At 48.0% G+C, this 57,671-nt stretch carries 56 protein-coding genes, 1 other RNA gene, 2 riboswitches and 1 other annotated feature (1 of these 60 running past the window's edge); of the genes, 51 read left to right on the top strand and 6 right to left on the bottom strand.

Annotated features, from left to right (window positions below):
• The first annotated feature begins 308 nt into the window (after positions 1-308).
• The 8 genes from leuC to GKG43_RS08515 all read left to right on the top strand — a co-directional run bounded on the left by leuC (position 309) and on the right by GKG43_RS08515 (position 9,676).
• Complete coding sequence (gene leuC, locus GKG43_RS08480) at positions 309-1,583, top strand: 3-isopropylmalate dehydratase large subunit (RefSeq protein WP_025657048.1); 1,275 nt, start codon at positions 309-311, stop codon at positions 1,581-1,583.
• Positions 1,583-2,068, top strand: a complete 486-nt coding sequence (gene leuD / locus GKG43_RS08485) for a 3-isopropylmalate dehydratase small subunit (protein ID WP_025657049.1) — start codon at positions 1,583-1,585, stop codon at positions 2,066-2,068. Before leuC ends, leuD begins: the two co-directional genes overlap by 1 nt.
• Before the next feature lie 461 nt (positions 2,069-2,529).
• Positions 2,530-3,516 carry an ornithine cyclodeaminase family protein gene (locus GKG43_RS08490; RefSeq protein WP_117440784.1) on the top strand — a complete coding sequence of 329 codons (987 nt, stop codon included), beginning with the start codon at positions 2,530-2,532 and terminating at the stop codon, positions 3,514-3,516.
• Between the two features lie 180 nt (positions 3,517-3,696).
• Positions 3,697-4,497 (top strand): helix-turn-helix domain-containing protein, encoded by an 801-nt coding sequence (locus tag GKG43_RS08495; protein ID WP_044927229.1) that lies wholly within the window; start codon positions 3,697-3,699, stop codon positions 4,495-4,497.
• Positions 4,498-4,514: 17 nt separating this feature from the next.
• Positions 4,515-5,813: a Na+/H+ antiporter NhaC family protein gene (locus GKG43_RS08500; RefSeq protein ID WP_129878968.1), complete on the top strand. Its 1,299-nt coding sequence runs from the start codon at positions 4,515-4,517 to the stop codon at positions 5,811-5,813.
• 68 nt (positions 5,814-5,881) lie between these two features.
• A complete protein-coding gene (gene thrC, locus GKG43_RS08505; RefSeq protein ID WP_129878969.1) occupies positions 5,882-7,375 on the top strand; it encodes a threonine synthase in 1,494 nt (497 codons plus the stop codon).
• 3 nt (positions 7,376-7,378) lie between these two features.
• A complete protein-coding gene (locus GKG43_RS08510; RefSeq protein ID WP_129878970.1) occupies positions 7,379-7,726 on the top strand; it encodes a hypothetical protein in 348 nt (115 codons plus the stop codon).
• Positions 7,727-7,984: 258 nt separating this feature from the next.
• A complete protein-coding gene (locus GKG43_RS08515; RefSeq protein ID WP_129878971.1) occupies positions 7,985-9,676 on the top strand; it encodes a phosphoenolpyruvate carboxykinase (ATP) in 1,692 nt (563 codons plus the stop codon).
• Positions 9,677-9,998: 322 nt separating this feature from the next.
• Here the strand turns inward: GKG43_RS08515 and GKG43_RS08520 are convergent, their stop codons facing one another.
• Positions 9,999-10,781, bottom strand: a complete 783-nt coding sequence (locus tag GKG43_RS08520) for an EFR1 family ferrodoxin (RefSeq protein WP_129878972.1) — start codon at positions 10,779-10,781, stop codon at positions 9,999-10,001.
• 162 nt (positions 10,782-10,943) lie between these two features.
• On the opposite strand from GKG43_RS08520, the gene ssrS reads away from it, so the two are divergent.
• From ssrS to GKG43_RS08590, 16 genes are all read left to right on the top strand, one after another.
• A non-coding RNA gene (gene ssrS, locus GKG43_RS08525) (6S RNA) lies at positions 10,944-11,122 on the top strand.
• A gap of 205 nt (positions 11,123-11,327) precedes the next feature.
• Positions 11,328-12,188 carry a YihY/virulence factor BrkB family protein gene (locus GKG43_RS08530; RefSeq protein WP_129878973.1) on the top strand — a complete coding sequence of 287 codons (861 nt, stop codon included), beginning with the start codon at positions 11,328-11,330 and terminating at the stop codon, positions 12,186-12,188.
• Between the two features lie 77 nt (positions 12,189-12,265).
• Positions 12,266-12,492: a binding site (T-box leader), on the top strand.
• Between the two features lie 234 nt (positions 12,493-12,726).
• A complete protein-coding gene (gene pheS / locus GKG43_RS08535; RefSeq protein ID WP_129878974.1) occupies positions 12,727-13,746 on the top strand; it encodes a phenylalanine--tRNA ligase subunit alpha in 1,020 nt (339 codons plus the stop codon).
• Between the two features lie 64 nt (positions 13,747-13,810).
• Positions 13,811-16,228, top strand: coding sequence for a phenylalanine--tRNA ligase subunit beta (gene pheT / locus GKG43_RS08540; protein WP_129878975.1), 2,418 nt, complete (start codon positions 13,811-13,813; stop codon positions 16,226-16,228).
• 122 nt (positions 16,229-16,350) lie between these two features.
• A complete protein-coding gene (gene sppA / locus GKG43_RS08545) occupies positions 16,351-17,358 on the top strand; it encodes a signal peptide peptidase SppA (protein ID WP_129878976.1) in 1,008 nt (335 codons plus the stop codon).
• A 19-nt stretch (positions 17,359-17,377) separates the two neighbouring features.
• On the top strand, positions 17,378-18,403 hold the full coding sequence (gene queA, locus GKG43_RS08550; RefSeq protein WP_129878977.1) for a tRNA preQ1(34) S-adenosylmethionine ribosyltransferase-isomerase QueA: 1,026 nt from the start codon (positions 17,378-17,380) through the stop codon (positions 18,401-18,403).
• Positions 18,404-18,906: 503 nt separating this feature from the next.
• On the top strand, positions 18,907-19,350 hold the full coding sequence (locus tag GKG43_RS08555) for a LytTR family DNA-binding domain-containing protein (RefSeq protein ID WP_202976922.1): 444 nt from the start codon (positions 18,907-18,909) through the stop codon (positions 19,348-19,350).
• Between the two features lie 2 nt (positions 19,351-19,352).
• The gene (locus GKG43_RS23305) at positions 19,353-19,880 is read left to right on the top strand and encodes a hypothetical protein (RefSeq protein WP_243125840.1); all 528 of its coding nucleotides are present in this window, start codon (positions 19,353-19,355) and stop codon (positions 19,878-19,880) included.
• Entirely contained in the window at positions 19,787-19,984 is a 198-nt protein-coding gene (locus tag GKG43_RS23310; protein WP_243125833.1) for an ATP-binding cassette domain-containing protein, read from the top strand. Before GKG43_RS23305 ends, GKG43_RS23310 begins: the two co-directional genes overlap by 94 nt.
• Positions 19,985-20,006: 22 nt before the next feature.
• Entirely contained in the window at positions 20,007-20,390 is a 384-nt protein-coding gene (locus GKG43_RS08565) for an FtsX-like permease family protein (protein ID WP_129878978.1), read from the top strand.
• Between the two features lie 121 nt (positions 20,391-20,511).
• Complete coding sequence (locus tag GKG43_RS23685; RefSeq protein ID WP_347561995.1) at positions 20,512-20,727, top strand: hypothetical protein; 216 nt, start codon at positions 20,512-20,514, stop codon at positions 20,725-20,727.
• 12 nt (positions 20,728-20,739) lie between these two features.
• Complete coding sequence (locus GKG43_RS08575) at positions 20,740-20,952, top strand: helix-turn-helix domain-containing protein (protein ID WP_129878979.1); 213 nt, start codon at positions 20,740-20,742, stop codon at positions 20,950-20,952.
• Between the two features lie 170 nt (positions 20,953-21,122).
• Positions 21,123-21,320, top strand: coding sequence for a hypothetical protein (locus tag GKG43_RS08580; RefSeq protein WP_129878980.1), 198 nt, complete (start codon positions 21,123-21,125; stop codon positions 21,318-21,320).
• 9 nt (positions 21,321-21,329) lie between these two features.
• Positions 21,330-21,758 carry a histidine kinase dimerization/phospho-acceptor domain-containing protein gene (locus tag GKG43_RS23315; RefSeq protein WP_243125835.1) on the top strand — a complete coding sequence of 143 codons (429 nt, stop codon included), beginning with the start codon at positions 21,330-21,332 and terminating at the stop codon, positions 21,756-21,758.
• Positions 21,746-22,300 carry an ATP-binding protein gene (locus tag GKG43_RS23320; protein ID WP_243125836.1) on the top strand — a complete coding sequence of 185 codons (555 nt, stop codon included), beginning with the start codon at positions 21,746-21,748 and terminating at the stop codon, positions 22,298-22,300. Before GKG43_RS23315 ends, GKG43_RS23320 begins: the two co-directional genes overlap by 13 nt.
• A 219-nt stretch (positions 22,301-22,519) precedes the next feature.
• Complete coding sequence (locus GKG43_RS08590) at positions 22,520-23,635, top strand: glycosyl hydrolase family 18 protein (protein ID WP_129878981.1); 1,116 nt, start codon at positions 22,520-22,522, stop codon at positions 23,633-23,635.
• A gap of 160 nt (positions 23,636-23,795) precedes the next feature.
• On the opposite strand, the gene GKG43_RS08595 is transcribed toward GKG43_RS08590, so the two are convergent.
• From GKG43_RS08595 to GKG43_RS08605, 4 genes are all read right to left on the bottom strand, one after another.
• Positions 23,796-24,755, bottom strand: a complete 960-nt coding sequence (locus tag GKG43_RS08595) for a glycyl-radical enzyme activating protein (protein WP_025657082.1) — start codon at positions 24,753-24,755, stop codon at positions 23,796-23,798.
• A gap of 44 nt (positions 24,756-24,799) precedes the next feature.
• The gene (locus GKG43_RS08600) at positions 24,800-26,473 is read right to left on the bottom strand and encodes a PucR family transcriptional regulator (RefSeq protein WP_162149284.1); all 1,674 of its coding nucleotides are present in this window, start codon (positions 26,471-26,473) and stop codon (positions 24,800-24,802) included.
• A gap of 308 nt (positions 26,474-26,781) precedes the next feature.
• Entirely contained in the window at positions 26,782-27,030 is a 249-nt protein-coding gene (locus GKG43_RS22915) for a hypothetical protein (protein ID WP_147324098.1), read from the bottom strand.
• Between the two features lie 10 nt (positions 27,031-27,040).
• Entirely contained in the window at positions 27,041-29,686 is a 2,646-nt protein-coding gene (locus GKG43_RS08605) for a pyruvate formate lyase family protein (protein WP_129878983.1), read from the bottom strand.
• A gap of 335 nt (positions 29,687-30,021) precedes the next feature.
• Here GKG43_RS08605 and GKG43_RS08610 point away from each other — a divergent pair, with 335 nt between their 5' ends.
• The 6 genes from GKG43_RS08610 (at position 30,022) to GKG43_RS08635 (ending at position 37,346) form a co-directional block, all read left to right on the top strand.
• Complete coding sequence (locus tag GKG43_RS08610) at positions 30,022-31,017, top strand: radical SAM protein (protein ID WP_173020089.1); 996 nt, start codon at positions 30,022-30,024, stop codon at positions 31,015-31,017.
• A gap of 30 nt (positions 31,018-31,047) precedes the next feature.
• The gene (locus GKG43_RS08615; RefSeq protein ID WP_129878984.1) at positions 31,048-32,412 is read left to right on the top strand and encodes a uroporphyrinogen decarboxylase family protein; all 1,365 of its coding nucleotides are present in this window, start codon (positions 31,048-31,050) and stop codon (positions 32,410-32,412) included.
• 135 nt (positions 32,413-32,547) lie between these two features.
• Positions 32,548-33,468 (top strand): CobW family GTP-binding protein, encoded by a 921-nt coding sequence (locus GKG43_RS08620; RefSeq protein ID WP_129878985.1) that lies wholly within the window; start codon positions 32,548-32,550, stop codon positions 33,466-33,468.
• 117 nt (positions 33,469-33,585) lie between these two features.
• A complete protein-coding gene (locus GKG43_RS08625) occupies positions 33,586-34,224 on the top strand; it encodes a corrinoid protein (protein ID WP_025657088.1) in 639 nt (212 codons plus the stop codon).
• 8 nt (positions 34,225-34,232) lie between these two features.
• Positions 34,233-34,412: riboswitch (cobalamin riboswitch) on the top strand.
• A gap of 199 nt (positions 34,413-34,611) precedes the next feature.
• On the top strand, positions 34,612-36,792 hold the full coding sequence (locus GKG43_RS08630) for an ASKHA domain-containing protein (protein WP_243125837.1): 2,181 nt from the start codon (positions 34,612-34,614) through the stop codon (positions 36,790-36,792).
• A 77-nt stretch (positions 36,793-36,869) separates the two neighbouring features.
• Positions 36,870-37,346, top strand: coding sequence for a superoxide dismutase family protein (locus tag GKG43_RS08635; RefSeq protein WP_025657090.1), 477 nt, complete (start codon positions 36,870-36,872; stop codon positions 37,344-37,346).
• Between the two features lie 202 nt (positions 37,347-37,548).
• Here GKG43_RS08635 and GKG43_RS08640 read toward each other — a convergent pair whose 3' ends face one another.
• Positions 37,549-38,658, bottom strand: a complete 1,110-nt coding sequence (locus GKG43_RS08640) for a GGDEF domain-containing protein (protein ID WP_129878986.1) — start codon at positions 38,656-38,658, stop codon at positions 37,549-37,551.
• Between the two features lie 169 nt (positions 38,659-38,827).
• Here GKG43_RS08640 and cobK point away from each other — a divergent pair, with 169 nt between their 5' ends.
• From cobK to cobA, 21 genes are all read left to right on the top strand, one after another.
• The gene (cobK, locus tag GKG43_RS08645; protein ID WP_129878987.1) at positions 38,828-39,646 is read left to right on the top strand and encodes a precorrin-6A reductase; all 819 of its coding nucleotides are present in this window, start codon (positions 38,828-38,830) and stop codon (positions 39,644-39,646) included.
• 150 nt (positions 39,647-39,796) lie between these two features.
• Complete coding sequence (locus tag GKG43_RS08650) at positions 39,797-40,324, top strand: cob(I)yrinic acid a,c-diamide adenosyltransferase (RefSeq protein WP_129878988.1); 528 nt, start codon at positions 39,797-39,799, stop codon at positions 40,322-40,324.
• A 78-nt stretch (positions 40,325-40,402) separates the two neighbouring features.
• Positions 40,403-40,599, top strand: a riboswitch (cobalamin riboswitch).
• A 103-nt stretch (positions 40,600-40,702) separates the two neighbouring features.
• Positions 40,703-41,452, top strand: a complete 750-nt coding sequence (locus GKG43_RS08655; RefSeq protein ID WP_129878989.1) for an energy-coupling factor ABC transporter permease — start codon at positions 40,703-40,705, stop codon at positions 41,450-41,452.
• 1 nt (position 41,453) lies between these two features.
• Entirely contained in the window at positions 41,454-41,765 is a 312-nt protein-coding gene (locus GKG43_RS08660; RefSeq protein ID WP_025657095.1) for a cobalt transport protein CbiN, read from the top strand.
• 31 nt (positions 41,766-41,796) lie between these two features.
• Complete coding sequence (gene cbiQ / locus GKG43_RS08665) at positions 41,797-42,570, top strand: cobalt ECF transporter T component CbiQ (protein WP_129878990.1); 774 nt, start codon at positions 41,797-41,799, stop codon at positions 42,568-42,570.
• Positions 42,567-43,427 carry an ABC transporter ATP-binding protein gene (locus GKG43_RS08670; protein ID WP_129878991.1) on the top strand — a complete coding sequence of 287 codons (861 nt, stop codon included), beginning with the start codon at positions 42,567-42,569 and terminating at the stop codon, positions 43,425-43,427. The genes cbiQ and GKG43_RS08670 overlap by 4 nt, the downstream gene beginning before the upstream one ends.
• Before the next feature lie 50 nt (positions 43,428-43,477).
• Positions 43,478-44,260 carry a sirohydrochlorin cobaltochelatase gene (locus tag GKG43_RS08675; protein WP_129878992.1) on the top strand — a complete coding sequence of 261 codons (783 nt, stop codon included), beginning with the start codon at positions 43,478-43,480 and terminating at the stop codon, positions 44,258-44,260.
• 19 nt (positions 44,261-44,279) lie between these two features.
• The gene (cbiD, locus tag GKG43_RS08680; RefSeq protein WP_129878993.1) at positions 44,280-45,446 is read left to right on the top strand and encodes a cobalt-precorrin-5B (C(1))-methyltransferase CbiD; all 1,167 of its coding nucleotides are present in this window, start codon (positions 44,280-44,282) and stop codon (positions 45,444-45,446) included.
• The gene (cobI, locus tag GKG43_RS08685) at positions 45,443-46,258 is read left to right on the top strand and encodes a precorrin-2 C(20)-methyltransferase (RefSeq protein ID WP_025657100.1); all 816 of its coding nucleotides are present in this window, start codon (positions 45,443-45,445) and stop codon (positions 46,256-46,258) included. Before cbiD ends, cobI begins: the two co-directional genes overlap by 4 nt.
• Positions 46,259-47,032, top strand: a complete 774-nt coding sequence (gene cobM / locus GKG43_RS08690) for a precorrin-4 C(11)-methyltransferase (RefSeq protein WP_025657101.1) — start codon at positions 46,259-46,261, stop codon at positions 47,030-47,032.
• Positions 47,025-47,756 carry a precorrin-3B C(17)-methyltransferase gene (gene cobJ, locus GKG43_RS08695; protein ID WP_129878994.1) on the top strand — a complete coding sequence of 244 codons (732 nt, stop codon included), beginning with the start codon at positions 47,025-47,027 and terminating at the stop codon, positions 47,754-47,756. The genes cobM and cobJ overlap by 8 nt, the downstream gene beginning before the upstream one ends.
• Complete coding sequence (gene cbiE / locus GKG43_RS08700) at positions 47,749-48,990, top strand: precorrin-6y C5,15-methyltransferase (decarboxylating) subunit CbiE (protein ID WP_129878995.1); 1,242 nt, start codon at positions 47,749-47,751, stop codon at positions 48,988-48,990. The genes cobJ and cbiE overlap by 8 nt, the downstream gene beginning before the upstream one ends.
• 53 nt (positions 48,991-49,043) lie before the next feature.
• Positions 49,044-50,486, top strand: a complete 1,443-nt coding sequence (locus tag GKG43_RS08705) for a cobyrinate a,c-diamide synthase (protein ID WP_129878996.1) — start codon at positions 49,044-49,046, stop codon at positions 50,484-50,486.
• Positions 50,487-50,489: 3 nt separating this feature from the next.
• Positions 50,490-51,569: a nicotinate-nucleotide--dimethylbenzimidazole phosphoribosyltransferase gene (gene cobT, locus GKG43_RS08710; RefSeq protein WP_243125838.1), complete on the top strand. Its 1,080-nt coding sequence runs from the start codon at positions 50,490-50,492 to the stop codon at positions 51,567-51,569.
• Positions 51,570-51,645: 76 nt separating this feature from the next.
• A complete protein-coding gene (locus GKG43_RS08715; protein WP_129878997.1) occupies positions 51,646-52,413 on the top strand; it encodes an adenosylcobinamide-GDP ribazoletransferase in 768 nt (255 codons plus the stop codon).
• Positions 52,404-53,003, top strand: coding sequence for a histidine phosphatase family protein (locus tag GKG43_RS08720; RefSeq protein WP_129878998.1), 600 nt, complete (start codon positions 52,404-52,406; stop codon positions 53,001-53,003). Before GKG43_RS08715 ends, GKG43_RS08720 begins: the two co-directional genes overlap by 10 nt.
• Positions 53,000-53,968 carry an adenosylcobinamide-phosphate synthase CbiB gene (gene cbiB, locus GKG43_RS08725; protein WP_129878999.1) on the top strand — a complete coding sequence of 323 codons (969 nt, stop codon included), beginning with the start codon at positions 53,000-53,002 and terminating at the stop codon, positions 53,966-53,968. Before GKG43_RS08720 ends, cbiB begins: the two co-directional genes overlap by 4 nt.
• Before the next feature lie 26 nt (positions 53,969-53,994).
• Entirely contained in the window at positions 53,995-55,080 is a 1,086-nt protein-coding gene (locus GKG43_RS08730; RefSeq protein WP_129879000.1) for a histidinol-phosphate transaminase, read from the top strand.
• Positions 55,068-56,588 carry a cobyric acid synthase gene (locus GKG43_RS08735; RefSeq protein WP_129879001.1) on the top strand — a complete coding sequence of 507 codons (1,521 nt, stop codon included), beginning with the start codon at positions 55,068-55,070 and terminating at the stop codon, positions 56,586-56,588. Before GKG43_RS08730 ends, GKG43_RS08735 begins: the two co-directional genes overlap by 13 nt.
• The gene (gene hemC / locus GKG43_RS08740; RefSeq protein WP_129879002.1) at positions 56,585-57,466 is read left to right on the top strand and encodes a hydroxymethylbilane synthase; all 882 of its coding nucleotides are present in this window, start codon (positions 56,585-56,587) and stop codon (positions 57,464-57,466) included. Before GKG43_RS08735 ends, hemC begins: the two co-directional genes overlap by 4 nt.
• 1 nt (position 57,467) lies before the next feature.
• Positions 57,468-57,671, top strand: the 5' portion of a protein-coding gene (cobA, locus tag GKG43_RS08745) for a uroporphyrinogen-III C-methyltransferase (protein ID WP_129879003.1). 1,338 nt of this gene lie beyond the right edge of the window; 204 of the gene's 1,542 nt are visible here — the first part of the coding sequence; it begins with the start codon at positions 57,468-57,470; its stop codon lies beyond the right edge, outside the window.

Genomic DNA, 57,671 nt, shown 5'->3' on the forward strand with positions numbered 1-57,671 from the left:
TTATTTCTGTATAGTTTAACATTTGGACTTACCTATGTCCTGAAACTTTTTACTTACCTATGTCCTGAAACTGGACATGCAGTATGGGGCCTTACGAGGAAGCTGATATATAAGGAAGTGTATTATGGAAGGGATAGAAGTTAGTGAATGATGTGGGCATATGAGAAGAGGGGATGAGGAAATGGCGCGGAATTATGGGGAAGTGGTCGGGGGCTGGATTGGAAAAAGGATAAGATCTCATCTTTTCTTTGACGCTTTATTATGATAAAATGACAGGTAGAATTTATTAGAAAGAGGAGGTTGTTGTGATGGGAATGACTATGACGCAGAAGATTCTGGCGGCTCATGCGGGGCTTGATTCTGTTGTGGCCGGGCAGCTGATAGAGGCGAAACTGGATGTGGTAATGGCGAATGATATTACCGGACCTATGGCTCTGCCTATTTTCAAGGAAATGGCGGAGAGGGTTTTTGATAAAGATAAGGTTGTATTGGTTCCGGATCATTTTACGCCGAATAAAGATATTAAGTCGGCGGAGAACTCTAAGTCTATCCGTGAGTTTGCTAAGGACCAGGGGCTGAAGTGGTATTTTGAGCAGGGAAAATCAGGGGTGGAACATGCAATTCTACCGGAGGCTGGTGTTGTGACCGCAGGTGAATGTATCATCGGTGCGGACTCCCATACCTGTACATATGGCGCTCTTGGGGCATTTTCAACGGGCGTGGGCACGACGGATATTGCAACGGGGATGGCTACAGGGGAATTGTGGTTTAAGGTGCCAAGTGCAATAAAGTTTGTTCTGACCGGTAAGCCGGGGGCTTTTGTGAGCGGTAAGGATATTATTATTCATATTATCGGAAAGATCGGTGTAGACGGCGCTCTCTATAAATCTATGGAATTTACAGGGGACGGCCTGAAGGAACTTTCTATGGATGACCGTTTTACGATGGCGAATATGGCGATCGAGGCAGGGGCAAAGAACGGGATTTTCCCGGTGGATGAGAAGGTGCAGGCTTATATAAAAGAGCATTCCGTGAAGGAATATAAGATTTATGAAGCAGATGAGGATGCCGATTATGATGAAGTAATTGAGATCAATCTGTCAGAGGTGCGTCCGACCGTGGCATTTCCGCATCTTCCGGGCAATGCGAAGACCATTGACGAGATAGAAGCTATGGAGCCAATCAAGATCGACCAGGTTGTCATTGGTTCCTGTACAAACGGAAGGATGGAGGATATGCGCAAAGCCGCGGCAATTCTGAAAGGCCGTGAGGTTCATCCGGATGTGCGTGTCATGGTAATTCCTGCAACACAGAAGATATATAAACAATGCATGGCAGAGGGACTTCTGGATATTTTTGTAGATGCAGGATGTGCGGTGAATACACCAAGCTGCGGGCCCTGCATGGGCGGACACATGGGGGTAATGGCAGCAGGGGAAAAGTGCGTTTCAACAACGAACCGTAACTTTGTAGGCCGTATGGGACATGTGGAATCCCTGATTTATCTGGCTTCCCCAGAAGTGGCTGCCGCAAGTGCAATCGCAGGATATATTGCAAATCCTGAGAAAGTAGGTGACAAATAATGAAAGCATTGGGACACGTTTTTAAATATGGGGATAACGTAGATACAGACGTAATTATACCGGCAAGATATCTGAACTCCTTTGATGCACAGGAACTGGCAAGCCACGCGATGGCTGACATTGACCCGGAGTTCGTAAACAAGGTACAGCCGGGAGACCTGATTGTGGCAAATAAAAACTTCGGCTGCGGCTCCTCCAGAGAGCATGCGCCGCTCTGCTTAAAAACTGCAGGGGTAAGCTGTGTAATCGCAGAAACATTTGCCAGAATCTTCTACCGCAACGCAATCAACATCGGACTTCCGATCATTGAATGCCCGGAAGCTGCAAAAAATATAGACGCCGGAGACGAAGTCGAGGTAGACTTTGACAGCGGAAAGATCTATAACCGAACAAAAGGCACAGAATTCCAGGGACAGCCATTTCCGGAATTCATGCAGAAACTAATCGCAGCCGGAGGCCTTGTAAACTACACGAACAGTAAGTAGGGGCGGGCGGTGCTTGAGGAGGGGGCCGCCGCCGGAGCCGGATATAGGGATGTCTGGAAACGGGTTACTGCTGTAAGCCGGAATAAAGTAAAATAGAAGGAAAACCGGGGTAACCTGGCCACATCATCCGAAGCCCGATGACTTCGCATGCTGAGGCCAGGGAATCTTTTGATTCGGTATCAAAAGATTCACCCCGGGTTTCCTTCTATTTTACTTAACTCCGGCTAACAACAGTAAGACGCTTCCAGACATCCCTATATCCGTTCCGGCGGCTGGACGCATCCAGGCAGAAGAAAACGCTTACCCCGGGAGGCACCCGCCCCGCAGCTCTCCCTACACACAGGCGACCTCCGCTCCTAATTGACAAATTTCGACTTCCTGCCTATAATGATAATAATAGTCACCAAAGGGGGATACTACGGATATGGGGGGAAGGAATTTTTATTTTAGGAGGAAGCAAGATGCTGCTATTGTCTAAGGAGGATATGAAAGAGGTATTCACAATGCGGGATGCCGTGGAAGCGGTGAAGGAGTCTTTCCGCCTTTTTTCCGCCGGGAAGGGCGAGGCGCCGGGGCACGCAAATATACATGCACCGGAACATGGAGGATCTATGATGTATACGCCGTCTTTTGTGGAGGAGATGGATATGGGGTGCCTCAAGGTCGTTAACGTAACACCAGAAAATGGTGAAAAGGGAATGCCGCCATCACCGGCTCAGGTTATATTGATTGATTCTACGAATGGAATGGTTGTTTCCGTGCTGGACGGGCATTATGTAAATGAACTCCGCACGGGCGCAGCTTCCGGTGCAGCTTTTGATGTGCTGGCAAATAAAAAATGTGAAAAGGGAGCTCTGATCGGAACCGGCGGACATGCGGCCACGCAGCTGGAGGCAATGCTGACAGTGAGAGATTTGGATCAGGTTAAGGTATTTGATCAGGATAAAGAAAGGCTTTGGGCATTTGTGGAGAAGATGAATCGGGAGCTGGGGGATTACGGAGCACAGATTCTGGCGGCTGAAAGCTCGGATGATGCCGTGGAGGATGCGGATCTGCTGATTAGCGCAACTCCTTCTGTGGCTCCGGTATTCGATGGCAGCAAGGTGAAGAAGGGGGCCACTGTCAGCTGTGTCGGCTCTAACCAGCCTCATATGCAGGAGATGGATCCGGTCGTGCTGAAACGGGCATCCGGTATCTATTTTGATTCGAGAAAGGCAGTGCTGTCGGAGGCGGGGGATATTATTATACCTCTGGAAACAGGGCTGATCACAGAGGATGATTTTACCGGTGACCTGGGCGATGTGCTTTTGGGGGATATAGAAGGCCGCAGATCTGAGGAAGATATTATCGTTTTTAAGACGGTCGGAATCGGAACGCAGGATCTGGTAACAGCAAAAAAGATATATGATAAGGCGGTTGCGGCCGGAGTAGGGACATTCCTGGCATAGGAGCAGCGAAGGTGTGCAACAGCCTGGAAAAAGATTGGGAAAGGAGAGCGGTAAGAATGGCATACCCGCCGCTGAAGAGGCGTAAGGTATGCCCGAATCTATCTGCAGGAACAGGCAGACAGGCAGAGCAAGGTGGGGCGATGCGGCTGTGTGAAGAGGCCGCAATAAAAGGAGAGAAAAATGCTGCAGGATGACAGAGTTTATCTGTTAAATAAAATTGGATTTACAGATTCGGAGGCGAAGGTATACCTTGTTTTGCTAAGAAATGGGGGCATGACAGGATATGAGGCAAGTAAGTATTCAGCGGTTCCCCGTTCGAAAATTTATAATGTGCTCGAATCTCTTGTCATGAAAGGATTTATACTGTATTCTGAGGAGGAGTGTTCAAATCGTTACGCGGCAGTGCCGTTTGAAGAGATTTCAGGCAGGGTCAGGGATGAGACGGATAAGATCCTGAATAAGCTTGAGGAGCTGCTGCATGATTACAGGGCGGAGACGGATTTGGACAGATTCTGGCATATACGGGAGTATGATAATGTGATCGCAGTATGCCGAAGCATTCTGAAGGATACACGTTCGGAACTGCTGCTGCAGATCTGGGCAGAGGATCTGCCAAAGATACTGGAAGAGATACAGGAACTGGAGAAAAAGGGAATCCGTCTGGGAATCGTTTACTTTGGAGAAGCGCAGGACGAAGTACCGCTGGACCACTGCTGCAGGCATGGAATGCTGGAAGAAAAGAAAGAGGAGATGGGAGGGCGTTTTCTGACCTTGGTTTCCGATAAAAAGGAGGCTGTATTCGGCCAGATCGTCAGCGATGCTGTGTCCGAGGTCATCTGGACAAAATCAAAGCCTATGGTTGCCATGGCGGCGGAATGTGTCCGGCATGACCTGTATTGTTATAAAGGGGCAGATATATATATAAGCCAGAGACAAGAGGAACTGGGGATAGATATCCGAAGTTTACGGGAAATATTTTGATTAAGAGAGGGTATGGAATGAGACAGGAAAATACAAAAACAGAGGCAGACAATGGAAGGGCTGTGGCGCTGCTGCCCATTGCCGTATTCCTGGTTATATTTCTGGGCGCGGGAATAATGACCAAAGATTTTTACGCGATGCCCGCAATCGTAGGCTTTTTGATAGCGTTGTTTGTGGCATTTATGCAGAATAAAACAGTGACTTTTGGGGAAAAGATAAAAATTATTGCATCAGGGGCGGGAGACGAGAACATTATCACAATGAGCCTGATCTTTTTATGTGCCGGTGGATTCTCCGGTGCTGTGACGGCGGCAGGCGGCGTGGAGAGCACGGTTAATTTCGGGCTCTCCATTCTTCCGGCAAGATTTGCCGTGGTTGGTCTGTTTGTGATTGGCTGCTTTATCTCGATTTCTATGGGAACTTCCATGGGGACGATTGCCGCGCTGGCGCCGATTGCAATCGGAATCTCGGAAAAGACAGGATCCTCTCTGGCAATCTGTATCGGTGCGGTTGTCTGCGGCGCCATGTTCGGAGACAACTTATCCATGATCTCGGACACGACCATTGCGGCAGTAAAGACTCAGGGATGCGAGATGAAGGACAAGTTTAAAGCGAACTTTCTGCTGGTGCTTCCGGCTGCTGTTATTACAATTATTATTTTTCTGATTATTACCAGAGATGTACGTCTGAGCAGCACTACAATCATGGAGTATAACCTTTGGAAGGTGCTTCCTTATATATTGGTACTGGTGGGTGCGCTGATTGGAATCAATGTATTTCTGGTTTTGATCGGCGGTACGGTAATCTCGCTGCTTGTGGGTGTTGCAACAGGCAGTATAGCGGTAGCCGATCTGTTTAATGTGGTCGGAGACGGCGTGACATCCATGTATGACATTACGGTAATCTCTATTATTGTTGCCTGCATTGTGGCTCTTGTAAAAGAATACGGCGGGATTCATTTTATACTAAGGCTGATTAAGAGCAGGATCAGAGGAAAACGGGGCGCGGAGCTTGGCATTGCGCTGCTCGCACTGTTTGTGGATCTGTGTACGGCTAATAATACGGTGGCAATTGTTATGGCAGGGCCGATTGCAAAGGAAATCAGTGATGAATATGAGATCGCCCCAAAACGTTCGGCCTCCCTGCTTGATATGTTTACCTCGGTGGGGCAGGGGATGATTCCTTACGGCGCACAGATGCTGTCGGCTGCAACCCTGACCGGCCTTACACCGTTCGATATCACTCCATACCTGTTTTATCCCATGCTGATGGCAGCGAGCGGAATTCTGTTTATTATATTTCGCAAACAAAATTGATTAAAACTAAAACATATGATATAATGCAGTGCAGTAACACAGCGAAGAAAGAAAAAGAGGGTAAGAGAATGAATCTATTATACAAAAGTACAAGGGATGCCAACAATACAGCGACCGCTTCCGAAGCAATTCTGAAGGGACTGGCCGAGGACGGCGGTCTGTTTGTGCCGGAGAGCATTCCAAAACTGGATGTAACAATGGACGACTTGAAGGATATGACCTATCAGGAGACTGCCTATGCGGTAATGAAGCAGTTTTTAACTGATTTTTCCGAAGAAGAACTGAAGCACTGTATTAATTGCGCATATGACGAGAAGTTTGACACAGAAGTAATTGCGCCGCTGGTCAAGGTGGGGGATACTTATCACCTGGAACTTTTCCACGGAGCTACCATTGCGTTTAAGGATATGGCGCTTTCCATTCTGCCGCACCTGCTGACAACTGCAGCCAGGAAAAACCACGTAACAAAGGATATCGTCATTCTGACGGCAACCTCCGGGGATACGGGGAAGGCTGCCCTGGCGGGATTTGCGGATGTTCCTGGTACGAAGATTATTGTATTTTATCCAAAGGACGGTGTGAGCAGGGTACAGGAACTGCAGATGGTGACACAGAAAGGAAAGAATACTTCTGTAGTTGCCATCCACGGCAATTTTGATAATGCCCAGAGCGGAGTGAAGGCTCTGTTCGAGGATCGGGAGCTGGAAAAAGAACTGGCTGATTCCGGATATCAGTTCTCCTCTGCTAACTCTATTAATATCGGCAGACTGGTGCCTCAGGTTGTGTATTATGTGTACGCATATGCAAAACTTCTGCAGAACCAAGAGATTGAAGCGGGAGAAAAGATCAATGTTACAGTGCCTACGGGGAACTTTGGCAATATACTTGCTGCATATTATGCAAAACAGTTGGGGGTACCGATTGAGAAGCTGATCTGTGCATCCAATGAAAATAAAGTACTGTTTGATTTCTTCAAGACAGGCAGATACGACAGGAACCGCGAATTTGTGCTGACCTCGTCCCCCTCTATGGATATACTTATTTCCAGCAATCTGGAGCGCCTGATTTACACGATTGCAGGCCAGGATGCAGGGAAAAATGCCGCTCTTATGCAGCAGCTGAAGACAGAGGGGGCATACGAGATAACGCCGGACATGAAAGAAAAACTGGCTGATTTTATCGGTGGTTTTGCAGACGAAGAGGAAACAAAGGCAGCCATCCGTGATACGTACCGATCCACTGGTTATGTGATGGATACACATACGGCGGTAGCAGCCCATGTGTGCAAAGCATACCGGGAGGAGAGCAAAGACAGTAGAAAAGCGCTGATCGCATCTACTGCAAGTCCATATAAGTTTGCAAGAAGCGTTATGACAGCGATCGACCAGGAGTATGACGCCCTTGATGAGTTCGCACTGATTGATGAACTAGAGAAAGTATCACAGGTTGATGTGCCGAATGCAATCGAAGAAATCCGCAACGCAGAGATTCTGCACACAAGAGAGTGCGACGCAGATAAGATGAAGGATACCGTAAAAGAGATCCTGGGAGTAGAGGTGTAATATATGGAAGATATGTTTGGGGCGCTCAGCCTCCTGATATTTGGATGTGGCATCTATGGGCTGTACGCCTATGTGAAAATGAAAAAGGAAGGACACATTAATGAAATCCTGCTGCTTGGCAAGGGAATCACGGAACAGATGTGCAGCAACAAAGAGGAGTTTATTCAAAAAGCGCTCCCCGCTGTTCTGGTATTTGGCATTTTCACAACCCTGTATGGAGCGGTGGATGCAATCCATTACTTTATATTCCCTATGAAAGTTTTGGATCTGATTGCTATGGTTGTATTTCTTATTGTACTGATCTGGTATATGGTATTTACAACCAAGCTGAAAAAGAAATACTTTGAGTAGTTAGTGAAACATTTAACGAGGAAGTTGCAAAAATACGGATAAAAAGATATAAAATATCAATAAAAAGATATATATTCAGTGCGAAAATGCAGGATGCAATATGGATTCTTGCATTTTTGCGCTTTTTTATATGCTTTTACCCGAAAAAGCGGTGATAAATGAAACTGAGACAGATATGTCTTTCAATAAAACTGTTGACTTTTTATAACGAACATGAGATAATAGAACAAATTTCGATTTGAAGGAGGAAATTACACTATGTCAACAAAAGCATATTATCCAATTAGTGAAATTGGAAAGGGCAAACCAGGATTTTCAAAAACAAGATCCATTATTGAAGCAGCATTTTATGGAAACAATGTAGTTCCAGTTAACACATTAAAAGAGGCATATAATCTGGCGAAGAATTCTCCGGGAACAATCGTAACAGATATGCCCGTATATAGAGGTGAAGAATTTGGTCTGGATGCAGACGCTAAGGTGCTTTTATTCAACGACGGCGCAATTACAGGACGTTATGCCGCAGCACGCCGCATCTCTGGAGAACCTGGAGTAGACTGCGACAAATTAGACAAAGTGGCTATGGATGCTATTTACAGCGCTCGTTACAAAAAGCTGTATCATGCGACTGTATATGCAGGGCTTGACCCGGAATTCATGGTTAAGGTACACCTCCTGATTCCGGAAGGCGAAGAGAACATCATGTATTCCTGGATGCTGAACTTCCAGTATATGTCAGATGATTATGTAAAGATGTATAAAGAATCTGTTCCAGTTGGCGATGGAAAAGAACCAGACATCTATATTTTCTCCGATCCGCAGTGGACACCGGTTGCTCATCCGGGAGTTGATTACAGCTGCCTGAGCGATCCTCAGACACTGTGCTATTTCAACACAGATACAAACTGTGCATGCATCCTTGGTATGAGATACTTCGGAGAGCACAAAAAAGGAACACTTACGATGGTATGGGCGATTGCAAACCGCAACGGATATGCTTCCTGCCATGGCGGACAAAAAGAATACACATTGGCTGACGGAAGCAAGTACGTTGCATCCGTATACGGTCTGTCCGGATCGGGTAAATCTACAATCACACATGCAAAACATGACGGAAAGTACGATATCAAAGTTCTTCACGATGACGCTTTTATCATCAACACAGATACATGCGCATCTATTGCCATCGAGCCGACCTACTTTGACAAGACACAGGATTACCCGACAGGATGCGAAGACAACAAGTATCTGCTGACAGCGCAGAACTGTTCCGCTACACTTGACGAAGACGGAAAAGTACAGTTAGTAACAGAAGACGTAAGAAATGGTAACGGACGTGCTATCAAATCCAAATTATGGTCACCAAACCGTGTGGATAAGATCGAGGCTCCTGTTAACGCAATCTTCTGGATCATGAAAGATCCTACCATTCCGCCGGTAGTTAAATTAAAAGGAGCTTCCCTTGCATCCGTAATGGGAGCTACACTTGCAACAAAGAGATCTACAGCTGAGAGACTTGCTCCTGGCGTAGACCCGAACAAACTGGTAGTAGTGCCATATGCAAACCCATTCAGAACCTATCCGCTGGCTAACGACTACGAGAAGTTCAAAAAATTGGTTGAAGAAAAGAACGTAGACTGCTACATCATCAACACAGGTGATTTCATGGGCAAGAAGGTACAGCCAAAAGACACCCTTGGAATTCTGGAAGCAATCGTAGAGAAAAAAGCAGACTTCCACAAATGGGGACCGTTCTCAGACATCGAGATTCTCGACTGGGAAGGCTTTGTACCGGATATGAATGATCCGGAATATGTCGGACAGCTGAAAGCTCGTATGAACGACCGTGTCAACGAGATCAAAGCTTTCGAGACAGCGAAAGAAGGATATGATAAACTTCCGGATGATGCACTCGCAGCAATCCAGAAAGTAGTAGATGAATTAAACTAGTTCGCGGGCTTTTGGCTTGGGAATGGATGGGAGGACGCCAAGCGGACTGTAAGGCGCGAGGCTTCCTGCCTGTAAGGTCAGTTTAAAATCCTGACCGCTTAACGAAGAAGATCTAACAGAGCCAGAGGCGCCCAGAAGGGAACATCCCTTCTGGGCGCCTCTGGCTCTGTTAGATCTTCTAGTCGTCCGCTATACGGAAGTTTTAAACCGACCTTACAGGCAGGAAGCCCCGCGCCTTACAGCCCGCTTGGCTGGCTCATCCAGCCGGCAGGAAAAACCGCAATCCCCCCGTCCCGTTCCACGTCAGGCGTCCCTCCTGCTCTTACAAGAATACCTCAGCCGCCTTATCGTTCTGGCAGATTTTGTTCATTTTTTTGAAAGCCATTTTTGTTTTTAAGTTGCCGAGATAACGCGCCTTTTGTTTACAGATACGGATGCACTTATGGCAGGTGATGCATTTCTTTTTGTTTATCTTTTTGGGGCTCTCGGCTGATATTGCACCTGCCGGACAGGACTTGGCACAGGCGCCGCATTCGGTACAGCGGTTTACGTCTACTTTTGGATGGAGCGGGGCACGGCGGTACTTTCTGTATGGCGTATTACCGGGAACCTGGATGTTAAATTGATCGAAGGATTCTTCCTTCTTGATGCGGCGGTTCAGCTGAATACCATAGTCTGCAATGATTTTCATGTCCGCTTTGTTCGGACGGCCGAGACCGGCGGAGCGTACAATTGAATGTTCTGTAGGGAATGCGGCGGCGCCGATTACTTTGAATCCGCGGTTTTCTACTTCTGTTTTGAGCTCCAGAAGCGCATCCTCATATTCACGGCATCCATATGTAGCGACCAGTGCGGCAGGAGTGCTGTCCCCGTTCAGGCCGTCAAAGTATTCCAGGAATGTTTTCGGTACGCGGCCGCTGTATACAGGAATACCAAATAAAACAAAATCATCTTTTTTAAACTGAAGAGGCGCTCTTTTCTCTTTGTGGATTGTAAGGTCAAAGGAGACGGATTTTAGATCAATATTCCTCGCAACTTCCATGATGACCTTTCGTGTTGTGCCTGTTGGACTGAAATAGACAAGCTTTAACTCATTCATTTTCATAAATTAAGACTCCTTTATCGAAATAAGTATACCAATAACTATATCATATAACAGCATAAAATGCACGGTTTCGAAATAAGAAATAATCACAAAAAAAGGAAATAAAAATAGCCATTAATAGCAGTTGTAAATTTTAGATAAATGGGGTATAATATTTTTAAAGAAAACCTGGAATGTTCGATAACCCTGCTATTTTGAACCTACAATACTTTAAACGGGATTCTTATATTTCTGTAATATGTCAAGCCTCCGATTAGCAGTGGAAGACAGAAAAGCAGATGCGGTTGCCCACCTAGCTGCGGCTAGGAGTCAAAATACAGGACCGGCATTTTGGGGAAACTTACTAAAGATAAAGACAGCTGTCAGCGTGCAGCTGTCTTTTTCTTTGTCCAGCTTCATATATGGGTATGAAAGCGGTTATACTGATTCTAATAGAATATAGGGTAATGCCGTGAAATAGGGGATTCAGAGCTCTTGAGCTTGAATAAATTCCTTCTTTATGGTATGATTTGAAAAGTTTATTAATAGGATAGGCAGGAGAACAGGATGAAGGGAAGAGTGAAAAGCATTACACGAAAAATTAATAGACTGGCTTCTATATTGGGTTCACACCATACAGGGGCGTATGCGGCGCAGGCGGCATACTTTTTCGTGCTGTCTTTAATACCTATTATACTGCTGCTTCTGACAATGGTACAGTTTACACCGGTAACACGGCAGGATGTGATGGCTGCAGTAACTCAGGTATTTCCAACGTCTGTGGAAGGGCTGATCTCCTCCATCGTGGATCAGGTGTACCGGCAGTCCAGCACGATCATCCCAGTGACCATAATCGTAGCTCTGTGGTCTGCAGGGAAGGGCGTGCTCGCGATGACATCGGGTATGAATCTGATTTATGAAAATACTGAGACCAGAAATTATTTTTATCTGAGGCTGCGTGCTTCCTTTTACACAGTTATATTCATACTGGCGATCGTATTATCTCTGTCACTTTCTGTGTTCGGCAACAGTATTAGTATCATTGTATATAAGCATGTGCCGGTACTGACGACGATTATGGATTTTCTGATTCGTATCAGAACGCTGCTGACTCTGGTAGTTCTGACTTTATTCTGGGATATGGTCTATAAGTACCTTCCGAACCGGACGAACCTGTCCAAGACAACTATGAAACAGCAGCTCCCGGGTGCGGTCTTTACTTCCTGCGGATGGCTGTTAATTTCCTTTATATTTTCCGTTTATCTGGATATTTTTACCGGATTTTCCAGTATGTACGGCAGCCTTACAACAATTATACTGATCATGCTGTGGCTGTATGTCTGCATGTATGTCATCCTGCTTGGCGGAGAACTGAATGCCCTGCTGGAAGGCCTGGAGGAGAGAAAAGGGGACAGAATGAGAAAATAAGAAAATCCTTGACAATAAAAAACCTTGTGATACAATTATAAAGTAAATCCGATATAATACAAGATATATCAGAATAAAAAAAAGCGATAACCGTGTATAGTAGAGAACCATTTTCTATCAGAGAGAGAAAATCACTGGCTGCAAGTTTTCTTTAGTTCAGATGGCAATCGAAATTCCCACGATAGCTGCATTCTTGAACCAATAGTAGAGAATGCCGTATGTTGTACGTTACACAAAGCTAAGAGCCTGCAGGAATACTGCGGGAATTAGGGTGGTACCGCGAGTGTAGAACTTCGTCCCTTTCAGGGACGGAGTTTTTTTATGATATAGGAAAATCCTATATCATAAAACCCTCCGGGAGGATGCACACGCCGCCATATGGTATATAGCCGCAAAGAGGCATGGCGGCGCCAAAGCCCTTCGGGCGGGATACCCTAATGATTTTGGGATGTTTTATTAAAAAGAGATACAGGTGAAGCGCTGTCTGAGACGCAGCTTATGAGAGGCTGCTGCGTCCGCTAAGAAAGGAGAATGCTAAATGAAAGAGAGATTGGAGCGAATCAAAGAAGAAGCGATTGCACAGATTCAGGCATCGGATGTTCCAGAGAAATTGAATGATGTGCGGGTTAAATTCCTTGGAAAGAAGGGGGAGCTGACCTCTGTCCTGAAGGGAATGAAAGATGTAGCGCCAGAGGACAGGCCGAAGGTAGGGCAGCTTGTGAATGAGACGAGAGCGGCGATTGAGGCCGTGCTGGAAGAGTCCAAAACAAAGATGGAACGTATTCTGAGAGAAGAGAGGCTGAAAGCGGAAGTCATTGATGTGACACTGCCCTCTAAGAAAAATATGGTTGGCCATAGACATCCGAACACAATAGCACTGGAAGAAGTGGAAAACATTTTCGTGGGTATGGGCTATGAGGTTGTGGAAGGCCCGGAAGTGGAATATGATCTTTACAATTTCGAGAAGCTGAATATTCCGGCTGACCATCCGGCAAAGGACGAGCAGGATACCTTCTATATCAATAAAGATATTGTGCTGCGTACCCAGACTTCTCCAGTACAGGCGCGTGTGATGGAACAGGGGAAACTGCCGATCCGCATGATTGCACCGGGCAGGGTATTCCGGTCTGATGAAGTGGATGCGACACATTCTCCATCCTTCCACCAGGTTGAGGGGCTTGTCATTGATAAAAACATTTCCTTCGCCGATTTAAAGGGCACGCTGGAGGTATTTGCAAAAGAATTATTCGGACCGGAAACAAAGACCAAATTCCGTCCGCACCATTTCCCATTCACAGAGCCGAGCGCCGAAGTGGATGTGAGCTGCTTCAAATGCGGCGGCAAGGGATGCAGATTCTGCAAAGGCAGCGGGTGGATTGAGATTCTCGGCTGTGGGGCGGTACATCCGCATGTTCTGGAAATGTGCGGTATTGACCCGGAAGAATATTCCGGCTTTGCATTTGGCATGGGACTGGAGCGTATTGCCCTGTTAAAATATGAAATCGACGATATGAGGCTGCTGTACGAGAATGACATCCGTTTCCTGAAACAGTTCTAGAACAGCCGGCGGGTATGGAAAGTATATTGGATAATATGAATAAGCAGAAAGAGAGGAAATAAGATTGAATACTTCATTATCATGGATTAAAGCGTATGTTCCTGATCTGGATGTAACTGCGCAGGAGTATACAGATGCAATGACATTGTCCGGAACAAAGGTAGAAGGCTATGAAGTGCTGGATGCGGATCTGGACAAGATTGTGATCGGACAGATCGATAAAATTGAAAGACATCCGGACGCAGATAAATTAATCGTCTGCCAGGTGAATGTAGGAAACCAAATGTTACAGATTGTTACCGGTGCGGACAATGTCCACGAGGGGAATAAGGTTCCGATTGTGCTGGACGGCGGGCGTGTTGCCGGAGGACATGACGGTTCAAAGACTCCGGGAGGAATCAAGATTAAAAAGGGCAAACTCCGCGGTGTGGAGAGCTGCGGGATGATGTGCTCCATTGAGGAGCTGGGTTCTACGAAGGAAATGTATCCCGATGCTCCTGAAAGCGGTATCTATATTCTGCCGGAGGATGCGGAGATTGGAGCCAGTGCGGTGGAGGCATTGGGCCTCAATGATGTGGTTTTCGAGTATGAGGTGACATCAAACAGAGTGGACTGCTACAGCGTTATTGGCATTGCAAGAGAAGCTGCGGCTACATTTCGCAGGGAATTCCATCCTCCTGTTGTAAAAGAGACAGGAAACGAAGAGGATGTCAACGATTATATTAAGGTAAGCGTGGAAAATACAGACCTCTGTCCGCGTTACTGTGCTAGAGTTGTGAAAAATATTAAGATCGGCCCATCACCGGAATGGATGCAGAGAAGGCTGGCATCTGTGGGAATCCGTCCGATCAATAATCTGGTCGATATTACGAACTATGTAATGGAAGAGTACGGCCAGCCGATGCATGCCTATGACCTGGACACCATTGCGGGACGACAGATTGTCGTTAAGACCGCACAGGATGGGGATAAGTTTACCACCCTTGACGGGCAGGAAAGAAAGCTGGACAAAGAAGTGCTGATGATCTGCGACGGCGAGAAAGAGATCGGCATCGCGGGAATCATGGGCGGAGAAAACTCTATGATTACAGACGATGTACAGACGATGCTGTTTGAGGCTGCCTGCTTTGACGGGGTAAATATCCGGAAGTCCAGCAAGAGAGTAGGACTGCGTACGGATGCATCCGGCAAGTTTGAAAAGGGCCTGGACCCGAACAATGCAAAAGCTGCAATTGACCGTGCCTGCCAGCTGGTAGAAGAGATGGGCGCAGGAGAAGTAGTGGGCGGAACCGTAGACGTATATGGGAAAGTAAAAGAACCGGTCAGAGTGCCTTTTGACGCTGCAAAGATCAATGCACTGCTGGGAACAGAGATAACAGAAGCAGAAATGCTCGGTTATTTTGAGAAAATCGGCTTGGAATATGATGCCGCAGCAAAAGAAGTGATTGCGCCGACCTTCCGCCATGATTTGTTCTGCCTGGCAGATCTGGCAGAGGAAGTTGCCAGGTTCTACGGATATGACAATATCCCAACGACTTTGCCCAGCGGGGAAGCAACGGCAGGAAAGCTCTCCTTTAAGCTTAAGGTGGAAGAAGTGGCAAGAGATATTGCAGAGTTCTGTGGTTTCAGCCAGGGCATGAGTTATTCCTTTGAAAGTCCGAAAGTATTTGATAAATTATTGCTGCCGGCAGATTCTGTACTCAGAAATACAGTAGAGATCATGAACCCACTCGGGGAGGATTACAGTGTCATGCGCACAACATCCCTAAACGGAATGCTGACCTCGCTGGCAACAAACTACAACCGCAGAAACAAAGACGTACGTCTGTATGAATTGGGTAATATTTATCTTCCGAAACAGCTTCCCCTGACAGAACTGCCCGAGGAACGCATGCAGTTTACACTGGGAATGTACGGGAACGGTGACTTTTTCAGTATGAAGGGCGTAGTGGAAGAATTTTTTGAGAAAATCGGCATGAAACAGAAAGAAACTTACGATCCGAATGCTGGGAAGCCATATCTTCATCCCGGCCGTCAGGCAAACATTATTTACGAGGGAAGAGTCGTCGGCTATCTCGGTGAGGTACATCCGGATGTGGCCGATCATTACGGGATCGGAGAGCGTGCATATGTGGCAGTGATTGATATGCCGGAGATACTGGAGTATGCTACGTTTGACAGAAAATATAACGGAATTGCAAAGTATCCTGCGGTTACCCGGGATATTAGTATGGTGGTTCCGAAGAATATCCTGGCAGGACAGATCGAAGAAGTCATCGAGAAGAAGGGCGGTTCCTATCTGGAGCGTTACGCGCTGTTTGACTTATATGAGGGAGCCCAGATTAAACCTGGTTTCAAATCAATTGCATATTCTATCGTGTTCCGTGCAAAGGATAAGACCCTGGAAGAATCTGATGTGGCAGCAGCCATGAAGAAGATTCTGAGCGCGCTGGAGGAGATGGGAATCGAACTGAGACAGTAAGGTGTGTTAAATCATCCATGTGCCCGGCTGAGTGTCCCGCCTGACGGGGTTTTCAGACGGGCGCAGTGAATTTAAAACACATTTTGTACTTTCTATATATTTATAGAAGAAAGGCAGATCATATGAAAAAGAAAAATCATACTGCAGAGATTATTGTTGCAGTTGTTGTGGCTGCAATCCTGATTGTGGCAGTTTTTGTCAGGCTTGTGGTGAGAACTTTATTTCATACGGCGGGTCCTTCTGCGCAGGAATCCTCGGAGTGGGTATTGACAGGAGGGAATATGTCAATCACGCTCCCAACGGAGCCGTATGTGGGGATTGTCAGTGTCTACGGCACAATCGAACCGCAGGCCAGGACCGGTATGTTCGACCAGCCGCAGAGCTACCAGCATCAGGCATTGATGGACTATATCGACGCCATGATGTATGACCCTAATAACAGCGGAATTCTGCTGGATGTGGATTCACCGGGGGGAACCACCTACGAAGGTGTGGAACTCTATGACAAGATTGCAGAGTATAAAGACACAACGGGACGGCCGGTATGGACATACATGAACCATTACGGCGCCTCCGCCGCTTATTATATTGCCGCGCCCTCGGACTGGATTGGTGCGAATAAAGGAACCCTGACGGGTTCCATCGGGGTGATTATGTCCGGCTACGATCTGTCCGGTTTGTATGAGAAGCTGGGGATCAAGTATTACAGTGTGACAACCGGGGACAACAAAGACATGAGCAGTCCCGACGAGGAACAGCTGAAAATTTACCGGGATATTATTGAGGAAGAATATGACCGATTCGTTGACGCGGTGGCCCAGGGCAGGGGGATGCCCGAAAAAGCGGTCAGAGAACTGGCTGACGGACGCCCCTATTCCGCACAGCAGGCCCTGGATAACGGCCTGATCGATGAGATCACCACATTTGAGGATTTGGCTGTGGAAATGCAGTATGAGGTTGGAAACACTACATTTTACCAGCCGGATATGAAAGAGCCGGCGCTGGCCTCTCTTTTTGGCAGGGCGGAAGAGATCCTGCCAAAATCGGATATGCAGGTGTTGAGCAGTCTGACAGAAAAATACGGGAGCGGCGTCTTGATGTCCTATGCAGGGCAGACGGTTCCCGAATAGCAGAAAGAAGGATTTAAAGTTGAAAACAAGTGATTTTTATTATGAACTGCCGCAGGAGCTGATCGCACAGGACCCGCTGGAGGACAGATCCGGTTCCAGACTTCTGGTTTTGGATAAAGAGACCGGTGAGACGAAACACCGGCATTTCAAAGACATAATCGAATACCTGAACCCAGGGGACTGTCTGGTGATCAATGACACCAAAGTGATACCCGCCAGACTGATCGGCTCCAAAGTAGGCACGGATGCAAAGATAGAGGTACTGCTGCTGAAACGGAAAGAAAATGATGTGTGGGAGACCCTTGTGAAACCGGGCAGAAAGGCAAAACCGGGGACGAAAATCAGTTTTGGGGATGGTATCCTGGTGGGCGAAGTGGTGGATGTAGTGGACGAGGGAAACCGGCTGATACATTTTGAGTATGAAGGTATTTTTGAGGAAATACTGGACCGATTGGGACAGATGCCGCTTCCGCCTTATATTACACATCAGCTGCAGGATAAGGAGCGGTATAATACGGTATATGCCGTGCATGAAGGCTCTGCTGCTGCGCCTACGGCCGGGCTGCATTTTACCCCGCAGCTTCTGGAGGATATCGGAAAAAAGGGCGTGGATATTGCCAGAGTAACACTCCATGTGGGGCTGGGGACTTTCCGGCCTGTAAAGGTGGAGGAAGTTACAGATCATCATATGCATTCCGAGTTCTATCTCATTGATGAAGATGCTGCGGATAAGATCAACCGTGCAAAGGAACAGAAAAAACGCGTGATCTGCGTTGGGACGACCAGCTGCAGGACTATAGAGTCTGCGTCAGGGGAGGATGGAAGGCTGAAGGCGTGCAGCGGCTGGACGGAAATCTTTATTTATCCGGGGTATCAGTTTAAGGTGCTGGATGGACTGATCACGAATTTCCACCTGCCGGAATCTACTTTGATTATGCTGGTGTCTGCACTGGCGGGCAGGGAGCATGTGCTGGCGGCTTATGAGGAGGCGGTCAGGGAGGGGTACAGATTTTTTAGTTTTGGCGATGCAATGCTCGTGGTGTGAGTAAAAATTAGAGGTAAAAAACCTGCAAAGGCGCAGCATTACTGGAGGTGTACTCTGGATATTACCGAAAATCTCGATTTAAAGAGGATTGTTCCCAGAATTCATATCAGCCGGATACAGACACTGCTGGAAACAACTCCCTTTATTAGCGGACTGCAAAAAAGATTTTATTTTACAATGTTGGTGGAAAGAAAAGAGAAAATTCTTGATTTTTCACTAAAAGAATTGAAAAAAAATAGTAAAGAGACAGCTGCTTCTTCGCTATGAAGAGCAGCCGTTTTTATGTTCAGGTCAATTCCCTATGTAAGTCAGTCATATCCTTATGTAAGTCAGTTATTTCCCAATTGCCTTTTCTCCGGACGATGTGTATACTTCTTTTAAGCCGTATGCTGCCCGTCAGATGTCCGCCATATATAAAGCATCGTATCTTTAGAATGCGATATCCACAAAATAAGCGTACCATGACTCCGGATCTAATTTCATAAATAGCAGGAGGTACTACATTGTTACTCAAGCTGGAACAAGATACAACCCAGAAAGAAATCGAGGTTTCCATAAAATATCCGGAAATGAACCAGGATGTAACAAGGCTCATTTCGCTGGTCCGGTCAGCAGATACCCAAATCAGATGCACCGCTGACGGGAATGAGAAGTTGCTCAATGCCTCAGATATTTACTACATCGAAAGCGTGGATAAACGTACTTTTGTCTACTGTGAAAATGAAGTTTACTGTACAGACGTGCGCCTGTATCAGTTATTAGAAACTCTGTCGCCGGATGGGTTTGTACAGATCAGTAAATCATGCATCTTGAATATCCATGTGCTGGACTTTGTACGCCCTCTGTTAAATGGCCGTATGGAAGCTACATTAAAAAACGGGGAGGGGCTGAATGTTACCAGAAAATATCTGGCTGATATTAAACGTAAATTACAGGAGGGGACATAGAGATGAAAAAAATAGTGATTCATATTATGGCGTCTACAGGGATTATCGTGCTTGCCCTTTCTGTTGTCGCATTGCTGTACGGCGGAAAAGCCGTTTTTATCCATACAATTCTTGAGATTGCAGTGCTAAGTACCTTGATGCATTTGGGATTTTTTGTGACCCACAGGCGGAATATCCAAAATCCGTTTTTTGAAATTATGCTGGATATCAGCTATACCTTGTTTGCCACACTGTTATTGGGCGCCGCATTCCACTGGTATCAGAGTATTCCTGTATGGGTATTAGTCATTATGGTTTTCGTGATTTATCTGGTTGGCTATCTTACCGATCTCTACCGGACAAAAGTCCATGAAAATACATTCACCGCCATCCTGGACCCCAGCGGTTCCGGGAAAAGCACCCTGTTAAATATTCTTTCCGGGCTGAAGACCGCCTGGTGCGCATTCTCCAGTTGGAAGATTTGCTGCATAAGTTTCCTGCTGAGCTCTCCGGGGGACAGCAGCAGAGAACCTCTATCGCGCGGGCTGTGATCAAAAGCCCGCGGCTCCTTTTTGAGCCCGGTGTCAGAAGATGGTACGGCAATCAGCAAAGAACAGGTGAAGCAGATGCTTCAGCGGGATGCTACCTCCAATAAAACGAGTGCAGTCATAAACTAGGTGATTGGCGCGATTATAGGATGTATACTGCTGTTCCTTGCGCTGTATCTCAATTTCCAGGACAATCAGAGGGATATGTCCATCTTAAGGCTTTTGGGATACAGTCAGAAGGAAATCCGAAAAATGCTGGTTTATATTTACCGTCCCATTGTGTGGGCTGCTTTGATGATAACGCTTATTCCAGGCATTTTGACTGCGAGAGCTGTTCAGAAATCATTGTCGATTGCAATTCAGGACTATATGCCTTTTGGGATTCATGTAAACGCAATACTGATGCTGTTTGTCTTCCTGAATGTAATCTATCAGATGGTTGAAATCGTATTTTCAATAGGGATATCACGGGTTTGTAGAAAGAGGAACCTGAATGAGATCTCTGCATTATGATGAAAAGGGGGGCGTCGTGAAGGCAGCCCCTCTCTTGTATTCATCGTGTCATATTATACAAGAAAAAACAAATCCTACATGTTATAATCATCTAATCCAATATTTAGGAGGTAAACAAACCATGATCAAAAAGCAGGAGCAGCGTCATATCTACTATGACCGTGATCTGGGAATAGAGGCATATCAGTTAAGCGGGATCGTACAAAAGGGGCTGGATAATATAATCATGAGACTGGTAGACATTTTTACCTGTATTCCTTCAATGCTAATGACTCTGGCTATGAACTTGCTGGGTGATGGACTGAGAGACGCGCTGGATCCGAGATCCAAACGGTAAAAGGAGCAAAAAATGCCAAAAATGACTTTTTTTAATCTTGCAGATGAAAAGCGGGAAATATTTCTAAAAGCGGCAGTGGAGGAATTCTCCACGCATTCCTATCATGATGCAAATGTCCGGGAGATTGTGAGAAAGGCAAATATCTCAATCGGATCATTTTACTGCTATTTTGATTCAAAGACTGAGTTGTTTATATTACAGATTATATGTTTCAGAAGTTTTTAGAACAGCAGGAGGCATTGGGAAAACAACTGAACCGGGATGTGAAGATGGAAGAAATTCTGGAAATGGAGCCGCTTCAGAAGGCCTTTTGGGAGCAGTTTGAAAAGTGCTCCCTGGATAAGCGGTAACATTATTATCTGAGAACAAATAACAACCAGCTTTTTGAACGGTTTTTGGGAGAAGTAGAAGAGTATGGGACAAAGACGGAATATACGGAACGGGAAAAACGGATGGTGGCCTTTGTGATGAATTCACTGCAATATATACTGGATGAATTTGCGGAGTTCGATGGAACTGACCGTGTAGTCGATGAAGAGTTATTGTTATTAAAAAAAATGCTGAAGACTGGATATCAGAATTTGGAGCGATAAGTATGAAGGATGGAAATAAGCAGAAATATAAAGAATACTATAAGAAAAAAAGAGAAAAAACTTGCCGAGGAGGCAAACCAGGCGAAGAGCGAATTCCTCTCGGCCATGAGTCATGATATCCGGACTCCGATGAATGCGATCATGGGGATGACTACTCTGGCATGTGCACATATTGACGACCGGGACAAAGTATCGAACTGCCTGAAAAAGATATCAATATCATCCAGGCATTTACTGAGTCTGATCAATGATGTCCTGGATATGAGCAAGATTGAGCGGTCCCAGATTGCCCTTGTAAGAATGAAAATCTATCTGCCAAAACTGATGGATGAACTGGCAGCGATCATAGAGCCCCAGGCGAAGGCGGCAGGAATCCAGTTTCATATGCAGACTGAGGGCATAGGAAACTTCGGGTTTATGGCGATATGCTGCGCCTAAATCAGATCTTTATTAATATTCTGAGTAATGAGATTAAATTTACTCCGGAAGGCGGTTCGGTTGTATTTCTGGCGGAAGAACTGTCTTCTGTACGGGGGGATGGTTATGTCCAGTACTGCTTTACAATTCGAGATACAGGCGTGGGGATGAAGAAGGAGTTTTTGGAACATATTTTTGAGCCGTTTTCCCGCAGTAGCTATACTTCATGTGTCGAAGGAACCGGGCTGGGGCTGAGTATCACAAGGAGTCTGGTGGATCTGATGGGCGGTGTCATAACCGTGGAGAGCAAAGAGCACCAGGGAACTGTATTTCAGGTCACTCTGGAATGTGAAAAGGTGGGGGAACCGGACAGAGCAGCTGTGAATCCTGACGATGGGGGAGAAAGAAAAGACCATACTGCATTCCTTGCAGGCCGCCGTTTTTTGATAGCCGAGGATAATGCAATCAATGCGGAGATCCTCCGTGAGCTCCTGGAAATGTATGGAGCCAGTTCCCTTGTAAAAACGGATGGGTTGCCCAGGCCTCAATGGATGCCGGAATGACGGCGCATGTTGCAAAACCAATTGATGTAAGCGTGCTGCAGTCAACGCTTTGCAGAGTATTGGGAATCGAATACAAATAAGACAGTCGTGGGATACCCTTTCGGCATACATTATTCTGCAGCTTGCTGCAGACCCGCCCGTCAGGGCATAAGTTACGGAATGCCCTTTGGGCATAAATAAAAAATCACCCTCATATGTTATTACATAGGGGGTGATTTTGTGATTTATGTTGTGAAACAGGGAGACACATTGTTTTCCATTTCAGCACAGACGGGTGTGCCCGTCTGGAAAATGGTATATGACAATCAGCTGGCGAGCCAGGATCAGCTGGTGATCGGGCAGGCACTCCTTATCCTGCAGCCGGAAGAGTCTGCGAGTATGCGTGGAGATATGTTAGTCACGGGATATGCATATCCATTTGTGGAGCCGTATATTTTGGAACAGGCGTTCCCGGCCCTGAATGAATTATTGGTCTTTTCATATGGTTTTACATTTGAGGGAGAACTTGTGCCGCCTCCGCAGGACGATCTCTGGATGATTGAGGCAGCCTGGGAGGCCGGTATTGAGCCGCTGCTGGTACTGACACCGTTTTCGGGAGGGGCTTTTAATAACCAGCTGGTGAAAGTGCTGGTGGAAAATGAAGTGATCCAGCAGAGGGTAATCGACAACCTGCTGTCCACCGTACAGGACAGGGGGTATTCAGGAGTGGATATTGATTTTGAGTATATCCTTCCGGAAAATGGGGTTGCATATGCGGAATTTGTTGGCAGAGTGCGGGAAGTTATGAATGCACAGGGATATAAGACATCTGTTGCGCTGGCGCCCAAGACTTCCACCGGTCAGCCGGGCCTTTTATATGAGGGCATGGACTATGCACTTCTGGGCGCGAATGCGGACAATGTTTTTCTAATGACATATGAGTGGGGCTATACATACGGACCGCCTATGGCTGTGGCGCCTTTGAATAAGGTGCGCCAGGTGGTGGAGTATGCACTGACACAGATACCAAAGGAAAAGATACTGATGGGGATTCCCAACTATGCCTATGACTGGGCGCTGCCCTATGAAAGAGGGATCACCAAGGCAAGGCTGATCGGTAATGTGGAGGCTGTGCACATTGCAGCAGAAAACGGGGTATCTATACAATACGATGATCTTGCACAAAGCCCTCACTTTAACTATACAAGGAACGGGATTGCACATGAAGTCTGGTTTGAGGATGTGAGGAGCATCGAGGCAAAGCTGAATCTGGCGAGGGATTATGAGCTGCTGGGGGTGGGGTACTGGAATCTGATGCGGCCGTTTCGGGCGAATTGGCTGCTGTTGGAAAAATAAGGAATAATCAGCACGAATAAATAAGCCAACCCTGTTTTCTGACCAGAGCGGGCTGGCTTATTTTTACTTTATAGGCTAACAAGGAAAATTCGTATACTGTCCATTACATCTCATATCCTTTCCCTGCTAAACCCTGCAGATAAAACAGTGGCAGATAAGTTTAGAAGGGAGTATCACTGCCGACATAACAGGTTAATCCTGCCGTCTGAAACTGTACTTGAATACGATGCAGAATATCTTCAGAGCAGCCAGTCATATCGCGGCAGTCATATATACGGCCAAGCTGCTCATATTTGGAGGCCCCCAAACGGTGGAATGGTAAAATATTAACCTCTTTCGTTCCGATCTCTTTTATATAAGCAATCGTTTTTACAATATTAACTTCATCAGAATTATAACCATCAATGATAGGTATCCGTACGATATGGCGAAGTTTACCCTTGTGGCCAAGCTCGGCAATTTTTGCTATGTTTTCAAGAATCAACTCGTTGCCAACCCCAGTAGCATCCTTGTGCCTTTCGGTATCCATATGTTTTATGTCGGTAAATGCCCAGTCTACATTTTCATAAATCTGCTCAAGATGGGGCCATGGCGCAAAGCTGCAGGATTCAGTTGCGGTATTGATATAACGCTCATGGCAGCGGCGCAAAAGCTCAGCAGCAAACTTATACTGCACGGCAACCTCGCCGCCTCCTAAAGTCACGCCGCCTCCCGGTCCCCAAAAACGGCTTTCCCTTTCTATTCGGTGCATAATCTCATCAATCGTGTATACTTTACCGGCCGTTTTTAGCGCTTCATGATAACAATTTTCAGAACATTCAATTGTATCGCAGCTGTCACATTTATTACGGTCAAATGAGACATGCTCCCCCTTTTGCTTTGGCAGGGAAATCGCATTATGCGGGCAGATATTCCTGCCTACACAACCGTAGCAGTTAACGCAATTACTAACACGATACATTAGCTGAGGCTGCAGCTGCTGGCTCTCAGGATTACAGCACCAGTAACATTTTAACGGACAGCCCTTAAAAAATATTAATGTCCGGCCTCCAGGACCATCATGCACCGAGAAACCCTGGATATCAAAAATGACAGCCTCGTTATTTGAATTGAGTTTCATTTTCTAAACGATTCCTTCCCGAACGGAGACCATGCAGAACAATATCACTTTAGATAACGGTCAATGCTTAAGGCTAACCAAATGCTGCACCGACCGTCTTGGGTGGAAAGATCTACTGACAACCGTTCTTGTATTTGTTTAATGCGGTATTTTACTGTGTTAACGTGCAGATAAAGTGCACGGCTTGTTTCTATATAACTACAATTTTTATCCAGATATGTACTAAGTGTACTTACCAACTCTTCCGCATCTTTGTCATTATATAATTTGCCAAGCACCGTTTGGCTATAACGCAGTGCAGCCTCATCTTTACGCAGGATAGAATTCAGCAGAGCATAATGCCCAAGTTCATCGTAACACATCACGTTTTCTTTCAGACCAAACCTGCGGATACAACGCACAACATCAAGCGCTTCCAAACAGCTTTCACGGTAAGAGTGGATTCCCTTGCCTATGCATCCAATCCCCATCACAACATCCATTTTCATTCTTCCGCCAGTTAATGATTCCCAAATTGACATACCAATTTGTTTCATGTCCCGAATCCCCTTAGATCCAGTATCAACAAATACTACAAGGAATCCGTAATAGCCGCCCAGAATAACCTTGAAATTCTTCTGCGCAATGAAACTCTGTATGCTGTGAATTGCATACTCTGTGAAATAATGATATTTAGACCAGTTTTTACTGTTTAGCTGCTCCTTCTGTGCTTTGCTGATCGGACTTATGACGATTGCTGACATATTCTTCTGTTCATCGAAGCCCATCATTTGAGCAAAATAGCTGACAACTTCTTTTTGATAATTTTCCGCCAAAAGAGCCTGTAAAAATACTTCTCCGGTATGCCATGCAGTACTGTCAATATAGCTTTGATGATGATAAATTGTCAAAGCCAGAATATCAAGGCACCGCTCGACAAGCTGACGGTTCTCGGATGTTATTGCCCCCTCATATTCACAAATGCTGAAATAACCTATGACATTTTCTTTGAATATTATTGGCCATGTTTCCTGCCAAATCGTTCTATTATCCATGACCACTTGAGTGCGGATGGATGACTCGCCAACAATATGATCTACTATCACCTGCAGATTTTCTTCCCGTCGGCGGGCAAGCAAGGCTTCGGCAGCTCCTGCTGATTGATTGTCGCAACACGTCACATAACGCCACTCATGATCCTCGATTAAAACCGGATTGTTCAAATAACCTGCAAATATTCGTGATATATCAACGATGGATGCCCCATTAACCACGGCATCATGTAGATTAGAAAGAGCTGTTAAACTGCGATTCTTACCTTGCTCTTCCGCCTCCATAACAACTCTTAAAACGCATTGCGTTACATCATTCTGCGTATCTCCCGGGGGCAGTTCAATGATGGGAAAATCATTTTCATTGCCTAACTGCAGCAGAGGCGCCGGAATTTCTTTTAAATACCGCTTCGTTTTAATAGCAAGGCAGCTGGCGCCGTGATCTATTAAATTTTTTGTCCATTCGCACAAGGCCTCAACGGATAATTGATTCTCACTGTGTTCATCCATAAAAGATGCAACACTATGTACAAAATCTCCGCCCTTTAAATAAAAGGCGATATCGAGAATTTCTGCCACTGTCACCGCCTTCACTTCACGGTCTAAGCCTGCCTCTCCGGCTAATACAAGGGCTCCTTGCAACTCTGGTTCTTCTAAGACTAATTTTACAGTTACTTTTGGTGGCATAATACTTCCTCTTTCTGATATAATAATGTACTCAAAATAAACCGACAATCCAGTACACGGTCTCATGGACTGCCTGTTGATTATTTTTGTTACAACGTACCGATATATATAAGATATTATATCATTATTTAAAGAAAACGGAAGTAAGAAAAAATAAATGCCTTTATTAACCTGATTTTTTTCTTCTTGGAAAAGTACCCTATGAAAATCGTTTTTGGCAAGAGGGCCTGCTGCTGCGTATCTGATGTTTCCGTACGGACTGTGCAGGGAATGCACAGTCCTGTACCGAACAGTTAGAAACATATACCTTATTCTGCAGGAGTAAAATCCTCGCAGCCGCCGAGATCCGGGTAAACCATATCGCCGTCGCATGTGCCGAGATTGGGATCCTTCTCAGATACGATATATTTGCTGCAATATTTGCACTTATTAGCACGTAAAAATTTTTTACAAACAGGAGCGTCAATAGAAACTGTTTCCTTGCTGATTATGCATACACCGTTAAACACATCGCGGGCAGACAGATTGGCACAATCCTTACATTTATCACACATCATATTATCCTCCTTAAACTTCTTCATATTCTGTACGGGCAATCAGTTCATCCTGAATAGGTTTGGAAACTTCGCACCAATACTGCGTGAACCCTGCCACACGGACAAGCAGATCACGATAATTATTCGGATTGTCCTGCGCATCTTTAAGCATACGGGAATCAACAACATTGAACTGGATATGGAAGCCGCCGTTATCCATAAAGGAACGAATCATATCGAGCATCTTCGCAGAACCCATATTGCCCTTAATTGATGCAGGATGCAGCTTCATGTTCAGCTGAGTATTCTTGAAATTTGTATGGTCGATTACAGTTGCAGAACTAAGCACAGCGTAAGGTCCATTCTGGTCGGTGCCGGGGTAAGGTGACTGGCCGCCGTCTGCCAAAGTAACGCCTGCAAGCCGGCCGTCCGCAGAAGCGATATCAGCCTGGCCAAGCGGTCCGTGGGTACCTACAGACAGCATAGATGCACACCACTTGTTTCCGAATACATCAGTAATCTCTTCCACGGATTCCAGGAAGCAGTCCGCTACCTGGACATAGATATCGTCAACGTAAGAGTCATCATTTCCGAATTTAGGCGCGCGCATACACAAAGCGTGTATTCTTTCCCAGTCAGGGTTAGAAACATCCTTAGTCTGCTCCATCATGGAGAAGTTTCCCGTATCCAGTGCACTGATAAATCCGAAGTTGTTAAGTAAGACATCCTTAAGCTCATCAAGTGTAAATGCATGGTCGTCAAACACATTCTTCTTTATAGATGCAAGAGAGTTTGCTGTGTTAACCTGACCGGTAATCCATGTTGTGAAGCAGCGGTTGTAACGAGAACCCGCATGGTCAATATCGGCTCCCTTTTCAATGCAGTCAGCAGACAGTGCAGAGAAAAGTAACGGCTGGTCAAGCTCAAACGTTGCAGATACCTTCATATTATAAGTTTCTTCAAAAATCTGGATCACCTTTTTGAAATATGCCTTAAAGGTGTCCATAAGTTCATCAAATGTTTCGTATGTTTTGCCGGTTGCCGGAAATACACGGACATTTGTTCTGGGATCTACACCATCAAAAAGTACCAGTTCAAGAACCTTTGGAACATTAATGAAATTGATTCCTGAAGAACTGTATGAACCTGCGCCAATCTTGTTGTCATATACAGCGCCGGGCTGGATCTCAAGGCAGCCGCCTATACTCCATGCTCTTGCATCTTCAAGAGTAATCCCTTCACATGAATGGTTCTTCATACAGTATTCAATGCCGACGCGGTTGCTTACCCAGGCAGGCATACCACAACCGGTCTTGTTGCATTCAATCCCCTTTTGCAGGAAAGTATTGGACAGCCTGCCGTCATAAATAATCGACAGAGTTGGAGAAACAGTAGGGCAATTAATTGCTGCCTGGATGAATAAGTATTCCAGTTCGTTTTCGGCGCTGGAGCCATCAGGCTTGACACCGCCGAGACAGATGTTGTTAAATGTGTTACCTGCAAGTATACCAGTGGTACCTGCACAGGTTGCAATCTCAAGTTCCGTGTATTTAACGCGCATACATTCGAGAACCTCAAGAGTCTGCTCTCTGGTGATTCTGCCGTTATCAATATCCTCTTTCCAGTAGGGATAGAGAACCTGGCCAAGGCGTCCGGGAGAAAATCCAGAGCCCTGCATTTCGTTGTAAACTTCAAGCTGGCAGGTCCAGTGGAGCTGAAGGGCTTCCATAAAATCACGTGGCGGATTCGATGAAATCCATTCAAGGCGTGCTGCCATGGCCTCGTATACAGCCTTCTGCTCTGCGTCCTCTTCAAGAGAAGCAAGGCGGGTTGCTTCAGCGGCATACTTGCGAACCCAAATCTGTACGCCTTCGATTGCATAAATTGTAGCCTGCCAGTAAGCAACTTTATCTACTGCAGTACCATCGCCCACATTAGCAGCAATCAGTTCCTTACAGCGGTTAATCATACCTTGGAAGCCTTTTTCAAACACGATCTGGTAGTTTGTGACACTGCGTCCGTGACGGTTGCCGTACTCCATATCGGCAGCCATAAGGACAGCATTCTTGAAATTAACAAGGGTATCATACTCGGGATGCAGGGTACCCCACTTCCAACATGTATCCTCGGCAGACTTGTTCTGCCAGTATCGGCAAATTTCTATCAAAGCCGCATGTTCTTCAACGCGCATACCATAACGGCGTGCCATAGAGAGAACCTCCGGGGTGCTTTCAGAAACAACGCCGCCGCCGGTTGCAAGAATCGTAATTTCTTCAAGAGCCTTATTTGAAGCCTTCTTGCTGTCTTTCTTTGCACGCTCTTCATCGCTCAGAGGAAACTCGTTTGCTGTCCATGGAGTGATACTGGCGCCACGGACATACTTATTACGGCTCATAACTAATATTTCATCAGGGCGGATTGCTGCCTCAAGGTGGGAGAATGCACTCTTCATTGCAAGTCCGCGGCGGACCAGCGGATGCTGCCCCTCTTCTTTCATCCAGGTTCTTGTGTACCAGTAAGGGAACGTTGTGTCAAGAGAAATCTTTGCATCATAAAATTCCTGCAATAATTTTCTCGCACGGGGACATGCACTCTTTTTTACCTCACGGTCCTCTACTTCCTCAGGGGGTGTGCCACAGGTGAAACATAAGTACTGGTCATTTGTTGTTGCTTCCATAAATACTCTTCCTCCTTTATAAATCTTTTTGATTATGGTGTGTTTGTGTTAAAATTGCACAACATACATTAACTTATCTACGTAAAAGTATACAATATATCAACACTAAACTATATATCTGTCAGCAACAAAATTAACCGCACTTTTTTGTTACTAAAAGAATTCATTATCTATTCAGTGTGCACTCAATAGATAACTTCTAAGAATAAGTACGCATGATAGAATATAGAGTATTTTAAAACACCTTAAAAAAATCACAATTTAGCTATAGAAATTGCAAGAAATAAAAGAAAAGAAATCTTACTATGAATTCAGAACAGATAGGAGGCATAGTGATGATTTCTTTTTCTAATCATGTCGACGGGCTTGAAGCAATCTTCAGGAAAGTTGATGAGAATCAGGATTTGACAAAGGACGATGCAGTAAAACTTCTTAGTATAGACAGTCATTCTTCGGAGTTTTATGCATTACTGGCTAAGGCGAATGAACTCTCCAGAAGAGAGTATGGAAGAAAGGGATATGTATTTGCACAGATTGGGCTCAATAGTGCGCCATGTACCGGGAATTGCAAGTTCTGTTCCCTTGCCAGGGATAGTTTTGTAGTAGAGGATAAAACAGAAAAGCCGCTGGAAGACATACTTGCAGAAGCCTCCAGGGCAGTGGAGGAGAAGGCGGACGCCCTGTTTCTTATGACCACGGCGGATTACGGGGTTGAGAGATTTCTGGAGGTTTCCGGAGAAGTGAAAAAACTGCTGACACCGGAGATGATGTTTATTGCCAATATTGGTGACTTTGGACTGGAAACGGCAAAGCGGCTCAAGGAAGTGGGATACACAGGCGTTTACCATATTGTCAGAATGAACGAGGGACAGGATACGGATCTTCCAAAGGAGCAGAGAATTGCGACTCTGGATGCCATTAAAGCGGCGGGCCTGGAGTTGATCTACTGTGTAGAGCCGATCGGACCGGAACATACATACGAACAGATTGCAGATGAAATGCTGCGCGCCAGAGAATACGGTGTAAATGTTATGGCCTGTATGAAACGGGTAGGCGTGCCGGGCACCCCTCTTTTTGATAAAGGAGAGATTACAGATCTGGAACTGACCAAGATTGTCGCTGCGGCAAGGCTGGTAACCAGGCCCAAACAGTCTATGAATGTCCATGAGCCGAAGCAGATGGCGCTGCTCGCGGGCGTAAACCAGCTGTATGCGGAGATCGGAATTAACCCAAGGGACTGCAGCATTGAAACCGGGACAAACCGGGGCTGTTCCATACCCGAAGTCAGGGCAATGCTTGCACAGGCAGACTATGATACATGTGGATCATGAAATATAGTAAAAAGAAAGTGAGGAAACAAAATGAACCAGAAAGAAATTCTTATCAAAACACTGCACCACGAGGAGACAGACCAGGTGGCATGGGTACCATTTGCAGGCGTGCATGCGGGCAGCCTTCTGGGCTATACAGCTACGGAAGTGCTCCAGGACGGAGACAAACTGTTTGAATCTCTGATGGAAGTGAATAAGTTGTATAAACCGGCGGGACAGCCAGTTATCTTTGACCTGCAGGTTGAGGCGGAATGCCTGGGATGTAATCTGGTGTGGGCGGACGACGCTCCGCCGTCTGTAGCCAGCCATCCGATGGAAGGAGAAGAGGAGCTGGAGACACCCTGCTACTGCACCATTCCGACAAAAGAATCCGGTCGTATTCCTATGATCATGGACGTTATGAAGCGTATGAAAGAAGCGGTCGGCGACACAACTGCATTATACGGCCTGATCTGCGGACCTTTTACACTGGCAACACATCTGCGCGGCAATGATATTTTCATGGATATGTACGACGATGAGGATGCCGTGATTGAATTCATGGAATACTGTGATGCGATTGCTATGAAGATGGCCGAATATTATATAGAAGCAGGTATGGATGTGATCGCAGTAGTGGATCCGCTGATTTCACAGATTTCTTCCGATCATTTTGAGATGTTCATGAGCGCACCGTTCAAGAAGCTGTTTGACCATATCAGAGAACTGGGCGCACTGTCTTCCTTCTTTGTATGCGGCGATGCGACAAGGAACATCGAGGTAATGTGCCAGACAGGCCCTGATTCCATCTCTATCGATGAGAACGTGGATCTGCTTGCAGCAAAGGCGATCACGGATAAGTACAACGTGGCGCTTGGCGGAAATATCCCGCTGACAACGGTCATGCTGCACGGTACACAGCAGGATAATATGAAGTTCGTGATCGACCTTCTGGATAATATGCCGAACAAGAAAAACTTCATCCTTGCTCCGGGTTGTGATATGCCGTATGCTGTTCCTGTTGAGAACACAATCGGTGTAGTACAGGCAATCCACGAGCCGGACTCCGTAAGAGAAATCCTGAAAAACTATGTGGCTGCAGACGAGGATATTGAAGTAGAACTGCCGGATTACGAGCATTTGGAGAAACCGCTTGTGGAAGTATTTACACTGGATTCCGCAACATGTGCGGCATGTACGTATATGATGGGCGCTGCCAATGAGGCAAAGGAGACATTCGGTGACGCAATTGATATGATCGAGTATAAGTTTACGATCAAGGAGAACATTGCACGCTGCAAGAAAATGGGAGTTCCGAACCTTCCGTCTATGTATATCAACGGTGAATTAAAATTTCGTTCTCTTGTACCTGCGAAAGAAGAATTGGAGGCAGCAATCAAGGCTGTTATGCCCTAAGGGCACTCCGTAATTCAGGCCCTAACGGGCGGGTCTGCAGCCAAGCAGCAGAATGAGGTATACCCAAAGGGCATCCCGTAACACATGCCCTAACGGGCGGGTCTGCTGCTAAGCAGCAGAATGAGGTATGAAATAATGAGTAAACTGTATTTAATTACCGGCTTCTTAGGAGCCGGTAAAACTACTTTTTTAAAAAATTTTATAAATGAATTGTCAGACTACCGGCTGCATTTGATTATCAATGAATTTGGAAAAGAAGGCGTGGACGGGGAGCTTCTTAGAGAACTGGGAACGGCGCTGGATGAGATCAACAACGGTTCCATATTCTGTTCATGCAGGCTGGATAAATTCGAGGAAGTGCTTGAAAAAGCCCTTTCGGAAAAACCGGACATTATAATTGTGGAGGCTTCCGGCCTCTCCAATCCTATGAATGTCAGAAAAATCCTGCATCAGGAAGGCAAATTCTCAGATGTGGAATACATGGGAAGCATCTGCCTGGTTGATGCGAGACAGTTTCTGAAGGTTTATGAGACGGCAGTCGTGGTAAAGAAGCAGCTGGCGGTCAGTGATCTTGTGCTTGTCAATAAAACGGATCTGGCATCCAAAGAACAGATTGAGGAAATAAAGGGCATTATCAGAAAACACCGCCCGGAGGTTCCTGTACATACGACCACCTTCGGCCGGATCGAAAGCGGCTGGCTGAATCCTGCCGCTCCTCCGGATAACCAGCCGGAAGAGCCTGTGATACAGAGCGCGGATATTACCTTGAAAAAATACCTGCTCCGTTTGAATCCGGGATTGGAACTGAAAAAACTTCAGAAATTCATTGAAATGTTTCTGGATGATACTTACCGTGTCAAAGGATTTGTTGAAGTGCAGGGGGAGATTTATCTTGTGAACTGCGTGGGCAGTATCTACCAGGCTGAAAGGTTTGAAGGGAAGCCGGAACACGTTAATGATCTGGTGATTCTCTCCGGAAATGGCCTGCCCGTTAAAAAGTCTTTGAAAAAAGCGATGGCGTGGTATCCCGAGATTGCCGCGGAACTGAAAAAGTAAACAAAAAAAGAGATATTTGTACAAAGAGTTCCAAAAAAATTACTAAAAGCAGAGCAGCAGATATTGTAAAATGATAACTAAAGCAGACACGCTTAATGAATGATGGAGGTATGTAAAATGTCAAAGATTCAGGAAATTTCAGAATTCCTTCAAAAAGGAAGGGCAAAGAACGTAAAGGCACTGGTACAGGAGGCTCTGGATGAGGGGCTCGATCCAAAAGAGATTCTGAATGAAGGTCTTTTATCAGGAATGATGATCATTGGTGCAAAGTTTAAGAACAACGAAGTATTTGTACCGGAAGTTCTGGTAGCTGCAAGAGCTATGAATGCAGGTCTTACAGTCCTGGAGCCAAAACTGGTTGAGGTAGGTAATGAGCCGGTTGGAAAAGCTGTAATCGGAACAGTACAGGGAGACCTTCATGATATCGGCAAGAACCTTGTCGTAATGATGCTTAAAGGAGCTGGATTTGAGATCCATGACATCGGTGTAGATGTGGAACCGGCTGTATTTATCGACAAGGCTGAAGAAGTAGGCGCGGACGTGATCTGTATGTCAGCTCTTCTTACAACAACAATGCCGAAGATGCAGGACTGCATTGACCAGCTGAACGAAAAGGGACTTCGCGACAAGTATATCGTTATGGTCGGCGGCGCTCCGGTTAATGACAGCTTTGCAGAGCAGATTGGAGCAGACTACTATACACCAGATGCAGCAACAGCAGCAGAAGTTGCGAAGAAAGCAGTTTTGGAGAAATAAGAGCCCTTTGGGAAAGTGCGGATTATAGTGACAAAGAGCATCGAATGAAGGAAACCGGTGTAAATCCGGTGCAGGCTTACCCCTACTGTAAACGTGGACGAAGAATAACAGCCATTGTCCGTCAGGATGAGAAGGCATTCCTAGGATGAAACGTGAGCCAGGATACTTACATATCCCTATGGACCTGTTTTGGGTGGGAAACAGGATTCCGTTTGAATTATATAAAGTGTGTCAGCAGCAAACTCTTTTTACAAGGAGTTTTTCTTTTTATACTGGAAAATGAATGAAATACTGATACCTGCCCGGGGTTTTGGGCAAGTACGGATATGGTTGTCAAAACTGCGGGGGCAGAGCTTAGACTTCCGTTAGTTGAGAGAGGATAAGAACATGAAAATAACGGAATTTAATATAGAGATATGCAGAGAAAATGTATTTTCCCTGATAGACTGTTATGAAGACAGCGCTACCTACGATGATGTAATGGAAGAATATGAGGAAATGCTTCCGGAAGCATATAAAAAAATAGAGCCAATCGCACTGCTGGAATTCGGTGATGTGGAGGGATTTGAGCTCAGTCGGTATGGAGAGGGAATCCATCAGGCGCTCTACTGTGTCACTTCGGTGGGCGGTCAGCTGAGCCAGTGGTCCACACAGCTGTTCAATGAGGGGGATTATCTGGGCGGTATGCTGGCGGATGCCATTGCGGATGACTATCTTTTCCAGATGGACCATCAGCTTCAGCCCTATATTATCGCCATGTGCAGGGAGAAAAAATGTGGAGTTTCCCGCCGCCTGGAGGCGCCCCAGGATATTCCGATGGAGGCCCAGAAAAAGGCGCTGGAGGTGACCGCAAGAGAAAACAGTGCAGGGATCCGTGTACTGGACAGCTGTATGTATGACCCGGTCAAGACGACCTGTCAGGTTTACCTGACTACGGATCATTCGGACATGTTCCGTATCCATCATAATTGTGCAAGTTGCCCTAATGTCGGCTGCAGCCTTAGAAATGTCTCGGATTACACAATCACGCTTCATGACGGAGGCGACATCAGAGTACTGGAGGGCAGAAAGGGACATTCGCTGATGGAACTTCTCCAGGAACAGGGAATCTTCCTGCCGGCAGTCTGTGCGGGCAGGGGAACCTGCGGTAAATGCGGAATACAGGTCCTTGAAGGGGACATTGCGCCTTCAGAGCAGGACAGGAAGTTCTTCAGCGGGGAGCAGCTGCAGGAGGGATACCGTCTGGCATGTAAGGCCTATCCTGAGGATGACTGCGTGATCGCTGTCGGGCTGCATAAGGAAGAAGAATTCGCGGTTCTGGCGGATGAGGAGCAGACAGCGGGAAAAGCGGCGAAAAGCAGTGCAAAGACCGGCCGCCGGTATGGAATCGCCGTGGACATCGGAACGACGACGATCGCCATGCAGCTGGTCAACATGGAGACACAGGAAGCGGAAGACGTTTTCACTACAATCAACAGGCAGAGGGCGTATGGTGCGGATGTAATCAGCAGAATTGAGGCCTCCAACGGCGGGAAAAGAGAAGCCCTGAGAAAAAGTATCCAGACTGACCTGATGCAGGGAATTGAGAGCCTGACAGAAAATGGGAAGATCCGGGTGGAGAAGATGATAATCGGAGCCAATACGACTATGGTACACCTGCTGATGGGGTACTCCTGTGAAACACTGGGCGTATTTCCTTTCACCCCAGTTAACATTGACACCATACATACAACTTACAAAGAACTGTTTGAGCAGGAAGACAGGGACTTTGAGGTAGTGATTTTCCCTGGAATTTCTACTTATGTGGGCGGCGATATTGTGGCAGGCCTGTATTCTCTGGATTTTGATAAGAGAGAAAAGGTGTCTGTCTTGGTGGATCTGGGTACCAATGGGGAGATGGCGATTGGCAATAAGGACAGGATATTGACGACTTCAACGGCAGCGGGCCCTGCATTCGAGGGCGGCAATATTACCTTTGGCACGGGAAGCGTGCCGGGAGCAATCTGCAAAGTCGAACTGAAGGACGGCCATGCAGTTACCGGGACGATCCAGGATGCCAAACCTGTCGGCATCTGCGGCACCGGGGTGATCGATATGGTATATGAGCTGGTAAAGGCGGAGCTTGTGGATGAGACTGGGCTAATGGAGGAAGATTATTTCGACGACGGCTTTCCGCTTGCTGTCAGCAGCGATGGGACGGGGATCTCATTTTTCCAGAAGGATGTAAGGGAAATACAGCTTGCCAAGTCCGCAGTACGTGCCGGGCTTGAGACATTGATCCTGAACTTCGGCGCATCTTATGATGATATTGGGGCTATTTATATTGCAGGAGGCTTTGGATATAAGATGGATATCGTAAAAGCCGTGGGAATCGGGCTGCTTCCGGAAGAATGCCAAGATAAGATTGAGGCGGTAGGAAACAGCTGCCTGAAAGGAACCCGGACATACCTGTTAAGCAGCGACTGCACAGAGCGCGTGCAGCGTATTCTGGAGAGTTCATCGGAAGTACAGCTCTCCAACGATAAACATTTTAATGAATTTTATATGGACTATATGTATTTTGAATAGGCGCAGTGATTTTTGTTTACGCAAAGCATGAACATCCTCCGGGCTGCTGCATATACTGAGCAGAGGAGGATGATGATATGGTTGATAAATTAAACGGAATGCCGGAAGCTTCTGCAAAGATAAAAGGATCGGATAAATACCCAGAGATCCATGGAATGGTTTATTTCTATGAAGTATACGGAGGGACGATCGTGTTGGCTGAGGTATACGGGCTGCCGGATGAAAATGCGCCGGACATGAGCAGATTTTTTGCCTTCCACATTCATGAAGGGAAACAATGTTCCGGGAATGCTGAGGAGCCTTTCGCAGATGCCGATGGGCATTTTAATCCCGAACATACGGATCACCCGGAACATGCCGGTGATCTGCCGCCTCTGCTGTCTACACACGGTGCAGCCTGCAGTGCGGTATATACCGGGAGATTTTACCCGGATGATGTGGTCGGCAGAACAGTGGTCATCCATATGAACCCGGATGATTTTAAGACACAGCCGTCAGGAGACAGCGGCGAAATGATTGCCTGCGGCGAGATCCATGAATGGGTGGGGGAATGAGTTAGAAGGGGGCGCTCCATGTCAGTGATGCTGGGAAGACATAGGGGCTGTATATGCCGCTGCGATTTGTACCCGTACTGCTGACTGCTTCAAAAAACTGTTGCCGGATATGTGGGTATGGAGCACACATATCCGGCAACGGTTTTTTGAAGCAGTCAGCGTATTCATACGCATGCGCTCCTTTATTAAGTGCTTGCTGAGATCATTCTTTGGGCAGGGTTTGGACTATGCAGTTGTTTTTTCCGGAGGATTTGGCATCGTACAGGCATTTGTCGGCTAGGGTGTATGCGGTTTGGAAGCTGATGCACTGTCCTTTGACCAGGAGTGCGCCTATGCTGCAGGTAGCCTGGACTCCGTGGTTCTGCATGATCTGCTGGAGAGTGCGCTGCAAGGCGGTGCACCTCTTTTTCAGGGACTCTTTTGAATCATGGTAGTTTGTGAGCAGCACCATGAATTCATCTCCGCCGACACGGCCGATGATATCTGATGCGTGGAATGTTTTGTGGAGTAATTTTCCGGTCTCTTCCAGAAGACGGTCTCCGGCGGAGTGGCCGATGGTGTCATTGATCTTTTTGAAATCGTCCAGATCTAGAAAGAGCAGGGCGCAATGCACGGGGGCGTTTGTATTCAGATACTGGGAAATTGCATTTTCACAGGACTTTTTGTTTAGAATGCCAGTGAGGGAATCCAGCATGCTCAGGCGTTTGTAACGGCTGCGTATGTCGTGGTCATCGGCGCGGAGTTTCAGGATTACGTGGGCGACTGCCAGCGAAAAGATAAAGGAAACGACAGAATTAAAGATGTCGTTTTCTGCCATCAGCGGATTTTTTATCTGTAAGACTGCAACGGCGTATACGACCTCGACCAGAAACATGACCGTGAACATCTGACGGAAACGGAGAATGAACAGCGCTGGAAACGCAATATATAAAAGCGGTAGGAAAGAGCTGGGAGCATCCGGGTAAGGAAAGACATCTATAGAAATAACAAAAGCAAACAGCGTGATTTCGAAAGCCAGGCAGATGCCGGTTATCACGCGCTTGTCTCTGCGGCCTGTCTTTGCGTAAACTGTAGAGATGATGAAAAAGGCCAGTGCCGCCGGGAGAAAAAGAAAATGCTGTAATGTGATTGTCCAGCCTTTAATGATAAACGGGGTTATTATGTAAAATAAGACAAGGAGAAGGACATTGAGCAGACTGGAAATTTGAAGCAGGATCAGATTTTTCTTTGCGATTTCATTTTCCGCACTTTTAAAATAGGTTTCTTTTAGGTCTAAGTCTTTCCGAATAAATCCAATTAGATTAAAAAACATATAAAAGCTCCCTTATGTTTGTGGTTTCAATTTGCTATGTGATATATTATACTGTGAAAGAGGTTTAAACACAACCGGAATATTTCCAGGATATGCCAGTTGTTGTACTTAAAATAAAATCTAAGTATCAGACATAAATAGGCTGCGGAAAAGGCGGAGGAAAAGGAATATGGAGAACGGAAGAATGAGTATTCTGCTGTTTGCGGGAACATCAGAAGGAAGAATGCTGGCTGAATTTTTAGGCACGCTGTCTGCGCCAGCCTTCGTCAGTACGGCTACAGAGTACGGAATGGAATGCGTGGAAGGAATTCAAAATATCCGGGTCATAACGGGCCGGATGGATCAAGAGGCTATCTGCGGATTTATCAGGGAGAATCAGATCAGGCTTGTGATCGATGCCACTCATCCCTTTGCGCGCCTGGCCACGGAGAATATTCAAAATGCCTGTAAGGGGAGCGGCGCCGGTTATATCCGCTGTCTGCGGGACGAAAGCGGGACAGGCGGCGCAGGATCTTACCGCAATATGGTAATTGTAAATTCCGTGGCAGAAGCAGTAGAGTATCTCAAAACACGGGAAGGCCGGATATTCATTTCCACCGGGAGCAAAGAATTAAGGCTGTACACAGCGATCGACCATTACAAAGAACGCTGTTTTGCCAGGGTTCTTTCGACAAAAGAGTCCGTGGAAGAGAGCGTGGAGCTTGGATTCAAGGGCTCCCATCTCATCGCCATGCAGGGACCCTTTTCGAAAGAATTAAATACTGCCATGCTGAAATACACAGGAGCAGACTATTTTGTGACAAAGGAATCAGGCAAAGCGGGGGGATTTGAGGAAAAACTGGAGGCTGCCAGAGAGACAGGGGTAACGCTTGTAGTGATTGGAAGGCCTGCAGAAACAGGGTACAGTGTGGAAGAAATAAAGGATTATATTCAGAATATTCTGAATATGGAGGGCAAAGGGGTCAGACCCCTCTTCAGAGGGGTCTGACCCCTTTGCCCTCGTTCTTAAAAAATTACATAAACAAAAGAAAAAAGTACAAACGGAAGAACGGAAAATCATATACAATGATAGATAGTGAAAATTGCATAATCAGACAATTTATGATAAAATAAAAAAGATTTTGGATGAGGTGGGCGCATGAAGAAAGGGCTGATACATATTTACTGTGGAGATGGAAAAGGGAAGACGACTGCCGCAACAGGGCTTGCTGTCAGAGCTGCCGGAAGCGGTATGAAGGTTCTTTTTTCGCGTTTTCTGAAGAATGAGGACTCCGGAGAGCTTAAGATTCTGGATGCCGTGGAGGGAATTACGGTACTCCATATGGACAAATCATTTGGATTCTTCAACACGCTGTCCGAAGCGGAGAAAGCGGAGGCTCAGGAGACTTATGCACGGCTGTGGGATACGGTTTGTGAAAAAGCAGTATCCGGAGAGTATGATATGCTTGTGGTCGATGAGTTTATGGCCGCCTATCATTATGGCCTCATTGATCACACAAAGTCGCTGGCCTTTTTGGAAAAGAAACCCAAGGAACTGGAAGTCGTCCTGACCGGACGGAATCCGGACGAAAAGCTGATCGGGCTTGCGGATTATGTTTCCGAGATCCGGAAAATCAAACATCCCTTTGACCGGGAGATCCGGGCAAGACGGGGGATCGAGTATTAGGGGGAGATACCTCCGATAAAAAGCAGCCAAAAGGGTAATGTTACCCTTTCGGTATATAATTCAGGTCTGGCATACAATTTAAAGGTAAGCTGTCCAAGTGCAGTATAGAATCTGCAGCGGACGGCCGCAGGGGAAGCAGGTGGGAATCCTGCACAATACCCGTTGCTGTAAAGGTGGAATGGTATCCATGATGTCACTGTGAGAATTCTCATGGGAAGGCGGAATACCGTGTTGATGCCTGAGTCAGAAAACCCGCTTTTAAATGGATCTGAATGGTTACGGGGATATGACCGGGTGTTATGCCGCAGATCTCATACGATTTTGTGGTATACCTGGGGGTATTTCAAGACAACATATCACAAAAAAGGAGAGAGAAATATGTCAAAAAAAGAAAAATTCTTACTCAAGGCAGCCATCGCGTTCGCGCTGATGTTTGCCGTCACACCGGCTGTGAATGCAATGCACATTATGGAAGGGTACCTTCCGGTTAAATACTGTATTGCCTGGGGTGTTATCTGTGTCCCATTCCTGGTTGCCGGCCTGATTTCCCTGAAAAAAAGATTAAAAGAAAACAGAAAAACCATCACACTGATTGCAATGGCGGGGGCGTTTATTTTCGTGATTTCTTCCCTGAAAATCCCGTCCGTGACGGGAAGCTGTTCCCATATGACGGGCACAGGGCTGGGGGCAATCCTGTTTGGCCCGGCGGCAGTCAGCGTACTGGGAATCATCGTGCTTTTGTTCCAGGCGATTCTGCTGGCACACGGCGGATTGACAACACTGGGGGCAAACACATTTTCCATGGCGATAGCGGGACCGCTTCTGTCATTTGGAATCTTTCAGCTCTGTAAAAAAATGAATGTGAACCGAAAAGTATCCGTTTTTCTGGCGGCTTTTCTGGGCGATATCTTTACATACTGTGTGACCAGCATCCAGCTTGCACTCGCTTACCCATCCGAGGCCGGAGGTGTTGCGGCATCTGCTGTTAAATTCCTGGGTGTATTTGCACCGACCCAGCTTCCGCTGGCAGTCATCGAAGGCATCCTTACGGTTATCATCGTCATCGGCCTGGAATCTTATGCAAAACCGGAACTCAAGTCAATCGGATTTTTAAAGGAGGCAAAATAGGATGAGTAAAAATACAAAAACAGTCATTATTCTTCTGATCGCAGCTGTATTAATTGCAATTGTGCCCCTGTTCGCGAAGAAAGGCGCTGAGTTCGGCGGCTCTGATGACGCGGGGAGCGTTATGATAGAAGAGATTCAGGGGGAATACACCCCATGGTTTACACCGGTGCTGGAGACTGCACTGGGCGGCGAACTGCCGGGCGAGGTAGAAAGCCTGATCTTTTGTATCCAGACAGGGATCGGGGTTGGCATCATCGCTTTTGTGATGGGACGATTCGTAGAAAGAAAAAAATGGCAGAAAAAGATGGAATAAAGAGGAATAAGCTTCCGGGAAGGAGGGCGGCATGATTGTAGTAGATAAGCTCTGTTATCGCTCCAGATTAAGATACGTAAATGCGGGTGAAAAGTTTGCATTTTCCATGATAACTCTGCTGTTCTGTGTAGTCAGCCGCTCACTCATCGTTGCAGGCGCGGTGTTTGCAGTCAATTCATACCTGACCGTGAAAAAAGGACGCATAGCGGCGGGGCAATACGCAAAGCTGCTGGCGGTGCCTTTTACATTCCTGATATTGAGTACACTTGCGATTATAGTCAATATCTCAAAAGTCCCACTGGATGCTTATGCAATTCCAGTGGGCAGCTTTTTTATCACAGGGAGTTTTCATTCCCTTCTATTCGGGATACAGCTAATTGCGACGGCCATGGCGAGTGTGTCCTGCCTGTACTTTTTATCTCTCAATACGACAATGACAGATATTCTGGACGTGCTGGCAAAACTGCACTGCCCTGAGATATTGACGGAACTCATGCTTCTGATCTACCGGTTCATCTTTGTGCTCATGGAGACTGCTTCCGCCATGATGGTGTCACAGAAGTCCAGGCTGGGCAACAAAGATCTGCGAACCTCGGTGAGTTCCTTCGGAAAGATGGGGGCGGGCCTGCTGCTCCGCGCATTTAAGAGATCCAATGCATTGTATGATGCCATGGAATCCAGGTGTTACGACGGCAGGATCAGAGTACTTGCGGAACATCATCCGGCCAGAAAAAAAGAAGTCGCTGCAATCGCAGTGTTTGAACTGATCCTGCTTGCACTGACAATATGGAGGAGATTCTTATGAATACAGAGGAACAGGATGTCATAATAGAGGCGAGAGATGTCCACTACGCATATGAAGAAGGAGGCCCGCACTCCCTAAACGGCGTGAGCCTGAAAATAAAAAGGGGGAAAAAGGTGGCATTCATGGGTGCAAACGGCTGCGGAAAGTCCACTTTTTTTCTATGCTGCAATGGGATATATAAGCCGGATAAGGGAATGGTTCTATTTGAAGGAAAGCCGGTGGATTACTCCAAAAAGGGATTGCTGGACCTTAGAAGCAGGGTCGGTATTGTCTTTCAGGATCCGGATAATCAGCTGTTTTCGGCAAGCGTGTACCAGGAAATTTCCTTTGGAATCCTGAACATGGGTGTAGCGGAAGAGAAAGCAAGACAGGAAGTGGACCAGGTGATCGGCCATCTTGAGATAACGCCCTTCCGGGACCGCCCGGCCCATGCCCTGAGCGGAGGACAGAAAAAGCAGGTTTCCATCGCCGACATCCTGGTGATGCATCCGGAAGTCATCATACTGGACGAACCGGCGGCCGCGCTGGACGCAAAACATACAAAGATCGTCAATCAGATCGTAGATGGGCTGGCGGAAGAAGGAATTACGATTCTGATGGCTACGCACGATATTGATTACGCACTGTCCTGGGCTGATGAGATCGTGCTGATGCATGAAGGAAGAGTACTGCGGCATGCGGATCCCGTCACAGTGTGTACGGATCAGGAGGCGCTGGCCATGACCAACCAGGAAGAACCCGCCGTATTAAAGCTGTTTGCACGGCTCCAGAAAAAAGGGATACTGGGAGGCGGACTGAAGCCGCCTGTGAATATAAGAGAACTGGAATATTATATAGAGGCCTCCTCCAAGGCATAAGAGGCGGTGAAGGCCGATATCAGAAATTAATAGGAAAGAGAGAGCAGAAAATGGATAAGATAACAGGAAAGAAGGCCATACTTGTCGTGAGTTTTGGGACGAGCCATCTGGACACTCTGGAGAAAAACATAACGGCGATTGAAAAGCAGATCGGAGAGTCATTTCCGGACTATAGAATCTATCGCGCATTTACCAGCAAAATGATTAAGAACAAACTGCAGAAAAAGGAAAATTTATTCGTAGCGAATGTCAAAGAAGCCATGGAACAGATGGCAGAGGACGGCATCGAGCAGGTTATTGTACAGCCGACCCATGTTATCAACGGGATAGAGAACGACAGAATGCTCAGGGACGTGATGGATTACACAGACAGATTCCGCAGGATACGCGTGGGAAATCCGCTTCTTACCAGTGTGGATGACTACAAGAAATCCATTCATGCCATGATGGCGGAGGTTACACTGGAGGAGGGCGAGGCGCTGATCCTGATGGGACACGGCACAGACCATCATGCGAATTCAGCATACCCGACCCTGGAGTATACCTTCCACTCACTTGGCTACAATCAGGTGCTGGTGGGCACGGTAGAAGGCTTTCCAGATCTGAGGAACGTCATGACGAAACTGGAAATCTCCGGAATCCGCAAGGTAACGCTGATGCCGTTTATGGTGGTGGCAGGTGACCATGCGAAGAACGATATGGCGGGGGAAGACGATTCCTGGAAGGCAGAACTGGAGGACGCCGGCTATGAAGTGAAGGCGCTGATCCGAGGGCTGGGCGAGATGAAGGGAATCCGCAATATCTTTGTTGAACATATTGAAGCCGCTATGTAATAGAGAGAGGAGAAAGACCATGGAAAAACAGCTGCCAAAAGGCAGGACGCAGGCAGAGACAATATGGAAAAACCAAAAGCAGCTGCGCTCGGGCTATACCACCGGCAGCTGTGCGGCAGCGGCAGCCAAAGCCGCCGCGTACATGCTCCTTTCAAAAGAAGTCATCACACAGGTATCCCTGCTGACTCCGAAAGGCATCACATTGTATCTGGACATCGAGCAGATAGACATTGGCCCGGACCGGGTCCGCTGTGCTGTCCAGAAGGACAGCGGGGACGATCCGGATATTACGGACGGTATCTATATTTATGCAGAAGTGAAAAAGACCGCGGATGGGTCCCTTTGTCTGGATGGCGGAGAAGGGGTCGGAAGAGTCACAAAGAAAGGGCTTCAGCAGGAGATCGGAGAGGCCGCAATCAACAGAGTTCCCAGGCAGATGATTTTGGGAGCGGTCGAGGAGCAAAGGGAGAGGTTCGGCTACAGCAAAGGGCTGGAGATTGTAATCACGATTCCCGAGGGCAGAAAACTGGCTTCGAAGACATTTAACCCCAGATTGGGGATCGAAGGCGGCATCTCAGTGCTCGGCACAAGCGGGATTGTAGAGCCGATGAGTGAAAAGGCCCTCACGGATACGATTTTTCTGGAAATGAAAGTATTGAAGGAAAATGGACATGACTGGTGTTATGTGGTGCCAGGCAATTACGGGAGCGATTTTCTGACAGAGACTTTAAAATATGACGGCAGCCTGTCCGTAAAATGCAGTAACTATATCGGCGAGACCATCGATGATGCGGTGAGTCTGGGAATGAAAGGCATTCTGCTGATCGGCCATGTGGGCAAACTGGTCAAACTGGCAGCCGGGGTTATGAATACCCATTCCCGCCAGGCGGACTGCCGGATGGAAGTGCTCGCCTCCCATGCGGCAATGGCAGGCGCCTCAGCGGCGGATGCAGAGAAAATCATGGACTGCATTACGACAACGGAAGCCCTGGATTATTTGAAAGAACGAAAGTTACTGCGCCCTGTAATGGAGACGGTAATCAGACGGATTGAATTTCATCTGAGACAGCGCGCGGGAGATACGCTGACAATCGGGGCGGTCGTATTTTCCAAAGAAGAAGGAATTCTTGGGAAAACGAAAAATGCAGAAGAATTATTGGAACAGATCAGAAGGGAGCAGGTATGAGCGAAGGAATAATGTATACCCAAAGGGCACTCCGTAATTCATGCCCTACGGACGGATCCGCAGTAAACTGCGGAATAATGTATGCAGTAGGTGTGGGACCGGGAGACCCGGAGCTGATGACGCTGAAGGCGGTGAACACCATAAAAGAATGTGAGGTCGTTGCCATTGCGGTCTCAAGTCCGGAGCTGAAGGACGCGGTATACGAGGAGGCGGGCACTGAGAGCAGAATGCCTGTTTACCTTGAAAAATGTGTAGCGTGGCAGATTGTCCTGCCCGTGATCCCGGAGATCGTCCGTAAAGCAAAGCTGTTCCTTCCCATGCCGATGATGAAGGAAAAGACACAGCTGAAAGAGATTCATGACAAATGCGCGGATAAGACAGAAGAAGTCCTGCGTTCGGGCAGAAATGTGGCATTTATTACGCTGGGGGACCCCAGTGTATACTCCACCTGCCTGTATGTCCACAAGCGTTTGAAAGAACGGGGATGCAGGACCAGCCTGGTGCCCGGCATCACTTCTTTCTGCGCTGCAGCGGCCAGAATGGATTCCGGCCTCGTGGAAAACAGGGACGAATTACATATTATTCCGGCGTCCTATGGGATCGAGGAAAGCCTGGAGATGCCGGGAACCAAGGTTCTGATGAAGGCTGGAAAAAAGATGCCTTACGTAAAACAGGCAGTGAAAGAGAAGAAGCTCCGGGTTCAGATGGTGGAGAACTGCGGGATGCCCGGAGAGAAGATCTACTGCCAGGCGGAGGACATTCCGGATGAGGCGAGTTATTATTCACTGATCATATTAAAGGAGGAAAAGTAGATGATTGCATTTGTTGGGGCAGGAGCCGGAGCAGCAGATCTGATTACCGTGCGTGGACAGAAGTATCTGCAGGAGGCTGACATCATTGTATATGCAGGGTCCCTTGTAAATCCCGCATTGCTGGAGGTTAGAAAAGATGGCTGTGAGGTACATAACAGTGCGTTAATGACGTTGGAGGAAGTGCTGGACGTCATGATCCGGGGAGAGAAAAATCACAAGAGGGTGGTACGTCTCCACACCGGAGACCCGTGTCTGTACGGCGCGATCAAGGAACAGATGGACGCATTGAAACAAGAAGGCATTGACTATGAAGTCTGCCCAGGAGTCAGTTCATTCTGCGGGGCCGCTGCAGCTCTGGAGGCAGAGTATACCCTTCCCGGGATATCCCAGTCCGTGGTAATTACCAGAATGGCCGGCAGGACACCGGTGCCGGAGAAAGAGTCCATCAGAAGTTTCGCCGCACACCATGCAACCATGGTCATATTCCTGAGCACGGGGATGCTTGCGGAACTGGAAAAAGAACTGCTGGCGGGGGGATATGAGAAGGATACACCGGCGGCTATCGTGTATAAGGCCACCTGGCCGGAACAGAAAGTCTGCCGCTGTACAGTGGACACCCTGGCCAATACCGGGGAGAGCGAAGGCATTACCAAGACGGCGCTGATTGTAGTCGGGGATGTGCTGGAGGGCGGCTATGACCGATCCGAACTTTACAATCCGTCTTTTACTACGGAATTCCGGAAAGCAAGCAGAGAGGGGAAGACAAATGAGTAAGGTATATGTGGTAGGGCTGGGGCCCGGAGCAGACAGGCAGATGACACTGGAGGCAAGGGCTGCGCTGGATACATGCAAGGTCATCGTAGGATATACGGTGTATGTAGATCTGATTAAACAGCAATACCCGGAGAAAACGTATCTGACCACCCCCATGACCCAGGAAGTAAAGCGCTGCCAGATGGCGCTGGAGGAGGCGGCAGGGGGCCGGGACGTGGCGATGGTGTGCAGCGGAGACGCCGGGATCTACGGCATGGCTGGCCTGATGTACGAGACCGGTGCGGAGTATCCGGACGTGGAGATCGAGATTGTGCCGGGGATTACCGCCGCTAATGGCGGCGCCGCGGTACTGGGAGCGCCTCTGATGCATGATTTTGCAGTGATCAGCTTAAGCGATCTGCTGACGCCATGGGAAAAGATAGAGAAGAGGCTGAAGGCGGCGGCCATGGCGGACTTTGTGATCTGCCTGTACAATCCGTCCAGCCGGAAGCGTAAGGACTACCTGCAGAAGGCCTGTGACTACATGCTGGAGTATAAAAGCCCGGATACGGTCTGCGGTACCGTGCGCAATATCGGGAGAGAAGAGGAAGCCAGCAGGATCCTTACCCTTGGAGAACTGAGAGATACGGAGGTTGATATGTTTACCACCGTGTTTATCGGAAATGAACAGACAAAAGAACTGAACGGGAAGATGGTGACTCCCAGAGGATATCGGAATGTGTAAAGAAAAACAGATCATTTATCTCACCGGAATCGGGATGGGAAACAGAAACTCCCTAACAGCCCAGGCAGAACAGATATTCCGGGAATGCGACTGCATTATCGGGGCGCAGCGGATGACCGATGCCCTGCAGTCATTTGGAAAGCCCGTATTTCACTCTTATAAACCGAAGGAAATCCACGATTTCCTGAAATCACACGGAGAATACAGGAAGGCGGCGGTGGCGCTTTCCGGGGATCCCGGCTTCTACAGCGGGGCCAGAAAGCTGAAAGAAGAGCTTGCGGATTATCCGGTTTATACGATACCGGGAATATCTTCCGCGGTGTATCTGGCGGCAAGACTGGGGATTTCCTGGGAAGACGCTGCTCTTGTGAGCATACACGGAAGAAAACAGAATTTCATCTATGAGATCGCGAAACACGAGAAGACGTTTCTGCTGTTCGGAGGAATCGAATGCGCCCGTGAGATCTGTGAGAAGATACGAGATTATGGCCTGGGTGAGACCGAATTTTACATAGGAAAACATCTCTCCTATGAAGAGGAGGAGATTCTCCATAAGAGGGGCAGAGAGCTGGAACCGCAGGACCTTGACGGTCTTGCCGCCGCTTATGTACGGAACCCCAGTCCGGATAAGCGGGTCTGCCTGCATATGGAAGATGAAGAGTATATCCGCGGCAGGGTACCCATGACAAAATCGGAAATCCGGGCGGTCAGCCTCGCAAAACTTGCGCTTACGGAGGATGCCGTGCTCTATGACGTAGGTGCTGGAACCGGGTCAGTCAGCATGGAAGCCGCCTGCCAGTCGGGAAGTATCCGGGTGTATGCCATCGAAAAAAATCCGGAGGGCGTAGAACTCATCGGCCAAAACCGCAGGAAGTTCTGCTGCGACCAGGTACAGATTGTGTTGGGAACGGCGCCGGAGGCAATCGAGGCGCTGGAGCCGCCGACCCATGTATTTATAGGTGGCAGTTTCGGTAATCTGAAAGACATCTTAAGACTTGTGCTGGAGAAGAACCCTGATGTACGGATTGTGCTGAATGCGATCTCTCTGGAGACGGTAAAAGAGGCCATGGAAGCGCTGGAGGAGGGGCTCCTGCCCGATGCGGAGATCGTGCAGCTGTCTGCAGCCAAATCCCGGAAACTGGGGGCTTACCATATGATGACGGGACAGAATCCCGTATACATTATTTCTGCCGGAAAACGTTACTATTCACGGCCTATGGACCGTGCAGAGTAACCGGAAAACGGCAGTAGGGATAGTAATGGAGAGGAAAAAGGAGAAGAGCAGGTATGCAGATTCCAAGTTTTATGATAGCCGCCGCTTCCAGCGGGAGCGGTAAGACCGTGATTTCCTGCGGACTGATGTCTGCCCTGAAACAGAAGGGGATGAAGGTGTCCGCATGCAAATGCGGACCGGATTATATTGACCCCATGTTCCACCGGGAGGTTCTGGGGATTGAATCCGAGAACCTGGATTTATTTTTCTGTGAGCCGCAGGTTATGCGGATCTTATTCCATGAGCATGCAAAACAGGCAGACATAACGGTCATAGAAGGGGTCATGGGATATTATGACGGAATGGCGCTGGACAGTGAAAGAGGCAGTTCCTACGATGTGGCACGGACCCTGAAGGCGCCGGTCATTCTCGTCGTCCCGTGCAGGGGTATGGCACTTTCTGTTCTTCCTGTCATTCAGGGGATCCTTGGATTCCGTAAGGACAGCAATATCAGCGGGATCCTGTTAAACCGTGTATCCGGGATGCTCTATCCAAAGATGAAACGGATGATCGAAACCGGCCTGGCGCAGGCGGGGTATCCGATCCCTGTGATAGGCTATGTGCCGGAAAATCCGGTGTTTGGGCTGGAGAGCAGGCACTTGGGACTGGTGACGCCGCAGGAGATCGGGGAGATCAGAGAGCAGCTGGAGGAGGCCGGAAAGATCCTGTCAGAGACTGTGGAACTGGATTGTCTGCTGAAGATCGCCGCACAGTTTTCCGGGGGAATGCCGGAAGTCTGGTACAGTGACAAAGAGGCGTTTCATCCCGCAGACACAAAAGCCGCCCGGGGGAAGCAAACAGCGGATAAAGAACGGGATGCTGACGGCGCCCCGGTCAGGATTGCGGTTGCCAGAGATGAAGCATTTTGCTTTTACTATAAAGATAATCTGGCGTTTCTGGAAAAGGCGGGCTGTGAGCTGGTTCAGTTCAGCCCTTTAAGAGACCGCTCTCTTCCGGATGACATCCAGGGCCTGATCCTGGGAGGCGGCTATCCCGAGCTTTATACAGAACAGCTGGAAAAGAATGCGTCCATGCGCAGTTCGGTAAAACATGCGCTTGCGGACGGGCTCCCCTGCCTTGCAGAGTGCGGTGGATTTCTGTATCTGCATGAAGAGATGGAGGACGACAAAGGCACTGCACGCAGAATGGCGGGAGTGATACCAGGAAAAGCATTCCGGACAAAGCGCCTGGTACGCTTTGGCTATATAGAGCTGGAAGCCATGAAAGCGGGGCTATATCTGGATAAAGGGGAAAAGATAAGGGGACACGAGTTTCATTATTGGGACAGTACAGACAATGGAACAGACTGCCTTGCCGTCAAGACCGATCGAAAAAGAAAGTGGGAATGCATTCACATGGAAGGCAGCCTGTTCGCAGGATTTCCCCATATCCACTTTTATTCTAACCAGGCATTTGCCGGCCGTTTTATAGAAGAATGTAGGAAAAGGAGACCTTGAGAAATGACAGCAGAAAAAGATGATATGACACTGGAAAAATTGAGGGCGCAGATCGAGCCGGCCGATGAAGCCAGCGCTGAGGCTGCCAGGAAGCGGTGGATGTCCGTGGCAAAGCCCCTGTTCAGCCTGGGGAAGCTGGAGGATGCTGTCATTCGGATTGCGGGGATGAAAAGGAGCGCCCAGTATGAACTGAAAAAGAGGGGCCTGGTTATCATGTGTGCGGACAACGGTGTTGTGGCGGAGGGGGTCACACAGACGGGCCAGGAAGTCACAGCAATCGTTGCGGATAATTTTACGAAAAAAGCGGCAAGCGTTGCAATCATGAGTGAGGTTGCGGGCGCGGACCTGTTTCCTGTGGATATCGGGATGGTGACAGATGTGCCTTCTGTTACCAGGGCGGACAGAAAAGTGGCCTGCGGCACGAAAAATCTGGCACAGGAACCGGCCATGAGCAGAGAGGAAGCCTGGCAGGCCGTGGTGACAGGGATCCGGATCGCGGAAGAACTCAAAGAGCAGGGATATGATATTCTGGCCACCGGTGAAATGGGAATCGGCAATACGACGACAAGCAGCGCTGTGGCAGCAGTTCTTCTGGGCAGGCCGGTGGAAGAGGTGACAGGCAAAGGCGCCGGGCTGACAAGTGAAGGCCTGGAACGCAAAATCAGTGTGATCAAAGAGGCAATCCGCAGACACAGGCCGGACAGGGACGATGCCCTGGATGTGATGGCAAAAGTCGGAGGCCTGGATATTGCCGGGCTTGCCGGAGTCTATCTGGGCGGCGCACTTTATCATATTCCGGTTGTGATCGACGGCTTTATCTCTGCGGTTGCAGCACTGTGCGCAGCCAGACTTGTGCCTGCATCGCTGGATTATATGATGCCCTCCCACGTATCTAAGGAACCGGCCGGACAGATGCTGTTGGACGCGCTCGGGCTGGCGCCATTTCTTACCTGTGACATGTGCCTTGGGGAAGGAAGCGGCGCGGTGGCAGTATTTCCGCTCCTGGAGATGGGGCTGCAGGTATATCTGCAGATGAGCACCTTTGAAGAAACGAATATTGAGAAATACGAAGTACTAAAATAAAGTAAATCCGGAGACACACTCTAAGACAGGGCAGTGATGTTATCGGGAGTAATCTGAGAAAGAAAAGAGGAACCTTATGTATCTGCTGAAATCCTGCGCGATTGCATTTTCCATGTATTCTAAAATTCCAATGCCGCGGGTGGACTGGAACGAAAAAAATATGAAGTATGCGATGTGTTTTTTCCCGGTAGTCGGGGGCGTGCTTGGCGTTTTGGAAGTCATAGTGGGCGGACTCCTGCTGGACTTCGGCACAGGTACGTTTCTGTTTGCGGCGGCAATGACGCTGCTGCCCGTTCTGGTGACCGGAGGCATCCACATGGACGGTTTTATGGACACCATGGATGCGCTCAGCTCCTACGGTGACAGGGAGAAAAAGCTTGCCATTCTGAAGGACTCTAATTCCGGGGCGTTTGCGATTCTCGGCATGTGCTGTTATTTCCTATGGAATGCCGCGATATGGAGTGAAGTAACGAAAGATATGCTGCCGGTGATCGCATGCGGATACGTGATTTCCCGCTCTATGAGCGGATTCTCTGTCGTAACCTTTCCGGCGGCGCGCAACAGCGGGCTGGCGAGGACATTCCAGGATGGGGCCCAGAAAAAGACCGTGCGAGCAGCGACAAGCCTGTGTTTACTTGCGGCTGGCGCGCTGATGCTGATCCTGAGCCCTGTGCTGGGAACGGCAGCTCTGGCGGCAGCGGTATTGGTATTTCTATACTACAGGCATACATGTAAAAAACAATTCGGAGGCATAACCGGAGATCTGGCGGGGTACTTCCTGCAGCTCTGTGAACTGGCCATGCTTACCGTGATTGTTTTGGCAGGAGGGATTGGATGGAGATAATCATGATCCGGCATTTCCAGACACCGGGAAATGTTGAGAAAAGATATATAGGAAGAACCGACGAGCCGCTGGCAGACCTGAAGGGAAGGGAACAGCTCATCAGGGAAAGGCAGGACTCATGCCGGGATGTGGAGCAGGTAATCATAAGCCCCATGAAAAGATGCATCCAGACGGCAGCCTGTATATTTCCGGATAAAACCCCTGTTCTCTGTGAAAAAATGCGGGAATGTGACTTTGGGCTTTTTGAAATGAAACGCTATGAAGAACTAAAAGAGATTCCGGCTTATCAGGAATGGCTGGATTCCAATGGAACCATACCCTTCCCTGAGGGGGAGGACCCGAAGCTGTTCAGACAGCGCTGTGTGGAGGGATTTTACGAATGCGTGGACCGGCTGATCTCGGAAGAGGTGAAAAAGGCGGCCATGGTCGTACACGGCGGCACGATTATGGCGGTACTGTCCTGCATTGATAAAGAGAAAAGGGAGTTCTATCATTGGCAGCCGGAAAACGGCGGAGGATACCGGGTGGCGCTGGATGAAGAAGCCTGGCGCCAAGGCAGCAGAGTAAGCGGGGAGATTGAGAAGTTATGATGTCACTGATCGCCTGTGGGACAGGATTTATATTAGATTTTATATGCGGAGATCCGGTGTGGCTTTATCATCCGGTGAGGCTGATTGGGGCCTTAATTGCATGGCTGGAAAAAAAGGCGCGCGTCCTGTGCGGGAGGAATGAAAAAAAATTGCTCTGGGCAGGAACAGTGATCTGTATCCTTGTGATTGCGGTATCCGTTATCGTACCATGCATCCTGTTGTATGCCGCAGGGCGGATTCATCCGGCGCTGCGGTTCGTATTGGAGAGTTTCTGGTGCTATCAGCTTCTGGCGGCGAAGTCCTTAAAGCAGGAGAGCCGGAAGGTATACGATGAGATCAAAAAAGGAGACCTTCCGGGAGCCCGCAAAGCCGTGTCCATGATCGTGGGAAGAGATACGGATCAGCTGGATGAGGCGGGCGTAGTTAAGGCAGCAGTGGAGACCGTAGCGGAGAATACTTCCGACGGAGTGACAGCCCCCTTGATCTTTATGATGATCGGGGGTGCGCCCCTTGGATTTTTCTATAAGGCGGTCAACACGATGGACTCTATGATCGGTTATAAAGATGAAAAATATTTGTACCTGGGAAGGACTGCTGCAAAGCTGGATGATGTGCTGAACTATATCCCGGCAAGGCTGTCCGCCTGGCTGATGACGGCGGCCGCATATATGCTGGGGATGGATGGAAAGAATGCCTGGCGGATCTACCGGAGGGACCGTATGAACCATGCCAGCCCGAATTCCGCCCAGACAGAAGCTGTGTGTGCAGGGGCGCTCCGGATACAGCTGGCAGGGGATGCATGTTATTTCGGAAAGCTGTATAAGAAAAAACACATCGGGGATGCACTCAGGCCTGTGGAGGCGGAGGATATTGTGAGAGCGGGCAGACTGCTCTATGGGACTGCGGTTCTTACATTTCTTCTGGCAGGCGCAGTAAAGGTTCTGCTGATCCTGTTTTGGTTCTAAACGATATATTATTTAAGGAGGTTCCCATGGATTACATACATGGCGGGGATATTTATACATACAGAGGAATGACCGACTTTTCCGCAAATATCAATCCCTTCGGCCCGAGTACGGCGGTGAAGGAGGCAGCATGCCGGGCGATGGATTCGGTCGGGGCTTATCCTGACAGCAGGTGCCGGGCACTCAGGGAGGCGCTGGCAAAGCAGCTGGGAGTGTCCGGGGAGAGGCTGGTATTCGGGAACGGGGCTGCGGATCTGATCTTCTCTCTCGTTTCCGCCGAAAGGCCGAAACAGGCCGTGCTGACAGCGCCTTCTTTTGCGGAATATGCGCAGGCGCTTGCCGCGTCGGGCTGCGGGGTCAGATATTATTATCTCAGGGAGGAAGAGAGTTTCCGGCTTGGAGAGGAGTATCTTGATATGCTGACAGAGGATGTGGATCTGATTTTTCTCTGCGCACCGGATAATCCAACAGGCAATATGATAGAGCCGGATCTGCTGGAGAAGATTGCAGAAAAATGTGAGAGGCTGGGAATCCGGATGATACTGGATGAATGCTTTTACGAATTTCTGGATAATCAGGAACTGGTGTTCGCTCCCGAAAAAGTACGGAAGTACCGCAAGCTTTTTCTGCTCCGCGCATTTACAAAGATGCATGCCATGCCGGGACTGCGTCTGGGATACGGAATCTGTTCGGATGAGGAACTTATGGAAAAACTGGAACGGGTGAGACAGCCTTGGAGCGTGTCGGCTCCGGCCCAGGCGGCGGGAATTGCGGCTCTGAAGGAGGAAGAACGGGTAAAAACTACCAGAGCTTTTGTGAGTGAGGAACGGAAAATGATGGAAAAAGAATTTGAAAGAATAGGAGTCAGGTATTTTCCGTCCTCAGCAAATTATATGCTTCTGAAAAGCAGTTATGACTTATTTACACTTCTGAAAGAAAAAAAGATACTGATCAGGGACTGCAGCAATTACGAAGGATTGAAACAGGGATATTACAGGGTGGCCGTGAAAGGCAGGGAGGAGAACCGCCTGCTGATCCGCGCGCTGGAAGAGGTCTGCGGGCAGAAAGAAATACGGGATGCAGAAAGGATGGGAGAACAGTGGCAAAGGTAATTATGATCCAGGGAACAATGTCTAATGCAGGAAAAAGCATACTGGTGGGAGGGCTTTGCAGAGTTTTTCGGCAGGACGGGTACAAAACGGCCCCTTTTAAATCACAGAACATGGCGCTGAACTCCTATATTACAAAGGAAGGCCTGGAGATGGGCAGAGCACAGGTCATGCAGGCGGAAGCTGCAGGGATAGAGCCCTGCGTGGAGATGAACCCGATTCTTCTGAAACCGACCAATGACACGGGCTCCCAGGTGATTGTAAACGGTGAGGTAACCGGTGTGATGTCTGCGGCAGAGTACTACCGCCATAAAAAAGAGTATATTCCGGCTATTTTGGAGGCATATCACAAGCTGGAGGAACAATATGATATCATTGTGATCGAAGGCGCGGGAAGCCCGGCGGAGATCAACCTGAAGGACGATGATATCGTAAACATGGGAATGGCAAAGCTGGTGGATGCGCCGGTGCTGCTTGTCGGGGATATTGACAGGGGCGGTGTGTTTGCACAGATCGTGGGAACACTGGAGCTTCTGGACAAGGAGGAGCGGGATCGGATCAAAGGCACCGTGATCAATAAGTTCCGGGGGGACAAGGAAATTCTGCGCCCCGGCCTGGATATGCTGGAGGAAAAGACAAAGGTGCCGGTGCAGGGGGTGATTCCCTATTTTTACCTGGACATTGACGATGAGGACAGCCTGACGGAACGATTTGATAAAAAGGGAACCGTGGGGATACTGGATATCGCGGTGATCCGTACTCCCCGTATCTCGAATTTTACGGATTTCCTGGCGTTGGAATGCATAGAGGGCGTTTCGGTGAGATATGTAACCTCTGCGGGAGAATTCGGCAGCCCGGACGCCGTGATCGTGCCGGGCAGCAAGAATACCATCGAAGATCTGCTGTGGATGCGCCAGAACGGGCTGGAGGCTAAAGTGATCCGCCATGGAGCAGCGAGAAAACTGGTCTTCGGCATCTGCGGCGGCTACCAGATGCTCGGGGAAGAAATCGTGGATCCGCAGGGCATGGAACATCAGGGATCTGTAAAGGGGATGGGGCTGCTTCCCGTGAAAACTGTATTCGAGCCGCAGAAGACGAGAACCAGGGTCAGCGGGCAGTTCCGGAATCTGAGCGGCGCCCTGGAAGAATTGAACGGCGTAAAAATTGAGGGCTATGAAATCCATATGGGAACTACCCGTTTTATGGGGGATGAACAGCCGATCCTTACGTTGGAAGACGACGTTCAGGGAAAAGCGGTTAAGCTGGACGGTGCGGCGGCCGGGAGCGTGTGCGGCTGTTATGTGCACGGCGTTTTTGACCGGCCGGAGGCGGCCGGAGCGGTTGCAGCTGTGCTGCTGAAGCAGAAAGGACTGGATGCCGGGGCCGTCAAAGCGGTGGATTTGGCGGTATACAAGGAAGAACAGTATGATAAGCTGGCTGATATTATCCGGGAAAATATGGATATGAAGGCAATTTATGAGATCTTGGAGAAAGGAAACCATACATCATGAGCTCTGTCATTCGTATAGGAAGCCGGGAGAGCCGGCTGGCCGTCATTCAGGCGGAAATAGTGAAAGAACTGATACAGAAGAATCATCCTGAGATACAGGTCGAACTGGTTACGATGAAGACGACGGGTGATAAAATCCTGGATAAAAGCCTGGAACTGATCGGCGGCAAGGGATTATTTGTGAAAGAACTGGATAAAGCACTCTTAGAGGGAAGTATTGATATCTCTGTGCACAGCCTGAAGGATATGCCCATGGAGATACCAGAGGAGCTGCCCATTGCCGCATACAGCAGACGGGAAGATCCAAGAGATGCGCTGATCTGCAGGCCGGGATGCAGCGGGGTTCCGGAAAACGGCGTCATTGGGACTTCCAGCAGAAGGCGCAGCCTGCAGCTTGGTAAACTGTATCCAGGATGTACTTTCCGCGGGATCCGGGGAAATGTCCAGACCCGTCTCCGCAAGCTGGAGGAAGAGGGCTATGACGGAACGATCCTGGCAGCGGCTGGGCTGAGACGTCTGAACATGGAGCATGTCATCGGACGGATATTCAGCACAGAAGAGATGGTTCCCGCAGCCGGCCAGGGGATTCTGGCCGTTCAGGGCAGGAAAGGGGAAGACCATTCCTTCCTGGATTGCGTGGAGAGCACTAAGAGCAGGTCCGAGGCTCTTGCGGAACGCGAATTTGTAGCAGCCCTGGACGGCGGCTGCACTTCACCGGTAGCGGCGCACGCGGAGGCAAATGGCAGCGAACTGAAACTGACCGGTCTGTATTACCGCGAAGAGGATGATACTTACTGGACAGAGACAAGAATTGGTAATACGGCGGATGCCAGACAGCTTGGCGCAGCTCTGGCAGAAGACATGAGACGGAGGGATTGAGATGGAAAAGAGCGGAAAAGTCTGGCTGGCAGGCGCCGGCCCGGGGGATGCGGGACTTCTGACCGTAAGGACGAAACAGCTGCTGGAAGAGGCGGATGTTATCGTATATGATGCGCTGATCAGCGCAGAGATTCTGAGCCAGATTCCGGATGGAACGGAACTGATCCATGTGGGAAAGCGGTCCGGACACCACCTGGTCCCCCAG

The sequence above is a fragment of the Eubacterium sp. BIOML-A2 genome (assembly GCF_009680135.1).
GTDB lineage: Bacteria > Bacillota > Clostridia > Lachnospirales > Lachnospiraceae > Faecalicatena > Faecalicatena contortus_B.

Coding starts and splice junctions, on each gene's coding strand:
- leuC (WP_025657048.1), top strand. CDS start 309: ATGGGAATGACTATGACGCAGAAGATTCTGGCGGCTCATGCGGGGCTT.
- leuD (WP_025657049.1), top strand. CDS start 1,583: ATGAAAGCATTGGGACACGTTTTTAAATATGGGGATAACGTAGATACA.
- GKG43_RS08490 (WP_117440784.1), top strand. CDS start 2,530: ATGCTGCTATTGTCTAAGGAGGATATGAAAGAGGTATTCACAATGCGG.
- GKG43_RS08495 (WP_044927229.1), top strand. CDS start 3,697: ATGCTGCAGGATGACAGAGTTTATCTGTTAAATAAAATTGGATTTACA.
- GKG43_RS08500 (WP_129878968.1), top strand. CDS start 4,515: ATGAGACAGGAAAATACAAAAACAGAGGCAGACAATGGAAGGGCTGTG.
- thrC (WP_129878969.1), top strand. CDS start 5,882: ATGAATCTATTATACAAAAGTACAAGGGATGCCAACAATACAGCGACC.
- GKG43_RS08510 (WP_129878970.1), top strand. CDS start 7,379: ATGGAAGATATGTTTGGGGCGCTCAGCCTCCTGATATTTGGATGTGGC.
- GKG43_RS08515 (WP_129878971.1), top strand. CDS start 7,985: ATGTCAACAAAAGCATATTATCCAATTAGTGAAATTGGAAAGGGCAAA.
- GKG43_RS08520 (WP_129878972.1), bottom strand. CDS start 10,781: ATGAAAATGAATGAGTTAAAGCTTGTCTATTTCAGTCCAACAGGCACA.
- GKG43_RS08530 (WP_129878973.1), top strand. CDS start 11,328: ATGAAGGGAAGAGTGAAAAGCATTACACGAAAAATTAATAGACTGGCT.
- pheS (WP_129878974.1), top strand. CDS start 12,727: ATGAAAGAGAGATTGGAGCGAATCAAAGAAGAAGCGATTGCACAGATT.
- sppA (WP_129878976.1), top strand. CDS start 16,351: ATGAAAAAGAAAAATCATACTGCAGAGATTATTGTTGCAGTTGTTGTG.
- GKG43_RS23305 (WP_243125840.1), top strand. CDS start 19,353: ATGAAAAAAATAGTGATTCATATTATGGCGTCTACAGGGATTATCGTG.
- GKG43_RS23685 (WP_347561995.1), top strand. CDS start 20,512: ATGATCAAAAAGCAGGAGCAGCGTCATATCTACTATGACCGTGATCTG.
- GKG43_RS08575 (WP_129878979.1), top strand. CDS start 20,740: ATGCCAAAAATGACTTTTTTTAATCTTGCAGATGAAAAGCGGGAAATA.
- GKG43_RS23315 (WP_243125835.1), top strand. CDS start 21,330: ATGGAAATAAGCAGAAATATAAAGAATACTATAAGAAAAAAAGAGAAA.
- GKG43_RS23320 (WP_243125836.1), top strand. CDS start 21,746: ATGCTGCGCCTAAATCAGATCTTTATTAATATTCTGAGTAATGAGATT.
- GKG43_RS08595 (WP_025657082.1), bottom strand. CDS start 24,755: ATGAAACTCAATTCAAATAACGAGGCTGTCATTTTTGATATCCAGGGT.
- GKG43_RS08600 (WP_162149284.1), bottom strand. CDS start 26,473: ATGCCACCAAAAGTAACTGTAAAATTAGTCTTAGAAGAACCAGAGTTG.
- GKG43_RS22915 (WP_147324098.1), bottom strand. CDS start 27,030: ATGATGTGTGATAAATGTAAGGATTGTGCCAATCTGTCTGCCCGCGAT.
- GKG43_RS08605 (WP_129878983.1), bottom strand. CDS start 29,686: ATGGAAGCAACAACAAATGACCAGTACTTATGTTTCACCTGTGGCACA.
- GKG43_RS08610 (WP_173020089.1), top strand. CDS start 30,022: ATGATTTCTTTTTCTAATCATGTCGACGGGCTTGAAGCAATCTTCAGG.
- GKG43_RS08615 (WP_129878984.1), top strand. CDS start 31,048: ATGAACCAGAAAGAAATTCTTATCAAAACACTGCACCACGAGGAGACA.
- GKG43_RS08620 (WP_129878985.1), top strand. CDS start 32,548: ATGAGTAAACTGTATTTAATTACCGGCTTCTTAGGAGCCGGTAAAACT.
- GKG43_RS08625 (WP_025657088.1), top strand. CDS start 33,586: ATGTCAAAGATTCAGGAAATTTCAGAATTCCTTCAAAAAGGAAGGGCA.
- GKG43_RS08630 (WP_243125837.1), top strand. CDS start 34,612: ATGAAAATAACGGAATTTAATATAGAGATATGCAGAGAAAATGTATTT.
- GKG43_RS08635 (WP_025657090.1), top strand. CDS start 36,870: ATGGTTGATAAATTAAACGGAATGCCGGAAGCTTCTGCAAAGATAAAA.
- GKG43_RS08640 (WP_129878986.1), bottom strand. CDS start 38,658: ATGTTTTTTAATCTAATTGGATTTATTCGGAAAGACTTAGACCTAAAA.
- cobK (WP_129878987.1), top strand. CDS start 38,828: ATGGAGAACGGAAGAATGAGTATTCTGCTGTTTGCGGGAACATCAGAA.
- GKG43_RS08650 (WP_129878988.1), top strand. CDS start 39,797: ATGAAGAAAGGGCTGATACATATTTACTGTGGAGATGGAAAAGGGAAG.
- GKG43_RS08655 (WP_129878989.1), top strand. CDS start 40,703: ATGTCAAAAAAAGAAAAATTCTTACTCAAGGCAGCCATCGCGTTCGCG.
- GKG43_RS08660 (WP_025657095.1), top strand. CDS start 41,454: ATGAGTAAAAATACAAAAACAGTCATTATTCTTCTGATCGCAGCTGTA.
- cbiQ (WP_129878990.1), top strand. CDS start 41,797: ATGATTGTAGTAGATAAGCTCTGTTATCGCTCCAGATTAAGATACGTA.
- GKG43_RS08670 (WP_129878991.1), top strand. CDS start 42,567: ATGAATACAGAGGAACAGGATGTCATAATAGAGGCGAGAGATGTCCAC.
- GKG43_RS08675 (WP_129878992.1), top strand. CDS start 43,478: ATGGATAAGATAACAGGAAAGAAGGCCATACTTGTCGTGAGTTTTGGG.
- cbiD (WP_129878993.1), top strand. CDS start 44,280: ATGGAAAAACAGCTGCCAAAAGGCAGGACGCAGGCAGAGACAATATGG.
- cobI (WP_025657100.1), top strand. CDS start 45,443: ATGAGCGAAGGAATAATGTATACCCAAAGGGCACTCCGTAATTCATGC.
- cobM (WP_025657101.1), top strand. CDS start 46,259: ATGATTGCATTTGTTGGGGCAGGAGCCGGAGCAGCAGATCTGATTACC.
- cobJ (WP_129878994.1), top strand. CDS start 47,025: ATGAGTAAGGTATATGTGGTAGGGCTGGGGCCCGGAGCAGACAGGCAG.
- cbiE (WP_129878995.1), top strand. CDS start 47,749: ATGTGTAAAGAAAAACAGATCATTTATCTCACCGGAATCGGGATGGGA.
- GKG43_RS08705 (WP_129878996.1), top strand. CDS start 49,044: ATGCAGATTCCAAGTTTTATGATAGCCGCCGCTTCCAGCGGGAGCGGT.
- cobT (WP_243125838.1), top strand. CDS start 50,490: ATGACAGCAGAAAAAGATGATATGACACTGGAAAAATTGAGGGCGCAG.
- GKG43_RS08715 (WP_129878997.1), top strand. CDS start 51,646: ATGTATCTGCTGAAATCCTGCGCGATTGCATTTTCCATGTATTCTAAA.
- GKG43_RS08720 (WP_129878998.1), top strand. CDS start 52,404: ATGGAGATAATCATGATCCGGCATTTCCAGACACCGGGAAATGTTGAG.
- cbiB (WP_129878999.1), top strand. CDS start 53,000: ATGATGTCACTGATCGCCTGTGGGACAGGATTTATATTAGATTTTATA.
- GKG43_RS08730 (WP_129879000.1), top strand. CDS start 53,995: ATGGATTACATACATGGCGGGGATATTTATACATACAGAGGAATGACC.
- hemC (WP_129879002.1), top strand. CDS start 56,585: ATGAGCTCTGTCATTCGTATAGGAAGCCGGGAGAGCCGGCTGGCCGTC.